Genomic DNA, 56,094 nt, shown 5'->3' with positions numbered 1-56,094 from the left:
GGGGGAGCAGATCCTGCCAGGGAGGCGGTTTGCGGGAGCAGACGGGTATCTTCTGTTATTTCTTCGGCCTTTCTTGGGGCATAATCTCGCCCAGTAATGATCAACAGCCGGGCCAGTCCCGAGAGAAGACGCGCGATGAAAATATTGGTGATCGGCCCCTCCTGGGTCGGCGACATGGTGATGTCCCAGAGCCTCTACAAGGCGCTCAAGAGCAACCACCCGGGCAGCGAGCTCCATGTGATGGCGCCGGCCTGGTGCGTTGCGCTGCTGGAGCGCATGCCCGAGGTGGACAAGGCCATCGCCATGCCGCTTGGCCACGGTGACTTCAAGCTGGGGGTACGCCGCCGCCTTGGCAAGCAGTTGGCCACGGAGCAGTACGATCAGGCCATCATCCAGCCCAACTCCATGAAGTCGGCCCTCATCCCCTGGTTTGCCAGGATCCCGGTGCGCACCGGCTGGAAGGGGGAGCACCGCTTCGGTCTGCTCAACGACATGCGCAGCAACAAGCAGGCCTTCCCGCTGATGGTGGAAGGCTATGTGGCTCTGGCCTACCCCAAAGGGCAGATGAAGAGTCGGGACGACATTCCCGCTATTCCCCATCCCTCCCTGCACGTGGATCTCATCAACCAGGGCAAGGCGCTGGAGCGGCTCGGCCTGAATCGTGCCCGCCCTGTGCTGGTGCTCTGTCCGGGGGCCGAGTTCGGCCCGGCCAAACGCTGGCCGGAAGGGCACTACGCCGTGGTGGCGCAAAAGCACCTCGACGAGGGATGGCAGGTGTGGATCTTCGGCTCGGGCAAGGACGTGGACGTGGCCAACACCATCCGTGATCGGATCAACCCCCTGTCGCGCCCCAACTGCCACGTGCTGGCGGGCAAGACCAGCCTGCACGAGGCGATCGACCTGATGGCGCTGGCCGGTCGGGTCATCGCCAACGACTCGGGCCTGATGCACGTGGCGGCCGCCCTCAACCGGCCGCTGATCGGCGTCTACGGCTCCACCTCGCCCCTCTATACCCCACCGCTGGCGGACAGGGTCGAGATCGTCCACACCGACATCGAATGCCGCCCCTGCTTCAAGCGCACCTGCAAGTTCGGCCACCTCAAGTGCCTGATCGAACTGATGCCGGAACAGGTCATCGAGGCAGGAAATCGGCTGGAGCGTGGGGAAACGGCAGATCTGACCATAGTGCGGCAGCCGGTGGAATCCTCTGCTGCTGAACCAGGTAATAGCTAGCATGATCTACCGGTTGCTCTACAACCTGCTGATCCACCTGGGGTTGCCCCTGGCGCTGCTGGCGCTCTACAAACCCAAAAAAGGCAAGCCCGGCTTCGGGGCGCGCTGGGCCGAGCATCTGGGACGATTGCCGCCGACCGGACAGGAGGCTCCACTCTGGATCCATGCGGTGAGCGTGGGGGAGACCCTGGCCATCACCCCCTTCATCCGCGCCCTCAAGGCCGAGCGCCCCGAGCTGCCCATCCTGCTCACCACCACCACCCGCACCGGCGCTGAACAGGCGGCCAAGCTCGGGGATCTGGTGGTGCACCGCTATGCGCCTCTCGACTATCCCTGGGCCGTCTCGGCGTTTCTGAGCACCGTCAAGCCCCGCTCCCTCTGGGTGATGGAGACAGAGCTGTGGCCGAACTGGCTGGCGGCCTGCGAGGCACGCCACCTGCCGGTGACCATCCTCAATGCCCGCCTCTCGGAGCGATCCTGTCAGCGCTATGGTCGCTTCCAGGGGGCCTTCGATGCCCTGAGCCGCCCGCTGACCCACCTGCTGTGCCAGCATCAGGACGATGCGGATCGCTTCCATCGGCTGGGCATAGCGCGCAACCGGCTGGCGGTGACCGGCTCCATCAAGTTCGACATCCAGTTTGGCGACGAGGTACAGGCCAGGGGCCGTGCCCTGCGCCAGCAACTGGGGGAGGCACGACCTGTCTGGATCGCCGCCAGTACCCACCAGGGGGAAGACGAGCAGGTGCTGGCCGCCTTCGATCGGGTGCTCAAGGCCCACCCCTCCGCCCTGCTGATCCTGGTGCCGCGCCATCCCGAGCGTTTCGATCGGGTGGCCGAGCTGTGCGCCCCCTACGGTTGCGTGCGGCGTACGGCGGGCAGTGCGGTAGGCGAGAGCGACAAGGTTTACCTGGGTGACACCATGGGCGAGCTGCCACTGATGCTGGCGGCGGCGGATCTCGCCTTTGTCGGTGGCAGCCTGGTGCCCGTGGGCGGTCACAACCTGCTGGAACCGGCGGCGCTGGGCAAACCCTGCCTGACCGGCCCCGTCTATTTCAACTTCAGCGACATCACCCGCCAGCTGGTGGCCCAGGGGGGCGCCGCCGTGGTGGCGGATGCCGAGGCGCTCGGTGACAAGGTGAACGCCTTGCTCGCCGATGCGGGCGCCCGCCGCGAGATGGGGGAGCAGGCCCGTGCCGTGGTGCTGCGCAACCAGGGGGCGCTGGCGCGCACCCTCTCCCACTGCCTCGCCAGCCTGGAAGGTGACGACTGAGGCGGGGCGGCGTGGTAGCCGCCCCGCCAGCATGTCTGTCAAACCCCGGGAGACAATCCGCGCCTCTTTCCTTTATGCTCTGCCCTTTGCCCCTGACCCTGTGATGCCCCGATGAACCGCGCTCCCCTGCTGTTGATGATACTGGTCACCCTGCTGGCCGCCGCTGGCTGGCTCTTCTCGAAAGAGGCGATTCGCGAACTGCCCACCGCCGCCTTTATCGGCAGCCGCTTCCTGTTGGCCGCCCTGCTGCTGTTGCCGCTCGCCTGGTTGCGCGAGCCGCCCCCCAATGGCTCACAACTGCTGCGTGCCGCCGGGTGCGGCACCTTGCTCGGGGCCAGCCTGCTGTTCTGGGTTACCGCCATCAGCCAGAGCGATGCCCTCGGCAGCGGCGCCTTCATCATGAGCGTGGCCACCCTGATGGCGCCGCTCGCCGCCTGGGCCGCCTTCAAGGCCAGACCCGGCCGTCACTACTGGCTGACTCTGCCCGTGGCCGTCGCGGGTCTGCTGCTGCTCTCCAGCAGCACTCACTGGGGCGTGTCGCTCTCCCTGTTCTGGTTTCTGGCGGCGGCCGCCACCCTGGGGGTTCAGCTCGCGGTGCACCGCCACTTCGCCCAGTCCATTCCCCCTACCTGGCTCACCTGCATCCAGCTGGCGGTGACCGGACTGCTCGGCACCCTGCTCTCCCTGCTGACCGAGCAGTGGCCCGCCAGCATCGGCACTGGTATCTGGGGCTGGTTTGCGGCCAGCGTCCTGATCGCCACCACATTGCGCTATTGGCTGCTCACCCACGCCCTGAGCCGGATGACCACGGCCCACGCCGCCCTGCTGATGCTGCTCGAACCGGTCTGGACTCTTATCCTGAGCACCCTCTTCTATGACGAACCGCTGGGCCCCGCCAAGCTGGCTGGTGCCGGCCTGGTGCTGGGGGCTCTGGTGCTCTACCAGCTCCCCCTGTTGCTGCGCAGCCGAAGGCTGAAGTCACCGGTCTAGCCTGCACGGGCGGGGGATGGATCAAAAAGAAGGAGAGGGTCTGCATGGCAGACCCTCTTTGCGTGATGGCACATGTCGGGCTCCCTTTGCTAGGGGTTACCATCAGTCAGGCGGCTGAGCGCTGCGGGAAACGAGCATAAAAAAGCCCCCGCGTGGCGGGGGCTGGTGCATCTATGAGGGAGATCACTCGATGTTCTGGATCTGCTCGCGCATCTGCTCGATGAGGACCTTCAACTCGACAGCGGACTGGGTCACCTCGGCGTTGATCGACTTGGAGCCCAGCGTGTTCGACTCGCGGTTGAACTCCTGCATCATGAAGTCGAGGCGACGGCCGCAGGCGCCACCCTTCTTCATGATCTTGTTGGTTTCGCTGATGTGCATCTCCAGGCGATCCAGCTCTTCGGCCACGTCGATCTTCTGGGCCAGCAGCACGATCTCCTGCTCGATGCGGGCAGGATCCAGCTCCACTTTGGCCTCGGCCAGGCGGTCGGTGAGCTTCTGGCGCTGCCACTCGATGATCTGCGGCAGGTGCTCCCGCACCTTCTTCACTTCTACCTGAATGCCGGCCAGACGCTGTTCGATCAGCGCCTTGAGGTTGGCCCCTTCGCTGGCGCGGGAGGCGAGGAAGTCTTCCATGGTCAAGTCGAAGCCGGCCATCAGCTCGGTGGCGACTACGTCCATGTCCTGCTCGGCGGCAGCCATCACGCCCGGCCAGCGCAGCACGTCCACCGGGTTGAGCTGACCCTGGCCCGCCTCTTTCATCACCCAGTTGGCGCTCTCGATGATGAGTTTGGCCAGCTCTTCATTGATGTGCAGCTGGCTGGCAGCGGCCTGGGCGGCCTCGAAGCGCAGGTTGCACTCCACCTTGCCGCGCTGCAGCTTGGCGCGGAAGCGCTCACGCAGAACCGGCTCCAGGCTGCGCAGTTGTTCCGGCAGGCGAATGTAGGTCTCCAGATAGCGCTGGTTGACCGAACGAATTTCCCAAACGGCTGTGCCCCAGTCGCCCTTGAGTTCCTTGCGGGCGTAGGCGGTCATGCTGTGAATCATTGATTGTTCCGGGCTTGATGAAGTGTGGGGCCAGTATACTCAGCCAGCCCTGCTCCGTCAGCCGACAGCGTGGTTTTAGCGGCTGATATTTGGGCTGGGATCACTTATACTCCTGCGCCAATTCAGCCAGCCCAGAGGTCCGTCCCATGTCACGTCCCAGCGATCGCACTGCCGCGCAGCTTCGTCCGGTCACCATTACCCGCCACTTCACCAAGCATGCTGAAGGGTCCGTGCTGGTGGAATTCGGCAACACCCGCGTGCTCTGCACCGCCAGCGTCGACACCAGCGTGCCACGCTTCCTGAAAGGGAAGAATCAGGGCTGGGTAACCGCCGAATACGGCATGCTGCCGCGCTCCACCCACTCCCGGATGAACCGTGAAGCGGCCTCCGGCAAGCAGAGTGGCCGCACTCTGGAGATCTCCCGGCTGATCGCCCGCTCCCTGCGCGCCGCAGTAGACCTGACCGCGCTGGGCGAGCACTCCATCACAGTTGACTGCGACGTACTGCAGGCCGACGGTGGCACCCGCACCGCCGCCATCACCGGGGCCTGCGTGGCGCTGGTGGATGCGCTGAATTGGATGGTGGAGAAGGGGCTGATCAAACAGAGCCCGCTCAAGCAGATGATCGCGGCCGTCTCCGTCGGTATGTTCGAAGGGGAGGCCATCTGCGATCTGGAGTACATCGAAGACTCCGCTGCCGAGACCGACATGAACGTGGTGATGACCGAAGATGGTCGCATCATCGAGGTGCAGGGCACCGCGGAGGCCGAACCCTTCACCCACGAGGAGCTGCTGGAGATGCTGGCCCTCGCCAAGGGCGGTATTGCCGACATTATTGCGCTGCAGAAGCAGTCACTTGCATGATTTTAAAAACGCGGCATTGACCGCGTTTTTTTATACCCCACACAAGTAAACGACAAGCCAAGCAAGGAGCCAGAATGAAAGCCTACCAGCGTCAATTTATCGAGTTCGCCCTGGAGAAACAGGTCCTCAAATTCGGTGAATTTACCCTGAAATCCGGTCGTAAAAGCCCCTACTTCTTCAACGCCGGTCTGTTCAACAGCGGCCGCGATCTGGCCCGTCTCGGCCGCTTCTATGCCGCCGCCCTGATGGATGCCGGCATCGAATTCGACGTGCTGTTTGGCCCGGCCTACAAGGGGATCCCCATCGCCTCCGCCACCGCGGTGCAGCTGGTGGAGCAGCACGACGTGGACGTGCCCTGGTGCTTCAACCGCAAGGAGGCCAAGGATCACGGCGAGGGTGGCAATCTGGTGGGCAGCCCGCTCAAGGGGCGCATCATGCTGGTGGACGATGTCATCACTGCCGGCACCGCCATCCGCGAATCCATGGATCTGATCCAGGCCAACGGCGCCTCCCTGGCTGGCGTGCTGATCGCGCTGGACCGTCAGGAGAAGGGCAAGGGCGAGCTCTCCGCCATTCAGGAAGTGGAGCGTGACTACGGTGCCCACATCATCGCCATCATCCAGATGAGCGATCTGATCCAGTATCTGGAAGAGAAGCAGGCCGAACAGCCGGAGCTGGCCGCGCAACTGGCCGCCATGAAGGCTTACCGCGCCCAGTACGGTATCTGAGTCGCCGCGCATACCGCGCAATAGTTGAAGGCGGCGCCTGTTTGTTCTCTGGCGGCAAACGGGCGCCGTTTTTTCATCTGCAAAAAGTGGATCATGTGGCTTGAGCTTGCCCTTACAGTAAAGGTTAGGGTTTGCCAGTCGGCGTTTTGTGGTGCCGACGGGTTCCGGGGAGGAACAACATGACCACTCATCTTCAATCACCCATTCATCTGCAGTTGCCGCTCAGCGGCATGAGCTGCGCCAACTGCGCCGGTCGCATCACGGCCGCCCTCAACAAGCTCGACGGGGTATCGGCCACCGTCAACTTCGCACTGGAGCAAGCCGCCATCGAGCTGGCCAGCCCCGACCGTTTGCCGGCGGTGCTGGAGAGCATCCAGGCGCAGGGTTACGACTACGGTAGCGAGACCATATTGTTTCAAATCACCGGCATGACCTGTGCCGGTTGCTCGGCCCGCCTGAACAAGATGCTGGCGGCGCTGCCCGGCATCATCTCCGCCGACGTCAACTTCTCCATCGAGCAGGCTCGTATCGTGCAGGTACCCGGGGTGCAGACGCCCGCGGCCCTGCGCGAGCAGATCGAGGCCCTCGGCTTTGGCGCCCAACTGGCGCAAGGCTCGGCCAGCGGCCGCCGCCAGCAGTTGCTGGAGCGGGAAGCGCAGGAGGCCGCCAGCGCCCGTCAGGCGCAAACCCAGGTCATCGTCTCGGCTTTGCTTACCCTGCCGCTGCTGGTGGGGATGCTGGCCATGGCCGGTCTGCTGCCCTGGCATCTGCCCGCCTGGCTGGAGCTGGTGCTCGCCACCCCGGTGCAGTTCTGGATTGGGGCCCGCTTCTATCGCGGCGCCTGGCTCGCTATCAAGAACCGCTCCGCCAACATGGATGTGCTGGTGGCGACCGGTACCAGTGCGGCCTACTTCTACAGCCTCTATCTGCTGCTTAATCTGGGGGGGGCCGCCAGTGGCCAGCTCTATTTCGAGGCAAGCGCCATCATCATTACCCTGATCTCCCTCGGAAAACTGCTGGAAGCGCGAGCCAGACGCAGTACCCAGTCCGCCATTCGCGAACTGATGGCGCTGCGGCCGGAAACCGCCACCGTCTGGCGCGGCGAGCGCTGGCAGATCGTCGCCATCGACGAGGTGCTGCGCGGCGACAGGCTGCAGGTGCTGGTGGGGGAGCGGGTGCCGGTGGACGGCAGAATCGCGAGCGGCGAGAGCGAGCTGGACGAGTCGATCCTCACCGGCGAGAGCCTGCCGGTGCCGCGCGGCGAGGGCGACAAGGTGCTGGGCGGCGCCATCAACCGCTCCGGCGTGCTGGAAATTGAAGCCACTACGGTGGGGGAGGACTCCAGCCTCAGCAAGATCATCGCACTGGTGGAGAACGCCCAGATGGGTAAGGCGCCGCTGCAACAGCTGGTGGACAAGGTCTCCGCCGTGTTCGTGCCGGTGGTGATGGCCATCGCCCTGTTCACCCTGCTGGTGTGGTACGCCATCAGCAACGACTTCGGTCAGGCGCTGCTGGCGGCGGTGGCCGTGCTGGTGATCGCCTGTCCCTGTGCGCTGGGGCTGGCAACGCCGGCGGCCATCGTCACCGGTACAGGGGTGGCGGCGCGCCATGGCATTCTGATCAAAGATGTCGATACCCTGCAGAAGGCCCACGCCATCAAGGCGCTCATCTTCGACAAGACAGGTACGCTCACTCAGGGCAAGCCCGTGCTGGCGAGCTGGAGCGGCAACGACGAGCAACTGCGCCTCGCCGCCGCCCTGCAGCAGGCGAGCGAACACCCGCTGGCGCTGGCCATGCGCGAGGCGGTCGACAAGGAGGCGATGCTACCCCAGCCGGAGGCGGTGGAGGTGCGGGTCGGTGCCGGTATTGTCGGTCAGGTCGCCGGTCATACGGTCGCCATCGGCAATGGCTCTTTGCTGGCCCAGCTCGGCATTGAGGTGCCCGCGCAGGATAAGCAGCCTGCCGACGGCGCGACCCGGGTCTGGGTGGCCATTGACGGCGTGGTAGCGGGCATTGCGGCGCTGGCCGATACCCTGCGCCCCGAGAGTCCGGATGCCATCGCCACCCTGCGTCAGCGCGGCATCGCCAGCTGGCTGGTGAGCGGTGATGCGCCGGCGCCGGTGGCCCATATCGCCGCCAAGCTGGGGCTGGACGGGGCCTTTGACTCCGTGCTGCCAGCCGGCAAGGTGGAAAAAGTCGAGGCGCTGCGGGCGCAAACCAGCGGGCTGGTCGCCATGGTGGGAGACGGGGTGAACGACGCCCCGGCGCTGGCGGCGGCGGATGTGGGTATCGCCATGGGCTCCGGCTCCGACGTGGCGATGGAGACCGCCTCCATCACTCTCATGCGATCCGACCCGCGGCTGGTGGCCGATGCCATCGACATCTCGGCGGCCACCTGGCGCACCATCCAGCAGAATCTGTTCTGGGCCTTCGTGTTCAACATCATCGGTATTCCGCTGGCGGCGCTGGGTTACCTCAGCCCCGAGCTGGCGGGGGCGGCCATGGCCTTGAGCAGTATCACCGTCTTGAGCAATTCCCTGTTATTGAAGCGCTGGCAGCCCCGGGCGGGCAGCCTGCGTGCATCTGAATCCCAAAGGAGTCATTCATGAACATCAGCAAGGTCGCCAAGGCCACCGGCCTGACCGCCAAGACCATCCGCTACTACGAGAGCATCGGCCTCATTTCGTCGCCAGTGCGCAGCGACAACGGGTATCGCAGTTATACGGATGCCTCCCTGCGGGAGCTGCGCTTCGTCAAGCGGGCGCGGGAGACCGGTTTCAATCTGGAGGAGTGTCAGGAGCTGCTGGCGCTCTATCGGGACGAGCACAGAACCAGTGCCCAGGTGAAGAAGCTGGCCCAGGAGAAAATCGTCGATCTGCGCTCCCGCATCGCCGGTTTGCAAGCCATGCTCAGCGCCCTCGAGGAGGTGGTGAGCTGCTGTCACGGAGATGCGAATCCCCAGTGCCCCATCCTCGACGAGCTGGAGAAAGGGTGAGGGAGGGCTGCGCCATTCGACCCTGCAGAAAAGGGTCTGTCGGGGCCTGTGCGAGAGAGGACGCGCTGAGTGGCAGCTTAATAGCGGTCGATTGATTGTTGAGCAGGAAAGGGGAGTGTTAAACTGTGCGGCTCTTGTACAGGGAGTACCCAGTTGACACAGAGTGTGAAATATCAGGTGCGGCGGGCCATCATGGTCCAGCTCTATACCCATGCCTCCTTCAGCCTGCCTTGCCTGGGGCTGCTGGCGATCAGCTGGAGCCTGCTGTTCCACGATTACCTGCCGGCCAGCGAGTCGCTGGGCTGGCTCGGTCTGGTCCTGCTGCTGTTGCTGGGGCGCTGGTGGCATCTGCGCTGGCGCCAGCCCAGGCTGGCGGAGCTTCCGCTGCCGGTGCTCGAGCGCGAGCTCTTTGTCGGGGTGACCATCACCTCCATCGTCTGGGCACTGGGCGTGCTGCTCTACATGGACAAGCTGCCCGACACCTATCGTGCCGCCATGATGATGCTCTCCAGCCTGATCCTGACCGGCAGCGCCATCATGCTGTTCGGCAGCCGTCGTACCCTCTATGGGGCCGTGCTGCCCCTCGGGTTTGCCATGTTGTTCGAGCTCAGTGGCGGCAACACCCAGGAGCGTATCGTCTCCTGCATGCTGGCGGGGTATCTGTTCGTCTTTCTGCCGACCCTGCTGCGGCGCCTGCGGCGGGATCAGGTGGCCTCTCTCTACCACAGTTTTTCCAATGCGGACCTGGTGGCCGAGCTGAAAGCGGTCTCCGAGCATCTCAAGCTCACGTCCCGCCTCGACGGTCTGACCGGCATCGCCAACCGGGCCCATCTCGACGACTCCCTGGCGCGCGCCTGGCGTCGCTGCCACCGTGCCAGAGCGCCTCTCTCTCTGGTGCTGGTGGATGTGGACTACTTCAAGCAGTTCAATGATCACTATGGTCACCAGGTGGGGGACCAGTGCCTGCAACAGGTGGCGAGCCTGCTGGCCGAAGTGCTGCGGCGGGAAGACGATCTCGCTGCCCGTTACGGAGGAGAGGAGTTCGCCCTGCTGCTGCCCTGCACCACCTTGCAGGGGGCCATGCAGATCGCCGAGCAGGTGCGTACCTCGTTGCGAGCCCTCGGCATTCCCCACCACAAATCCCGGGTCTCGGGGCGGGTCAGTTGCAGCTTCGGGGTGGCGACCCTGGTGCCGGATCAGCATCACTCCATTGCCGAGCTTATCCAGAAAGCGGATGCGGCGCTCTATCAGGCCAAGCATAATGGCCGGGATCGTATCGAAGTAGCCTTGATGGGTAAGGTTGCCTGAGTTTCACAAGACAGATTAAAGAGGTCGTCTATGCAATGTCATCGTATCGAAGAGCTGCTGGAACTGCTGCAGCCTGCCTGGATCAAGGAGCAGGATCTCAGCCTGGTGCAGTTTGTTGCCAAACTGGCCGAGGAGGCGGGATTTGACGGTCCGCTGTCCGCACTGACCGACGACATGCTGATCTACCACCTCAAGATGCGGGAATCCGACAAGCAGGCGATGATCCCGGGGCTGGCCAAGGATCACGTGCCCGACTTCAAGGAGGCCCTGCTCAAGGCCCGCGGCATCAAGTAATCCGGCCGTCACATCGCCATCAGAGAAAGGTTTCAAGAGAATCTGTGAAAAGGCGCATAGTCAACTGGCTATGGGCCTTTTTTGTTGCCTGAAATTGCGACGGGACTCGAACTATAGATACATTTAACCCACACAATTAGCAGGTTGTTTAAGATATAATCGCCTTCATAACAATATGAGTGGAGCGATGTGTTGCAATGGCCGACAAGGACAAGATCGACATCAAGGATGTGACCGGTGACGTCACCGGGACTTTCAATCCCAACACCTTCAAGGCGGGAGATGACAGGTTCAACCCCGGCAACCGCATCTATGTCCGCTCCCAGACCGGCTACTGGCAGCGGGTGCGCAAGGCCATGGGCTGGTTCTTCGTCGCGCTCTTTGTCCTCCTGCCCTGGCTGCGTTATGACGGCCGTCAGGCGGTGCTGTTCGATCTGGAGCACCAGCAGTTCCATATCTTCGGTGCCACCATCTGGCCGCAGGATCTCACCCTGCTGGCCTGGGTCTTCATGATCGCGGCCTTCGCCCTCTTCTTTGTGACCACCTTCCTGGGCCGGGTCTGGTGCGGCTACCTCTGTCCCCAGACGGTGTGGACCTTCCTGTTCATCTGGTTCGAGGAGAAGCTGGAAGGGGCCGCCAACAAGCGTCGCAAGCTGGATGCGGCGCCCTGGAGCGGCGAGAAGCTGGCCCGTAAGGGCGCCAAGCACCTGGCCTGGATCCTGCTGTCGCTGGGCACGGGGCTGACCTTCGTCGCCTACTTCCAGGATGTCTTCCACCTGGTGCCCGATTTCTTCACCCTGCAGGCGGGAGGCTGGGTCATCTTCTGGGTGCTGTTCTTTGCCGCCTGCACCTATGGCAACGCCGGCTGGATGCGCGCCATCATGTGTATCCACATGTGCCCCTATGCCCGCTTCCAGTCCGCCATGTTCGACAAGGACACCTACATCGTCGGCTATGACAGCCAGCGTGGCGAGACCCGCGGCGCCCGTGGTCGCAAGGCCGATCCCAAGGCTCTGGGGCTGGGGGACTGCATCGACTGCGACCTCTGCGTGCAGGTCTGCCCGACCGGTATCGACATCCGTGACGGTCTGCAGTACGAGTGCATCAACTGCGGCGCCTGTGTCGACGCCTGCGACCAGACCATGGAGCGGATGGGGTATCCGAAAGGGCTCATCAGTTACACCACCGAGCACAAGCTGGCCCACAGTGAAACCCAGGTGGCGCGGCCCAAGCTGATTGGCTATGGCCTGGTGATGGTCGTCATGCTGGGGGTCTTCGTCTATAACGCCATGTCCATCATGCCCATGGGGCTCGACATCCTGCGGGATCGCAACCAGCTGTTCCGGGAAAACAGTGAAGGGCTCATCGAAAACACCTATACCCTGAAGATCCTCAACAAGACCCTGAACTCCCAGACCTACCGGCTGGACGTGGAAGGGCTGCCGGAGTACCAGTGGTTCGGTCCTCGCGAGGTGACCCTGAAGGCGGGCGAGATCTATACCCTGCCGGTGAGTCTGGCGGTGGATCCCTTCAACCTGAAGCGCCCCACTCTGGACGTCCAGTTCGTGCTCAAGCGGGAAGGCGCGGCGCCGGATGACAGCAAGGGGACCTTGCGCCAACCGAGCAAGTTTATCAGCAGGTTGTGACGGCAAGGCGCACCGCCATGCACGGCAACGGCAGACAGTGGTGATAGAATGGGGCGCAACAGCGCCCCTTTTCTATGGTGGATGACATGCGTTTCAACTATTCCGACCTCAATCCCGATCTCATCATGGATGCCATCGATCTCAGCGGCTTGCGCATCGACTCCGGCCTTATCGAGCTCAACAGTTACGAGAACCGCGTCTATCAGTTTCAGGATGAGGATCGCCGTCGCTACGTGGTGAAGTTCTACCGCCCCGGTCGCTGGAGCCGGGCCCAGATCCTGGAAGAGCACGCGTTTGCCGCTCGCCTCTGTGAAACTGAGATCCCGGTCGCCGCTCCCATTGCCTTTGCCGGCGAGACCCTGCTGGAGCATCAGGGCTACCCGTTTGCCATCTGGCAGAGCGTCGGGGGGCGCCAGTTCGAGGTGGACAACCTGGACCAGCTGGAGTGGGTGGGGCGTTACCTCGGTCGCATCCACAGCGTCGGTGCCAGCCATGCCTTTCATCACCGGGTTCCGCTGGATGTGGAGAGCATGCTGCACGAGCCGCGTCAGTTGCTGGCGGCAGGCGAGTGGTTGCCGAGCGGGCTGGCCAAGTCCTTCTTCGGGGTGCTGGACGAGCTGATCCGGCACGTATGCGACGCCATGACCCTGGACGTGGCGCGCATCTCCCTGCATGGGGACTGCCACCCGGGCAACATCCTGTGGCGTGACGGCCCCCTGTTTGTCGACCTCGACGATTGCCGCACCGGCCCTGCCATCCAGGATCTCTGGATGATGCTGAACGGGGAGCGTCATGAGCAGCAGATCCAGCTCGATACCCTGCTGGCGGGGTATGAGGAGTTCATGGAGTTCGACCCGCGGGAGCTGGCGCTCATCGAGCCGCTGCGCGCCATGCGCATCGTCCACTACATGGCCTGGCTGGCAAGACGCTGGGAAGATCCCGCCTTCCCCCGCCACTTCTCCTGGTTCAACACCGAACACTACTGGCGCCAGCAGATTGCGACCCTGCATGATCAGCTCGAGGCATTGAAGGCCCCGCCGCTCAGCCTGATGCCGCAGTGGTAGGGGCGCGAACCCGGCAGATCGCCACGCCACGGGGCGTTCGTTGGTGGTGTCGCCCGCACCATTGCCACTGCGGCAAGGTGCCCGTGGGAGGCGGGATGGCGGTCCCGCCTGTCTGCCTTTGCCATTGACGGCACGAGGGTGAGGCAATAGGCTTGGACTGCTTCGGTTCGCCGGGCGTGCCTCACAGTGATCCCTTAACAGGAAACGTCATGAAAAAAGTACTATTTTTCCTCGCTGCCATGCTGATGATCCCCATGGTTCACGCCGCCCCGCAATTCAAGGAAGGTGTCAACTATGACGTGGTCAGCCAGACCGGCAGCGCCCAGCCGGAAGTGATGGAGTTCTTCTCCTATTTCTGCCCGCACTGCGCCAAGTTCGAGCCGATTGCCGAGGATCTGAAGAAGAGCCTGCCGGAAGGCGTGCCGATGAAGAAGAACCCGGTGGCCTTCCTGGGCCGTGAAATGGGCCCCGAGATGCAGCGTGCCTACGCCGTCGCCAATCTGCTGAACGTGGAAGGCAAGCTGACCCCGGCCATCTTCGACAAGATCCACACCCAGCGCCAGATCCCCCAGAGCCGCGCCGACGTGAAGCAAGTCTTCGTGGACAATGGCGTGCCGGCCGAGGAGTTCGACGGTGCCGTCGACAGCTTCGCCGTCTCCGGCATGGTCTCCCAGTTCGATCGCAACACCGAGAGCTACAATGTGCGCGGTGTGCCGGCCTTCCTGGTCAACGGCAAATACATGGTGAAGATTGAATCCATCACTTCCCAGGAGCAGTTCAACCAGCTGGTGAAATTCCTGCTGGCCAAGAAGGACTGATCATTCCTGAGTCGATACAAAAGCCCGCCGGTGCAAACCGGCGGGCTTTTTGTTTGGCGTCTCGCGGGCCTGACTCAGACACCGACGTGGAAGGCCTGCTTGAGGTTGCGAATGAAGTCCGCATCCCGGCAGAGGGTCTTGCCCGGGCTGTCGGAGATCTTGGCGACCGGGCCGCCGTTGCACTCCATCAGCTTGAACACGATGTTCATCGGGCTGACGCCGGGCAGATCGCAGGTGAGCTTGGTGCCGATGCCGAAGCTGGTGTTGATGCGGCCGCGGAAGTGGCGCAGCAGCTCGACGGCCTTGTCGAGGTTGAGCCCGTCGGAGAAGACCAGCGTCTTCTCGGCAGGGTCGATGCCGAGCCGCTGATAGTGGCTGATGGCCTTCTCGCCCCACACCACGGGATCACCGGAGTCGTGGCGCAGCCCCTGGTAGCGGCTCGCCAGCTCGAAGTCGAAGTCACGCAGGAAAGCATCCATGGTGATGCAGTCGGTGAGCGCGATACCGAGGTGGTTGGTGAATTCGTCCAGCCAGCTGGTGAGGGCGGCGCGCTGGCTGAGCTCCAGCGGGAAGCCGAGCTGCTGGTGGGCCTGGAACCACTCGTGGGCTTGGGTGCCCACCGCGGGCAACCGGTACTTCTGGGCCAGCAGGTAGTTGCTGGTGCCGCGAAACGCCGGCAGCCGCTCCTTGAGGCGACCCACCACGGCGTCTTGTACCGCGAGGGAGAAGCGGCGACGGGTGCCGAAGTCGATGAGGTTGAACTCGCTCATCTCCTCCCGGCTCAGCTCCCGCTCCAGCTTGTCGATCTTCTGATCGAGCCGCTCCAGTGCCTGGCTGACACCGAACTGGGGATAGCGGAAGCGGTTACGCATCTCGCTGATGATGGCGAGCACCGGGATCTCCCACAGGATCACGTCCTGCCAGGGGCCTTCGACCCGCACATTGATGCGGCCATCCTGTTCGAACACCTTGAGCAGGGAGGCGTCCAGCGGCTTGCGGCGCAGGTGGTCCAGGTAGTCGGGCGTGAAGAAGGGGCGTTCGGCCAGAAAGTCGAGTTCGGACCGGGTCAGGCGCAGGGAGCCAGCGAGGCGCAGTTGTTCCTCGATCTGGCCCATCATGGGCAGCAGATCTTCTTCGTTGCGGCTGTGGAACTCGGCGACGACGTCGGCATCCGGATAGCGATGGAACACCGCCTGCTGCATGTGCAGCTTGTAGGCATCGGTGTCGAGCAGGCTGTGGAGGATGGGAGGCATATCAGGCTCCTGTGATGAGTGCTGCGCGGGCAACGCACTCTGGCTGCATCTGTGACGGGTGGGCGCCGATGTCGGGTGGGCAGTGGAAAATGGAAGGCATGTCAGGCATCCAGCAGGCGTTGAATGTCGGCCAGGGTCTGGGCCAGCTCGGCGCCGGCCTCGATCATCCGGGTGCGGGCCTGGTCGATTGTCTCGGGGGCGATGCCGCGGCAGGCGTCGAGGTGGACGATGACCCGGAAACCGGCGCGACGCAGTTGCAGCACGCTGGTTTTGACGCAGTAGTCGGTGGCGAGGCCGCCGACCAGCACGGTAGTGACGCCGCGGGCTTGCAGAAACTCGATAAGCCCAGTGCTGCGCAGTTCCGCCAGGTCGTGATAGCAGACGCCATAGGGATGCAGGTCCGGCTCGACCCCCTTCCAGACGAAGAAGTCGTAGTCGATGGGGGCGGGCAGGCCGTCGAGCAGCTCGAACCCAGGTGTGCCGGGCACGCAGTGGGCCGGCCAGGTGAGATCGGCATTCGCCAGTGCAAGGGGTTGCAACATGGCGCCGGGTTCGGTCACCACCCAGGGGGCGTTCGCGGGGTGGGCATCCTTGCTGCCGGCTCGCAGGGTGGCGAGGGCAGCCTGGGCATTGAGCGCCGCCACTATGGTATCCCCGCCAGCGACGGGCAGCTCGTTCGGGCAGAGGGGGGTGAATCCCTTCTGCGCATCAATATCCAGGCTGGCGACGGTTCCCATGGATGGCTCCTTCACATAATATTCTTGTGATATTATCTACCAAACCTTATTAGAAGGCGAGCAGGTCGACCAGGATGCCGAGAATGAGTCTGGATATGGTGGTGCTGCGGTTGCGCGAGGAGCGGCTCGAGCTGCTTCTCGAGACCCGGGATCGCCCCCCCTTTGCCCATTGCTGGCAGTTGCCGGCCCTGCGCATCGACGAGACCCGGGATCGGGATCTGGACGCGGCTCGCCATCGCCTGCTGGCAGAGTGGGGGCTGGAGCACTGCTACAGCGAGCAGGTCTGTACCCTCGGCAATCTGGAGCGGGATCCCCGCGGCTGGTCCACCACCCTCGTCTATCTCTGTCTGGCGGATCCCGATGGAGGGGCGGTGCGCGGTCGCTGGCATCCTCTGGACGATCTGCCCGGCCTGCAACTCGCCTTCGATCACGGCAAGCTGGTCGCCATGGGGCTGGAGCGGCTGCGCATCAAGAGCCGTTACAGCACCCTGCCGCTGCATCTGCTGGGGGCAGAATTCACCCTCTCCGAGGTGCAACGGGCGTTCGAGATCGTCCTGCAGACCCCCATGAACACGGCCGCATTTCGCAAGCGGCTCCACCGTGCCGACATCCTGGTGGACACAGGGCGCAAGCGCACCGGCAAGCAACGTCCCGCCATCCTCTATCGGCTGGAGACCCCCTGCTGCGTCATGTTCGATCAGGTGATGCACGGTGCGGAAGCATAAGCCGATGTCTGCGAAAGCCGGATTGTCGCCCCATAGCGGGTCTGGTGCATTGGCACCTCACACAGGAAGTGAAAGCATGGGAGAGACGGGAATGCACAAGGTGCTGGTGAGCGCCTGTCTGCTGGGGCAGCCAGTACGTTACGACGGCCAGAGCAAGGGGATTGTCAGCGACTGGCTGCAGGCGCTGGGAGCCGAGGGGCGGGCGCTGGCCTTCTGCCCCGAGGTGGCGGGTGGCCTTCCGACGCCACGCCCCCCTGCCGAGCGCCAGGGGGAGCGGGTGGTCACCGAAAGCGGGCTGGATGTGACGGAGGAGTTCGATCGGGGCGCCGCCCTTGCGCTGGCCCTCTGTCAGCAGCAGGACATTCGCTTCGCCCTTCTGAAGGAGGGGAGTCCCTCCTGCGGCAGCGGTCGCATCTACAATGGCCGCTTCGAAGGGGTTTCACTGGCGGGAGAGGGCAAGACCACGGCTTTGCTGCGCCGCCATGGCATCGCGGTGTTCAGCGAGGATCAGCTGCCCGAGCTGGCCTCGGCGCTCGCCTTGGCTGCCTGCGGATCGGTCTGAGCCGCCGCATCGGCCGCCTGCCACTGCGCCAGCACCTCGTCTTTTTCCTTCCAGCGTGCATTCAGCCACTCCTGGAAACCGCGTTTGAACTGCTTGTCGTTGAAGTAATCCCCCACCAGTTGCTCGTCCACCGGCAGCTCCTCGATCCGCACCCGGATGCGCTTCATCTTCCCCATCAGGAAATCCTTGAAGGGGGTGTCGGGGTTGTCCGGGTAGCTGATGGTGACGTTGATCAGGCTGTCGAACTGATCGCCCATGGCTGCCAGGGTGAAGGCGAGTCCTGCCGCCTTGGGGGGCATGAGATGGCGATAGCGGGAGCGGGCGGCCTCGCGCTTCTGATCGGTGAAGCGGGTCCCCTCCACGAAGTTGATGACGGTGGTGGGTATGTGGCGAAACTTCTCGCAGGCGTTGCGGGTGGTCTCGATATCCTTGCCCCGCAGATGCGGATTTCTTAACAGAAACTCTCTCGAATAGCGGCGCATAAAGGGCATGTCCAGCCCCCAGCAGGCGAGCCCCAGCAGCGGGATGTAAATGAGCTCGTGCTTCATGAAGAACTTGGGCACCGGCAGTCGATTGCGAAACAGGTGGCCGAGCACCACGATATCGGTCCAGCTCATGTGGTTGCTGATGATGAGATACCAGCCATCCTTGCGCAGCCGGGTATTGTCCTCGATCTGCCAGTCGATGCGGGTAGTGAGGCGGATCACCAGGGCGTTGCAACCGAGCCACAGGCCCATGAAGCGATTGTTGAGCCGGCTGCAGGCGCGACCAAAGGCCGGCACGGGCAGCAGCAGTTTGGCCAGAGAAACCAGCAGGATCAGGCTGGCACACAGGGCGGTAAACAGTATGGTCAGGCCGGCGCTGATGAACAGCACCAGGGGGCCCGGGAGCAGGTTTGGCATGAGTGTCTTACTGCGTCTTGTCCGCCAGCAGCTTATCCAGGGTCTGGTCCTTCTCGTGCCAGATCCCGTTCAACCACTGTTGAAACTCTTGTTGGAACTCGGGGTCATTGAAGTAATCCCCCACCAGATTGCGTTCGATCGGCAGAAAGCGGACCCGAACCTTGATCTCCTTGACCCGACCGCACATGAAGTCCCAGTAGCTGGGGACGCCGCCGGGATAGGCGATGGTCACATCCACCAGCTTGTGCAGTTGATCCCCCATGGCCGCCAGGGTGAAGGCGATGCCCCCTGCTCTCGGGTGCAGCAGATGACGATAGGGGGCCCCTTGCCTGTCGTGCTTGCCGACGGTGAAGCGGGTCCCTTCCACGAAGTTCATCACACTCACCGGCATATGGCGGAAACGGGCACACGCCTTGCGCGTGGTTTCTATGTCTTTTCCCCTCAGATGTGGGTGCTTTTCCAGAAATTTTCGGGAATAACGCCGCATGAATGGGAAATCCAGCGCCCACCAGGCCAGACCGAGAAAAGGTACCCAAATCAGTTCTTTCTTGAGGAAAAACTTCAGGAAGGGGATTTTTTGATTAAAAATCCGCTGCAATACCAGTATGTCGACCCAGGATTGGTGGTTGGCAATCACCATATACCACTCATTCCGGCGCCCTTTGTCCACTCCGACCACATCGAAAGGGGTGTTGATGATGGTTTTCTGGATCAGATTGTTAAAACCTATCCAGTGGGTGGCGCAGCCGTCCAGGAGGGTGTTGCAGAGACGTCGCGCCCCCTTGAAGGGCAGCAGCAGCTTGATGAAGCCAAGCAGCAGGACGGGGACAAACCAGAACAGGGTGTTGATGAAATAGAGCAGGGTCGAGAGGCTGCCGCGCAGTCGCTCTATCAGCTTGTTGGGCATGGTGGAATCCGTCTTCGTATCGGTGGATGGCAACCAAGTGGTCAGATCTGTTGCCATAATATCAGCCGGCCCACGACTAGACCATGGTGGCGCCCTTTCCGGGTCGGGTGGTGGTTGCTGCCGTTCCCCCGCTCACTGGCCCCCGCGCAGCCGCGACAACAGCCTGTCCATGGCACGATAGCCCAGGGCTTCGATCAGATGTGCTCTCTCGATGGTGGCGTGCCCCGCCAGATCGGCGATGGTGCGCGATACCCGCAGGATGCGGTGCCAGGCCCGGATGCTGAGCCCCAGCTTCTGGATGGCACCCTCCAGAAACTCGGCATCCTGTGGCGATAATCTGCAAACATCTTCGATTTCACGACTATCCAGCAGGTTGTTGAGTTTTCCGCTGCGACTCAGCATGCGCTCTCGCGCCCCCAGCACCCGTTCGCGTATCTGCTGGCTCGACTCCCCCCGCTCCGCCTTGCCGGTCAGGCTTCCCCTGGGCAAGAGTGGGACCTCTACCGTCAGATCGAACCGGTCGAGAAAGGGGCCGGAGAGCTTGCCCAGATAGCGCAGGATCTGATCCGGGCTGGAGCGGGTCTGGCCGTCGCCATAATGGCCGCAGGGGCTGGGATTCATGGCACCCACCAGCTGGAAGCGGGCGGGAAAATCCACCTGGCGGGCGGCACGACTGATGGTAATGTGCCCGGTCTCCAGCGGCTCGCGCAGGGAGTCGAGCACCTTGCGCTCGAACTCCGGCAGTTCATCCAGAAACAGGACCCCGTTGTGGGCGAGGGAAATTTCGCCAGGCCTGGGATGGGTACCCCCGCCCACCAGCGCCACCGCCGAAGCGCTGTGATGGGGCGTGCGATACGGCCTGTGGTGCCAGTGGCCGGCGCGGGGGGTGAGGCCGCCGATGGAGTGGATGGCGGCGGTCTGCTGCGCCTCCTGTTCGCTCAGCGGTGGCAGAATGCCGGGCAGACGGCTGGCCAGCATGCTCTTGCCGGTGCCGGGGGGGCCGATGAACAGCAGGTTGTGGCTGCCAGCTGCGGCGATCTCCAGCGCCCGCTTCGCCTGGGACTGACCGATCACATCCTGCAGATCCGGCACGTCGGGCAGGGTCTCCGCGCTCTGGGGTTCCGGCAGCGGCAGTTCGTACTGGCCCGCTAGCCAGGCGGTGACCGCCAGCAGCTGGTGGGCGGTGCGCACCTCGGCATCCTGTATGAGGGAAGCCTCCGGACCGTTCTCCCGTGGGACCAGCAGGGTGCGCCCCGCGTCGCGGCAGGCGAGCACCGAGGGAAGCACCCCAAGCACGGGGCGGATCTCGCCCGTCAGGGCCAATTCCCCTAAAAATTCGTGATCGAGCAGGTATTTTGCGGGTATCTGCTTGGATGCGGCGAGAATGCCGATGGCGATGGCCAGGTCGAAGCGGCCCCCCTCTTTGGGCAGATCCGCAGGGGCCAAGTTGACCGTGATGTGCTTGGCCGGAAATTCGAAATTGCCGTTGAGCAGGGCGCTGCGCACCCGATCCCGCGACTCCTTCACCGAGGTTTCCGGCAACCCCACCATGTTGAAGGCGGGCAGGCCGTTGGAGAGGTGCACCTCCACCGTGACTTGCGGCGCCGCTATCCCCAGGCTGGCACGGCTATAAACAACAGCTAATGACATAAATACCGCCCTTGGTTTGATGTATATGCTGGTTAACCGTTTTTTATTAGTTTTTTGTTCCATTTGTAAGGTTTCAGAGCAGTTAAAATCAGAGTCTTGTCAGGTAAAAAGTGCTTGCCCAATAAAAATCACCGTGCTAGTTCTAATAGCCATTCGCGGCAAGCTCCGCTCCCATTTCACAGGATTTCCGGTTGTAACTATGAACATGGCCTCCCGTTTCGTCAGCATTATTGTGGTCCTAGTGGTGATTATTATCTCACCGCTCGGGGCTCGTTTGGCTGCACGGAACAAGGGATAGACCCACCACCGGACAGAACGAAACAAGCGACCCCCGAGCCTCACGGCCCGGGGGTTTTTTTTCGACCAAAGGACAGGATTTTCCACATGAACGGCGCGCAGTTTTTGGTACAGGCTCTCAAAAAACAGGGTGTGACCCAGGTGTTTGGTTACCCGGGCGGGGCCATCATGCCGGTCTATGACGCCCTGTATGACGGTGGCCTGGCCCATCAGCTCTGCCGCCACGAGCAGGGTGCCGCCATGGCTGCGGTGGGTTATGCCCGCGCTTCCGGTCAGGTGGGGGTCTGCATCGCCACCTCTGGCCCCGGCGCCACCAACCTGGTCACCGGCCTCGCGGAGGCACTGCTCGATTCGGTACCGCTGGTGGCCATCAGCGGCCAGGTGCCCTGCGCCGCCGTCGGTACCGATGCCTTTCAGGAAGTGGACGTGCTCGGCATGTCCCTTTCCTGCACCAAGCACTCCTTCATGGTGACTGACCCGGCGGATCTGGGACGGGTCATTGCCGAAGCCTTCGCCATCGCCACCGAAGGGCGTCCGGGCCCCGTGCTCATCGACCTGCCCAAGGATGTGCAACTGGCCGCCGTTCCCTCTCAAAGCCCGCTGTTTGCCGTGGAGGAACCCGACCCCCTGAATCCGGCCGAACTGACGGTCGCCCGTACCCTGCTGGCCGGAGCTGAGCGTCCGGTACTCTACGTCGGCGGCGGGGTGGGCATGGCCAATGCCGAGCAGCAGCTGCGCGACTTTGCCGCCACCACGGGGATGCCGGCGGTCACCACCCTCAAGGGGATAGGTGCCCTCGACCCCAACAGCCCCGTTTATCTGGGCATGCTCGGCATGCACGGTACCAAGGCCGCCAACCTGGCGGTACAGCAGTGCGATCTGCTGGTGGTGGTAGGCGCCCGTTTCGATGATCGGGTGACCGGCAAGCTGGAAGAGTTTGCCCCCGAGGCGAAGGTGATCCACCTGGATGTGGACGCCGCCGAGTTCGGCAAGCGTCGCGCCGCCGATGTGGGGATCACCACGGATCTCAAGCGTGTGCTGCCCGCCCTGGCGATGACGCTGACCCTCGACCCCTGGCGCGAGCACTGCGCCACCATGGCTCGGGAATACGCCTTCCGCTACGACCATCCGGGTCAGGCCATCTACGCCCCGGCCCTGCTCAAAGAGCTTTCAAGCCAGCTGCCTGACACCAGCGTGGTGGCCTGCGACGTGGGTCAGCACCAGATGTGGGTGGCCCAGCACATGCGTTTCACCAGCCCGCGCAACCACCTCTCCAGTGCCGGCCTCGGCACCATGGGCTTCGGCCTGCCCGCCGCCATCGGCGCCAAGATGTCGCGCCCCGATGACGAGGTGGTGCTGGTGAGCGGGGACGGCTCCTTCATGATGAACGTGCAGGAGCTCGGCACCATCCGCCGGGCCCGGCTCAAGGTGAAGATGGTGCTGCTGGACAACCAGCGCCTCGGCATGGTGCGCCAATGGCAGGAGCTGTTCTTCGACGGTCGCTACAGCGAGACCAATCTGTCCGACAACCCCGATTTCGTCGCCCTGGCTGCCGCCTTCGGCATTCCCGGCGAGACCATCACATGCAAGGAAGAGATAGGTCCGGCACTGGATCGCCTGCTGGCGAGCGAGAGTGCCTATCTGCTGCATGTGGCTATTTCAGAGGAAGAAAATGTCTGGCCCCTGGTTCCGCCAGGAGTCGCCAACCACAAGATGATGGAGCAACGCCCATGAACCAGCTCAATACCAGCACCCTGGAAATCCATGCCCAACCCAGACCCGAAGTGATGGAACGGGTGCTGCGGGTGGTCCGTCACCGCGGTTTCAATCTCTGCGCCCTCAACATGGAGCAGGATTGCCAACAGCTGCGGATCACGGTTACTGTCGAATCGGTACGTCCCATCCAGCAGTTGTGGAGCCAGCTGGTCAAGCTGGTGGATGTCTCCCGGGTCGATGCACTGGAACAGCAACCCCGGATCAGAGCTTAAGGAGCCAAGCCAATGTCACAGCCTTCCCAATCCGCCGCCCACCCCCAATACATCTGGTTCAACGGCAAGCTGGTCCCCTGGCAGGATGCCCAGGTGCATGTCATGAGCCATGCCCTGCACTACGGCTCCTCGGTGTTCGAGGGGGGGCGGGCCTATGACACTCCCAAGGGGACCTACATCTTCCGCCTGCAGGAGCACACCCGCCGCCTGTTCGACTCCGCCAAGATCTACTGGATGGACGTCCCCTACAGCGAGACCGAAGTGAATGAAGCCTGCCGCACCGTGGTGCGCGAGAACGGCCTGAAGAGCGGCTACCTGCGCCCGCTGGCCTTTGTCGGCAACGTGGGGCTGGGGCTGCATCCGCCGCTGGATGCCAAGGCCGACCTCATGGTCGCGGCCCTGCCCTGGGGCGCCTACCTCGGAGAAGAGGGGCTGAAAAACGGGGTAGATGTGTGCGTCACCTCCTGGAACCGGCTCGCTCCCAACACCATCCCGACCGGTGCCAAGGCGGGGGGCAACTATCTCTCTTCCCAGCTCATCAGCCGCGAGGCCAAGCGCAACGGCTTCGCCGAGGGGCTGGCGCTGGATGTGAACGGCTACCTGAGCGAAGGGGCGGGGGAGAACCTGTTTCTGGTGAAGAACGGCGTGCTGTTCACCCCGCCCGCCACTGCGGCCATCCTGCCCGGCATCACCCGCGACACCATCATGACGCTGGCGCGCGACTTGGGTTACGAGGTACGCGAGCAGGCGCTGCCCCGTGAGGCGCTGTACGTCGCAGACGAAATCTTCATGACCGGCACGGCGGCCGAGGTGACCCCGGTGCGCTCGGTGGATCGGATGAAGGTGGGCGCCGGTTGCCGTGGCCCGGTGACCGAGCAGTTGCAGAACGCCTTCTTCGGCCTGTTCAACGGCAAGACCGAAGACAAGTGGGGCTGGCTGACGCCGGTCAACGACTGATGATAGCGGGGAGGCGTCACGCCTCCCCGAGTCGCTTCCGGTGAAGGCTCCCCGAGGTGCCTTCACCAGGATCGATTCCCGATCCGCGAATCACACATTCATGTTGAAAGACAATGCGCCCCAGGGGCATTCAGGGAGTAGAGACAATGCCGAAGTTGAGATCCGCCACCACCACCCACGGACGTAACATGGCCGGGGCCCGCGCCCTCTGGCGTGCCACCGGCATGACCGATCAGGATTTCGGCAAGCCCATCATCGCCGTGGTCAACTCTTTCACCCAGTTCGTGCCGGGCCACGTCCACCTCAAGGATCTGGGCCAACTGGTCGCCCGCGAAATCGAGGCGGCTGGCGGGGTCGCGAAGGAGTTCAACACCATCGCCGTGGATGACGGCATCGCCATGGGCCACGGTGGCATGCTCTATTCCCTGCCGTCCCGCGAACTCATCGCCGACTCGGTGGAGTACATGGTCAACGCCCACTGTGCCGACGCCATGGTCTGCATCTCCAACTGCGACAAGATCACCCCGGGGATGCTGATGGCTGCCCTGCGCATCAACATCCCGGTGATCTTCGTCTCCGGCGGCCCCATGGAAGCGGGCAAGACCAAGCTCTCCGACCAGATCATCAAGCTGGATCTGGTGGACGCCATGATCCAGGGCGCCGACCCCAAGGTCTCCGATGCACAGAGCGATCAGATCGAGCGCAGCGCCTGCCCCACCTGCGGCTCCTGCTCCGGCATGTTCACCGCCAACTCCATGAACTGCCTGACCGAGGCACTGGGTCTCTCCCAGCCGGGCAACGGCTCCCTGCTGGCAACCCACAGCGACCGCGAGCAGCTGTTCAAGCTGGCGGGCCAGCGCATCGTCACTCTGGCCAAGCGTTGGTATGAGCAGGACGATGCCTCGGCACTGCCGCGCAACATCGCCACCAAGGCGGCGTTCGAGAACGCCATGGCGCTCGACATCGCCATGGGCGGTTCAACCAATACGGTATTGCACCTGCTGGCGGCAGCCCAGGAGGCGGGTGTCGACTTCACCATGGCCGACATCGACCGCATGTCCCGCAAGGTGCCCCAGCTGTGCAAGGTGGCGCCTTCCACCCAGAAGTACCACATGGAAGACGTGCACCGCGCCGGCGGCGTGGTTGCCATCCTGGGTCAGCTGGAAAAAGCGGGCCTGGTGCACGGGGATACCCGCAACGTGCTGGGCACTTCCCTGGTGGAGCTGCTGGCCGAATATGACGTCAGCCGCAGCAATGACAAGGGGGTTCACGACTTCTACCGTGCAGGTCCTGCCGGCATCCGTACCACCAAGGCGTTCAGTCAGGATTGCCGCTGGCCCGAGCTGGATCTGGACCGCGCCGAGGGGTGCATCCGCTCCTTCGATCACGCCTACAGCCAGGAAGGTGGCCTGGCGGTCCTCGCTGGCAACCTCGCCCTCAACGGGGCCATCGTCAAGACCGCCGGGGTGGATGAGGAGAACCTCACCTTCCGCGGCCCGGCCCGGGTATTCGAGAGCCAGGAGAGCGCGGTGAGCGGCATTCTGGACGGCACGGTGAAAGCCGGTGAAGTGGTGGTGATCCGCTACGAGGGCCCGAAAGGGGGCCCCGGCATGCAGGAGATGCTCTATCCCACCACCTATCTCAAGTCCATGGGATTGGGCAAGGCGTGTGCCCTCATCACCGACGGTCGCTTCTCCGGCGGTACCTCGGGTCTCTCCATCGGCCACGTCTCCCCGGAGGCGGCTTCTGGCGGCACTATCGGTCTGGTGGAGGATGGCGACATCATCAACATCGACATCCCGGCCCGCAGCATGGTGCTGGAGGTGGCCGACAGCGTGCTGGCCACCCGTCGCGCCTCCGTCTCTGCCCGTGGCTGGAAGCCGGTCGATCGTCAGCGCGAGGTCTCCTTTGCCCTGCGCGCCTACGCCATGTTCGCCACCAGCGCCGACAAGGGCGCGGTGCGCGATCGCACCCTGCTGGGGGAGTGAGAGAATGAACTGTCATGATATGGGCGCATTGCGCGCCCTTCGCCACGAGACGGGGGTATAACCATGGTCTCTGCGGCGGATTATCTACGCAAGGTGCTGCTCTCCCCCGTCTACGAGGCGGCGCGGGTCACCCCCTTGCAAACCCTGAAGAAACTCTCCGACAGGCTTGGCAATCACGTCAGCCTGAAGCGGGAGGATCTGCAACCGGTTCACTCCTTCAAGCTGCGCGGCGCCTACCACAAGATCGCCACCCTGACCCAGGAGCAGAAGGAGCGCGGCGTCATCGCCGCCTCCGCCGGCAACCACGCCCAGGGGGTCGCCCTGTCGGCCGCCAAGCTCGGCATCAAGGCGATTATCGTGATGCCCAAGACCACGCCGGACATCAAGATCGACGCAGTGCGCCGTCAGGGCGGCAACGTGCTGCTGTTTGGCAACAGCTTCGACGAGGCCTATGGCGAGAGCCGCCGCCTCGCCGAGTTGGAGGGCTACACCCTGATCCCGCCGTTCGACGACGTCGAGGTGATCGCCGGCCAGGGCACCATCGGCAAGGAGCTGCTGGAGCAGGATACCCACCTCACCCACGTCTTCGTGCCGGTGGGCGGCGGCGGCCTGGCCGCCGGGGTGGCGGTCTACATCAAGCAGCTGCTGCCGGATGTGAAGGTAATCGGGGTGGAGGCGGAGGGGTCCGCCTGCCTCAAGGCGGCGCTGGCGGCCGGCGAGCCGGTCAATCTGGAGCGGGTCTCCCTGTTTGCAGACGGGGTGGCGGTCAAGCGCATCGGCGAGGAGACCTTCCGCCTGTGCAACCAGTATCTGGACGAGGTGGTGACCGTCTCCAACGACCAGATCTGCGCCGCACTGAAAGACATCTTCGATGACTGCCGCGCCATCGCCGAGCCGTCGGGGGCCTTGTCCCTGGCAGGCCTCAAAGCGTACAGCGAGCGAGAGCAGGTGAAAGGGGGGCGGATGGCGGCCATTCTGTCCGGCGCCAACGTGAACTTCCACAGCCTGCGCTACGTCTCCGAGCGCTGCGAGATCGGTGAGAAGCGCGAGGGCATGCTGGCGGTGACCATCCCCGAGCGCAAGGGGGCCTTCCTCGACTTCTGCCGTCAGCTGGGGCCCCGCATGGTGACCGAGTTCAACTATCGCTATGCGGACGCGGAACAGGCGTCGCTGTTCGTTTCGGTGCGCCTCACCGGCGGTGACGAGGAGCTGGGCCAGATCATCGATCAGCTCGGCGGCAACGGCTATCCGGTGGTCAACATGACCGAGAGCGAGCTGGCCAAGAACCACGTGCGCTACATGATTGGCGGCCGCCCGGCCCGGCCCCTCGGTGAGCGTCTCTACAGCTTCAAGTTCCCGGAGCAGCCGGGGGCCCTGATGCGCTTCCTAGAGACCCTGGGCTGTCGCTGGAACATCAGCCTGTTCCACTACCGCAACCACGGCGCCGACTACGGCCGGGTGCTCTGTGCCTTCGAGCTGCCGGACGAGGACGTGGCGGCTTTCCACGATTACCTGCACGAGATTGGCTACGGCTGGAAAGAGGTGAGCGAGGATCCCGCCTACCGCCTCTTCCTGGCGAGCCAGGGCAGTCAGTGAGCGGGGAGCCATCCCCTTGCCAGATGAAAAACGAAGAGCCCGGCTCTTCGTTTTTTTATGGGCAACGCGTCGGCCCCCATGATTGGGGGCACGGTGGCCGATAATGTCGCCAATATCACACTCCTGAGTCCCTGGTCGTTTGAGGCTGGTTGCAGATGGGATAATCTGAATGCGGGGCTTGGGTTCAGAGCCCCGTCAGGGAAGAGAGACGCAGCAGCGTCATAACAATTCATTGCAGGGGCTCATCCATGAACAGATCTATGCTCGCCGTCCTGATCGGCGCTTTGATGGCAACAGGGACGGTGCAGGCTGCCGCCCAGGACAACACCTGGTATGTCGGCGGCAAGGCCGGCTGGTCAAATTATTACGGGGTGGATTACAACGCTCAGGTCGAAGAGCTGTTCGATGCAACCAAGGTGAACGAGAACAGCGATGATCTCGGTCTGGGGCTGTTTGCCGGTTATCAGGTGAACAGAAACGTGGCGATTGAGCTCGGCTATGACTGGCTCGGCAAGTATCAGGTGGACAAGCACTACTCGGGCAACGGGGTTGATTTCGCACTCGATGGCGAGGCCAAGGCCCAGATGGTGCAGGCCACCATGAAGATTATCCTGCCTGCAACCTCGGCACTGGATATCTACGGTCGTCTCGGGGGGGCCTATGCCTGGACCGAGAGCTCACTCAACGTCAGGGCCAGCGATGGCACCAGCAGCCTCTCCGAATCCCATGAGGGCAACAAATATCATGGTGCCGCCTTTGTCGGGGCGCTGGGGGTCGAATACGCCATCGACAAGGATTGGGCCGCCCGCCTCGAATACCAGTACACCACACCCCTTGGGAAGACTTCCCTCGACGAGTCAGGCATCGAGATGGACAATGGCCTGCTGTCGGTCGGCATGCTCTATCGCTTCGGCCAGATCGGCGACGAGCCGGTGGCACCAACGCCTGCGCCCGAACCTGCGCCCGCCCCGGCCCCCGTGCTGGTGGAGAAACAGTTCAGCCTGGATTCCGATGTGCTGTTCGAGTTCAACAAGGCGACCCTGAAGCCAGCCGCCAGCCAGGCCCTCGACAACCTGTTTGCCCAGATCCTGGCGGCCAATCCGAAAGACGGGGTGGCGACGGTGATCGGTCATACCGACCGCATCGGCTCGGAGGCCTACAACCAGTCCCTTTCCGAACAGCGTGCCCGCACGGTGGCGGATTATCTCATCGCCAAGGGATTGTTTGCCGACAAGGTGCGTGCCGAAGGGCGGGGAGAGTCTTCGCCCGTGACCGGGGGCAGCTGCCCGGATGGCGCCAAGGCGCAGATGATCGCCTGCCTGGCCCCGGATCGCCGGGTCGAGGTGCGCCTGACCGGGGTCTCCCAGGTCGCCGAATAAGCCATCTTTGCCTTGCTATTAAACAACGAGGGGGCCTTGGCCCCCTCGTTGTTTATGTGGGTGTGAGCCGTGACGTTTGCAGCCGCCTGGCGCAATGACTCACCATGATCAGCAGCAAGGCGCCGGGCAGCACTGTTTGCCAGAGGAAAGGCCAGGACTGGGTGGTGAGCAGGATCAACAGTGGATTGGCTCCGGCGGGTGGGTGGATCAGCCCCAGTCCCTGCATGAGTGCAATGGACAGGCCCACACCCAGCGCCAGCTTGAGTTCCATCGGTAGCGGGAGCAATTGCACCACCAACCCCACGGTGGCCGATAACAGGTGGCCTCCCAGCACGTTCTGCGGACGGGCCAGCGGACTGTCCGGCAGGGAGAAGAGCAGCACACAGCTTGCCCCGAACGGTGCCATCAACAGGGTCGACTGCCAGCTCATGTCCAGCCAGCCGAGCAACATTATGGCCAGGCAGGCACCGAGCCCTGCCAGCCAGGCACTTCGCCATCGTCTTGTTTCCATCTCCTGTCTCCTTGTCTGTGCCGGATCACTTGATCCAGCCTGCGACATTAGGTAGACAGATCGGTGTACTTCAAGAGGAAAGTCACCATGAGCGAAAAACGGCAACAGCTGATGACGACAGCCTATCGGTTGTTCAATCGTCACGGCTTTCACGCCACCGGCATCGATCGCATCTGGGCCGAGGCGGGCAGTACCAAACGTACCCTCTATCGCCACTTCCCCACCAAGGATGCCTTGATCGAAGCCGTGCTGATGGCGCGGGATGCGGAGTTCTTTGCCCTGCTCGATGCCAGGATGGATGGGGTGTCGGGGCGGGAGGCCAGGTTGCTGGCGCTGTTCGATGGCTTTGCGGACTGGTTTGGCCGCAGCGACTTCTACGGCTGCAACTTCATCAACGCGAGCGCCGAGTTCTCCGATCCTCGCCACCCGGTACGCAAGCTGGTGGTGGCCCACAAGCGGGCGTTGCTGAACTGGGTCAGGAAGGCCCTCGAATGCACCGAGGTGCAGGCCACCGGATTATGCCTGCTGTTGGAAGGGGCCGTGGTGATGGCCCACAGCTATCAGCAGCCCCTGGCTCTGGAACAGGCCAGGGTGTTGGCGGAGGCCGTGCTGGCAGAGCCGCGTTAGTTCAGTTCCGTGGGGTCGATATCCAGGCTCCAGCGCACCCGCTTGGTCTCGGGCCACCCCTCCAGCTCCTTCACCGCCCAGTCGAGCAACTGGGCCAGCGGTGCCCGGCTGGGCCCCTGCACCAGTAGCTGCATGCGAAACTTGCCCGCCTTGCGCTCCATGAAGCCGCTGATGGGCCCCAGCACCTGCACCTGGGGATAGCGGGCGCTGCGCAGGGTAGCGGCGAGGCGACTGAGGAACAGCTGCACCTCGTCGCGACCGTTGGCCTCGGCCCGGAACAGTCCCTGATGGCTGAACGGTGGCAGCCCCAGCAGGCGGCGCTCTTTCAGCGCCGTGTCGGCGAAGTGGCCATAGCCGTTCTGGGTCAGATCCTGCAGCAGGGCGTGTTCGGGATGGTGGCTTTGCAGCACCACCAGCCCAGGTTTGCTGGCGCGACCAGCCCGGCCCGCCACCTGGGTGTAGAGCTGGGCCAGCTTCTCGGCAGCGCGAAAATCGGCACTGAACAGGGCGCCATCCACGTCCAGCAGGCCCACTAGAGTCACGTCTGGGAAGTGGTGGCCCTTGGCCAGCATCTGGGTGCCGATCAGGATCTTGTACTTGCCCGCCTTGATGTCGCCGAGGTGCGTCTCTAGCTCCCCCTTGCGGCGGGTGTTGTCCCGGTCGATGCGCACCACCGGATATTGGGGGAAAACGGTGCCGAGCAGCTGCTCCAGCTGCTCTGTGCCGACCCCGGAGCCGATCAGCTCGCTGCTGCCGCACTCGGGGCAGTGATGGGGCAACGGGCGCACGCTGTCGCAGTGGTGGCAGTGCAGCCGTCGCCCGGCCTGATGCCAGGTGTACCAGGCGTCGCAGCGCTCGCAGGCGGCACTCCAGCCGCACTGGTGGCAGATAAGAGCCGGGGCATAGCCACGACGGTTGAGAAACAGCATTACCTGGTTGCCCGCCGCCAGATGCTCTGCCATCAGCTGTTCCAGCTGGGGTGAGAGCCCGGCCTGTAGCCGCACGTTCTTGATATCCAGGATCACCTGGCGAGCGGTCTGGGCGTTGCCGGCGCGGCGAGTGAGAGTGAGGTGGTGATACTTGCCGCTGCGGGCGTTGTGCAGCGTCTCCAGCGACGGGGTGGCAGATCCAAGCAGGATGGGAATGCCGGCGCGATGGGCCCGCATCACCGCCAGATCGCGCGCGTGGTAGCGAAAGCCGTCCTGCTGCTTGAAGGAGCCGTCGTGCTCCTCGTCGATGATGATGATGCCGAGGTCCTTGAACGGCGTGAACACCGCGGATCGGGTGCCGATCAGAATGGCGGCACCGCCGTCGCGGCAGGCCAGCCAGGCATCGAGCCGCTCCCTGTCGTTCATGGCGGAGTTCATCGCCACCACGGGCACGTTGAAGCGGCGGCGGAAGCGGTTGATGGTCTGGGGGGTGAGGCCGATTTCCGGCACCATCACCAGCGCCTGCTTGCCCGCCTTGAGCAGGGGCTCGAGGATGCTGAGGTAAACCTCGGTCTTGCCGGAGCCCGTGATGCCGTCCAGCAGGAAGGCACCGAACTTGTTGCTCTGGCTGGTGACGGCGGCCACCGCCAGCGCCTGCTCGCCGTTGAGGCGCAGCCCCTCACCCGGCTCGAAGCGGGTGGCCCAGTCGCCATCATGGCTCGGCTCCAGCGAGCGCTTCTCCAGCAGTCCCTTCTTCTCCAGCGCGGTGAGGGCTGCGCTCTGGATCTCCTCCTGTTTGAGGGCGGAGGGGGTCTGCGGCCCCTTGCGCAGCAAGGCGAGGGCCTGTTGCTGCTTGGTCGCCCGCTTGAGCTCGTTGAGGTCGATGGCCATGCCGGCATCGGTGGCAAACCAGAACTCCAGCTCCCGATAGGCGGCGGGCTCCCCCTTGCGCACCAGCACCGGCAGGGCATGGGGCAGCACTTCCCCCAGCGGGTGCTGGTAGTAACCGGCGCTCCAGGCCATCAGCGCCAGAATGTCGGGCCCCAGCACGGGGGCGCTGTCGAGCACCCTCTTCAAGGGCTTTAATTTGTTGCGGGGGACCTGGCTCTCGGTCGGGTGATCCACCACCAGACCAACCAGGGTCTGCGGGCCGAACGGGATCTCGACCCGGCAACCGGGGGCAGGCAAGGGCAGGGGAGAGAGATAGTCGAAATGACGGCGTAACGGCACCGGCACAGCCACACGAACCAGATCCAGCGTTTGGGAAGAATTCACCAGGGGTTGCCTATTTTTTCTGCGAAGCCACTTGCCTGATCTCAGGCGTTTCCTATATTATTCGCAGCCTTTGAAACTGTGTTCAACAATCGTGTGGTGTCCGACAAGAGATCGGATGGCGACACGGCCTGATAATTGAGGTTGTCCATGAAAGCTGGTATCCATCCTGACTACGTAGCCATCACCGCCAAGTGCTCTTGCGGTAACGTCATCAACACCTTCTCTACCATCGGTAAAGATCTGAACCTGGACGTGTGCTCCGAGTGCCACCCGTTCTACACCGGCAAGCAGAAAGAAGTTTCTAGCGGCGGCCGCGTAGACAAGTTTAACAAGCGTTTCGGTGGCTTGACCTCCAAGAAGTAATCTTGCTTCTGAAGAATTCTGAAAAAGGCGCCCATCGGGTGCCTTTTTTATTGGCCGCCATTCTGTAATTCCCCGCTTTGCCCTATGGTGTTGGCTCAACCAAGGGAGAAGAGCCGATGCGCACATGTCTGGTGATGGGAGCTGCCGGGTACATAGGATCCTACCTGGTGCCTCATCTGCAGGGTCTGGGGTACAGGGTCATCGCCGGGGCCCGTCGTCCCTGCCGTCTGCCGGAGGGGGTGGCGTTTCGCCTCGCCGACAGCCTCAAGCCTGCCACCCTGCCCCCTGCGCTGGCGGGGGTCGACACCGTCTTCTATCTGGTACACGCCATGGGGGCGGGGGCCGGTTTTCACCGGCTGGAGCAGCAGGGAGTGAAGAACTTCGCCGCTGCCGCCCGTGCCGCCGGGGTGCGCCGCATCGTCTATCTCGGCGCCATCCAGCCCGAGCCCTGCAACAGTCGCCACCTCAACTCCCGGCGCTACTGTGGGGAGCTGTTTCGCAGCGCAGGGGTGCCCACGGTAGAGCTGCGTGCCGGTATCATCATAGGCCCCGGCTCGGCGGCGTTCGAGGTGATGCGGGATCTGGTGTACAACCTGCCCATGATGGTGACGCCCAAGTGGGTGCGTTCCCGCACTCCCCCCATTGCCCTCTCCAACCTCTTGCACTATCTGGGCGGGCTGGTGGAAGCCGACGGGGTGGATGGCCAGATCTTCAATGCGGCCGGCCCCGAGCTGCTCAGCTACCAGCAGCAGCTCCAGAAGTTCGCCGCCCATATCGGCAAACGCTGCCCCATCATTCCGATCCCCTTTTTGAGCCCCCGGCTCTCCGCCTGGTGGCTGCAGTTCGCCACCTCGGTTCCCCAACCCATCGCCAAGGCGCTGGTGGGGGGGCTCAAGCACGACATCCCGGCGGATGACGGCCCCTTGCGTGCCCTGTTGCCCCAGCATCTGCTCAGCTTCGACGAGGCGCTGGCGGAGAGCCTGGCGCTGGAGCAGAGGCTCGGTGCCGAGCAGCACGGGGAGGAGACGCCCCTGGGTCTGCGCTGGCGTCATCCCGAGTATGGCTTCTACGACCGCACCGCCAGCGGGGAGGCGGATTGCCTCGCCGCCCCCGAGGTAGTGTGGCAGGTGCTGCAGCAACTGGGGGGTGAGCAGCGCTACTTCTACATGAACGAGCTGTGGGTGGTGCGCGAATGGATGGATCACCTGATCGGCGGCCCGGCCCGGACCCGGGGACGCACCAACCCGGATCGCTTCGTGAAGGGGGACATGCTGGACTCCTGGCAGATCCTCGGGGTGGATGAAGGACGCAGGCTGGATCTGCTGTTCAACATGAAGGCCCCCGGCGTCGGGCGGCTGGAGTTCAACATCCAGCCCCTGGAGTCCGGCCTGACCCGGCTGCGGGTGACGGCCCACTGGCATCCGCAGGGGGCCTGGGGGCTGGCCTACTGGCTTGCCATGCTGCCCTTCCACCTCTTCATCTTTCAGGGGATGACGGAGGCCATCGCCCGGCAGGCAGAGGAAAAAGCCGGCATTCCAGTCATGGATTGAAATCGAATCTATAAATAATTGGGTAATTTTGGGTGGCATGACATGCTACTGACTAGCGTGTCATTGCTATCCAGCGATATTTTATGCTGTGAAAGGGCGGGGGATTTCTTTATGATCCTCAGCCCTCGCCCGCTGGCGAGCCAACGCATCACTCATTCATTTCCGTATCGGGGTCCCCCATGTCCGATCAGCAGCACGATCTCCGCCAACAGGCACTCGACTACCACGCCCAACCCGTTCCGGGCAAAATCGCCATCGCCCTCACCAAGCCCGCCGAGACCGCTCGCGATCTGGCGCTGGCCTACAGCCCGGGTGTTGCCGAACCGGTACGCGAGATCGCCGCCAATCCGGCCGATGCCTACCGCTACACCGGCAAGGGCAACCTGGTGGCCGTCATCTCCAACGGCACCGCCATCCTGGGGCTGGGCAATCTGGGCCCGCTGGCCTCCAAGCCGGTGATGGAGGGCAAGGCCCTGCTGTTCAAGCGCTTTGCCGGCATCGACGCCATCGACATCGAGGTGAAGCACGAGACCAGCGCCCAGTTCATTGATACGGTGGCCGCCATCGCCGACACCTTCGGCGGCATCAACCTGGAAGACATCAAGGCCCCCGAGTGCTTCGAGATTGAAGAGGCGCTGATCGCTCGCTGCGACATCCCGGTGTTCCACGATGACCAGCACGGTACCGCCATCGTCACCGCAGCCGGGCTGCTCAACGCGCTGGAAGTGCAGGGCAAGGAGATTGGCACCAGCCGCATCGTCTGCATGGGCGCCGGTGCCGCCGCCACCGCCTGCATGGATCTGTTGATCAAGTGCGGGGCTGCACCGCACAACATCTTCATGCTGGACCGCCAGGGTGTGATCCACAGTGGCCGCACCGATCTCAACCAGTACAAGCAGCGTTTCGCCAACGACACCCCCCTGCGCACTCTGATGGATGTCATCGACGGGGCTGACGTCTTCGTCGGCGTCTCCGGCCCGGACGTACTGCCTGCCGAGGCGGTGGCCCTGATGGCCCCCAACCCGGTGATCTTCGCCTGTTCCAACCCGGACCCCGAGATCAAGCCTGCCCTGGCTCACGGAGTGCGCGGGGATCTCATCATGGGAACCGGCCGTTCGGACTACCCGAACCAGATCAACAACGTGCTCTGCTTCCCCTTCATCTTCCGCGGCGCCCTCGACGCCCGTGCCAGCCGCATCAACGATGCCATGAAGATTGCGGCAGTGGAGGCGATCCGTGCTCTGGCCAAGGAGTCGGTGCCCGCCGAGGTGCTGACCGCTGCTGGCGTGAGTGAACTCGCCTTCGGCAAGGACTACGTCATTCCCAAGCCCATGGACGCCCGCCTGCTGCCGCGGGTTGCCCGTGCGGTGGCACTGGCGGCGGTTGCCTCCGGGGTGGCCCGCATCGAACTGCCAGGGGATTACATGCTGGGTTGAGTCACGGCAAGCGCGCAAAAACAGAAGGGGCCCCCTGTCGGGGGCCCCTTTTTCATGGCGGAAGCGGGCAGCTTACTTGGTCTTGGGGGCAACCTTGACGGCCGGCGCCTTGGCGTGGGCAGCCTTGTGATGCTTTTTCACGACCTTGGTCTGGGTGGCGTGGGGAGCGGCGGCCTTGGTCGGGGTGGCGGCCATGGTGAAGCCGGAGGTCAGGGCGAAGACAGCGGCCAGAGTCAGGGGGATCAGCTTGTTCATATTCCAGTTCCTCGTTCGGTTTGATGACATGGAGCGTTTCTCCATGACTTCATCCTAGGGTTGTTCGACCTGCGGTTCAGTGAGCGACTGGTGACGGTTTGTATCCAAATGTACGGGCAGGGTCAGGCAGAAACGGGCACCGCTGCTGCTTGGCAGCAGTTGCACCTCGCCGCCGTGGTGGTGGGCGATGCTGCGCACGATGGCCAGCCCCAGCCCGGCGCCGCCGGTGCGTCTGTCCCGGCTCTGATCCAGGCGCACGAAGGGCTCGAAGATTTGCGGGGCCAGCGCGGGATCGATGCCGGGGCCATCGTCGGCCACCTCCAGCAGATAGTCGTCCCCCTGTCGCGCTATGCAGAGGCTTGCCTGGTTGGTGGCATGGCGCAGGGCGTTGCCGATGAGGTTTTCCAGCGCCCGGTCCAGCAATCGGGTGTCGCCGCGCCAGGGCAGAGCCATGGCCGGGCGCACGAAGTCGAGCCGCTTGTCCGGTCGCAGGGCCTGCCAGTCGGCAAGGCGGCTGCCGGCCCAGCTGCCGAGCTCCAGATCGCTGCATTGCAGCGGCAGTTCGGGGCGATCGAGCCTGGCATAGGTCAGCATCTCCTCGATGAGGGCATCGAGGGCGCCGAGGTCCCGCTCCAGTCCCTGCTGCTCCTCGGGTGAGGGAGGCTCGGCCAGCATGGCGAGGCGATAGCGCAGCCGCACCAGGGGGGAGCGCAGCTCGTGGGCGATGGCGTCGGTCAACTGCTTGCGACTGGCCAGCATGGCCTGCAACTGCTCCGCCATCTGGTCGAAGGTGCGGCCGACCCGGCCCAGGCTGCTGCCGGGCGGCAAACCGGTGCGACAGGAGAGATCCCCGTCGCCGACCCGGCGGGCGGTCTGTTCGAGCTGTTGCAGGCCGCGCCAGTGGGGGCGCAGCCAGAGCAGGATGGGCAGGCCGAGGGAAAGGCCGATGAGCAGCAGCAGCCCCACGTCCACCCAGTGCAGCTCGTGCAGGTAGGAGAGGTAGGGGACGGGACCGACGATCAGCACCTTGTCGGTGTTCGGGATGCGCTGCAGGAAGGTGTCATCCTCTTCGACGATGACGATGTTGCCCGCCTCGAGGAAGGCCTGATCCTCGCTGGCCAGCGGCTGGTTGGCGAGGACGCCGATCTGCAGCGGCAGATTGAGCTGGCGGCTCTGTTCGCCGGTGCGGGTGGCCCAGTGTTCCGGCGGCAGCCGGGCCAGCTCGCCAGTGAGCAGGCCGAGGGAGCCTTGCATCATCCGCTCCAGATAACGGTCCCCCGCCCGCTCGGCGCTGACCTGATAGACCAGCCCGATGAGCAGAATGGCGAGGGTGAAGCAGCCTATCAGCAGCAGATAGAACTGGATAAACAGGCGTCGCATCGGGGCTCTCCTCTTGCCTGGATTGCGTCTGGACATTGCCTTGTTGCCCCTCATCCCCAACCCTTCTCCCGCAAGGGGAGAAGGCTGAGTGCATCAAGGTCATTCGGCGGGGCTTATTCCCAGGCCTGGGGCACCAGCAGGTAACCTTTCTGGCGCACCGTCTTGATCCAGATCGAGTTGTTGCTGTCATTCCCTGGCTTCTGGTGTGCAGGCGTGTGAGACACCAGCTCATTCCCAAGCCTGGGGTACGAGTAGATAACCCTTTTGGCGCACCGTCTTGATGCGGGTCGGGTTGTTGCTGTCATCCCCGAGCCGGCGGCGCAGACGGGAGATGGCCACGTCCATGCTGCGATCCTGGCCGTCGTAGTCGCGCCCCCGCAGGCTGCGAAACAGCGCCTCCCGCCCCAGGATCTGGCCGGCGTGGCAGGCCAGCTCCCACAGGAGGTCGAAATCGGCGGTGGAGAGGGGAATGCTCTCCCCATCGAGGCGCACATCCCGACCCGGGCCGTCTATCTGGAGGCGGCCGAACTGCAGGCGCTGGGGCGGGGCGGCGGGGACCACGGCCTGCTGGCTCTGCCCCTGCTGGCGAAACTGGACTCGCAGCCGGGCCAGCAGCACCGGGGGGGGCGTGGTCTTGAGGATGTAGTCGTTGGCCCCCAGCTCCAGGCTCAGGATCTGGTTCATGTCGCTGTCGAGCGAAGTGAGCATGACGATGGGGCCGGCAAAGCGCGGGCGCAGATCCCGGCACAGGGAGAGGCCATCCTGCCCCGGCAGCATGATGTCGAGCAGCACCAGATCCGGCTGCTCGGCCAGGGCCCTGTCGAGTGCCCGGTCACCCCGGGTCTCCAGCAGCACCTCGATGTCGTGGCGACCGAGCCAACTGCTGATGAGCTGGCCTATCTCGGGATCGTCTTCAACAAACAGAACGCGTGGCATGGTGGCGTGGTTCCCCGGTCATGGCGTGAGTGGGTGTGTCGCCAGCATAACGGCTGCGTCCGCGCTCTGCACCGGGATAACTAATCAATGCGGGGGTTTTTGCCCCTTCTCCCGGGGGGATGGGGGGGCAGGATGAAGCGGTTGGCATCGGGCCGCCCCACTTGTCCCGTGGCGGGTCGGTCCGATGAGGCAGGATCCGCGCCCTTCAGTGGCCAAAGCGGCCCCGGCTGCCATGGGGCAGCCGGGGAACCGCCCGGATCAGCCGCCCTTGCGCTTCAGGTACACCCCGGCTTCCATGTGGTGGGTCCAGGGGAACTGGTCGAACAGGGCGAAGCGGGCGATCTCGTGGGTTTCACCTAGTACGGCCATGTTGGCCTGCAGGGTCTCGGGGTTGCAGGAGATGTAGAGGATGTTGTCGTAATCCTGCACCAGCTTGACGGTGGCGTCGTCCAGACCGGCCCGGGGCGGGTCGACGAAGATGGTGTTGCACTGGTAGGCGCCGAGATCGACCCCCTTGAGGCGGTTGAACTCCCGCTCGCCGCGCATCGCCATGGTGAACTCCTCCGCCGACATGCGCAGGATGATCAGGTTGTCGACACCGTTGGCGGCGATGTTGAACTGGGCGGAGTCCACGCTCGGCTTGGCGATCTCGGTGGCCAGCACCTTGCGAAAGTTCTGCGCCAGAGCGATGGAGAAGTTGCCGTTGCCGCAGTAGAGCTCCAGCAGGTCCCCCTCGCTCCCCTTGGTCACGTCCAGGGCCCAGCCCAGCATCTGTTCGTTGATGGCGGCGTTGGGCTGGGTGAAGCTGTTTTCCACCTGCTTGTAGACCAGCTCGCGCCCCTGCACGGTCAGGCGTTCGATGACGAAGTCATCCCCCAGGCAGATCTTCTGCTTGTGGGCGCGGCCAATCAGTTGCAGCTCGAACCCCTTGGCACGCAGGTCGGCCTGCAGCGCCTCGGCGGCCTGCTGCCACTCGGCTTCCAGCTTGCGGTGGTAGAGCAGGCTGACGCAGATCTGGCCGGACTGGGTGGAGAGATAGTCGATCTGGAACAGCTTCTTGCGCAGCACGGGGTGCGGGCGCAGCCCGGCCAGCAGCACAGGCATCAGCCGGTTGATGAGCAGGCTGGCGGTGGGGAAGCTGTCGACCCGGATAATCTCCTTGGTGGCCGGTGCATACATGCAGTGGAAGAGGTCGTCCCCCTCGTGCCAGATGCGGAACTCGGCGCGCATCCGGTAGTGCTGGGCGGGAGAGGCGTGCAGCTCCAGCGCGGGCGGATTGAAGGGGGCGAACAGCTGGGTGAGGCGATCGCGCTTCTCGTCGAGCTGGGCCTGGTAGTCGGCAGGAGTCCGTCTGCCCTGGGCGTCGGCGGAAGATGGCTGGGATTGAGTCATGGATACCTCGCATGCACCGGGCTGAGCCGGGGAAAGACCGGGGGAAGGCCGCAGCCAACCAAAGGGTGGGGATTTTAAAAGGCCGTTGCGGATTGTCCAAGTTTTTTGTGGTCAAGAAGTGGCCAGTCGGGCCGATAACCGATCCACCACTATAGGCGGGAGAGTAATGATGCAAATTGATGGCATGGGCGCAGCCCAACCCAAGGGAGTGGGCATTGCTCCCAAATCGCCTCAACAGACGGAGTCGAAAACGGCGGACAAGGGGGATGAGGTCTCCCTGAACAAGCCCCCGAAATGGGCCCAGGTGCTGATCCAGCAGGCGCTGCAATTTGCGCTGGAGATCAACGGCCAGGGCTACAAGGCACCCAAGGTGCAGGAACCCCAGGAGATCACCCCGGAGACCCTGTTCGATTTCCAGTCGGTGGCGGACAACGTGCTGCAGTTCGTCACCGGGCGGATAGGCGCGGCCCGTGCGGACGGCAAGTCCGACGACGACCTGACCAAGATGATGGAGCAGGCCCGCAAGGGGGTGGACAAGGGCTTCGGTGACGCCAGGAAGCAGCTCGGTGACTGGGCGGACAACGAGGACATCAAGACCGGCATGGATCAGAGCTACAAGCTGATCCAGAAGGGGCTAGACGAGTTCGAGAAGGAGTTCTTCGGCAAGGTGTCGACGACGGATCTGGGGGATGCCAGGATGGCCAGCCGCCAGCAGGCCCTCCTCGAGATCGAGACCCGGGATGGGGACAAGGTGATGTTGCGCTTCAGCGACAGCTGGCAGTTCAAGTCCCAGAGCGATGGGGGCGGCAGCCAGTTCAGCCTCAAGTCGAGCCAGAGCTTCGACTTCTCCCTGGAGGGGGATCTCGACAGTGCCGAGATGGATGCCATCGGCACCCTGGTCAAGGGGCTGGACGAGCTGGCCGGGCAGTTCTTCAAGGGGGGCGACGGCAAGACTCTGGCTGACGGGCTGAACGGGCTGCAACTGGATGACAGCCAGCTGGTCTCCTACTCCCTCAAGCTCAAGCAATCGGCCAAGTTGAGTCAGACCTACCAGGGGGCCAGTTCCCTGCAGGAGAGCCTCAAGCCCCTGGCGGACTACCTGCCGAGGCTCAGCCGGTTGCAGCAGCAGGCCGACGCCCTGCTGCCCCCTTCCCAGCAGGAGGCGCTGACGCCCACCGTGCTGGCGGCGCGGGGTCAGGATGGGGCGACCCAGGGGGCAGGCTTCATGGGCTTCAACCAGCGGATGCTGGAAGCCATGAGGCTGCTTGGCCAGCAGATGGCGACCGGCTAGTCTGGCGACGCCCCCGTGATGCCGGCGGGGGCGGGGTGTTTGCCAGCCCGTCCCCGGGCTGGCACACTGCCCTTTTCCCCAGCCCGGCGATGCCATGAACCCCAAGAAGCCAAGAGACAAGCGCGAGCTCTGCTACCCCTTCATCTTCGAAACCCAGTTCCAGTGCGACTACGAGATCGCCACCGACGAGCTCTGCTGCCAGGTGGGGGCCGTGCTCTCTCATCTGATGCCGGATGAGGATACCCGGCCCGTGATGGCGGATCTGGCGACCCTGCAGCGGCTCATCTACAACCTCAACGGCTCGGTGCGGGGACGGCTCGGCATCTTCGAGGAGGATCTGGACTGGCTGAAGGGGCGGTACGATCACTACAACGAGGCGAGTCGCGGCCGAGTGACCGGCTTCGTGCTGCCCCAGGGGCCCCAGCCCATTCCCACCCTGCACCTGTGCCGCTGTGGCAGCAAGAAGGTGGTGCGTCTGCTGGTACGCCTGGAAGAGAGCGGCGTGCGCTTCGATCCTATCCTCTATCGCTTCGCCAACCTGCTGGCCAACTTCTTCTTCGTGCTCACCGTCTACCTCAAGCAGGCGTGGGATGTGACCGAAGTCCCCTATGTCAGCATCAACTACTGATATAAATGACTGAAAAGGCTTTTATTTTTCTAGAAGATCAAAGACGATCAAGCAAAGTTATTAAAACTTGGATGGTGCCGACAGCGGAGTGGGAGAAGCCATGACATCGATTCATCTCAGTGGCAGTTCGTTCTTGATGCCGGGCAACCTCGCTTGGCGCCCCCTGGCTGAATACGGCGAAGTGCAGGTGGCCCCCCATGGCCAGTGGTTGCAGACCCTGATGCACCAGAGCGCCGATGCCGCGGCCGGGACCCACATCATCATCTGGCTGTGGGAAGATCTGGTGCCCGCTCGAACCCTGCAGGAGTGGGGGCGTCTGGCGCAGGATGAGCAGCTGCTGGCGGTTGCCGCCTTCGTCGACGCGCTCTGCCAGCCTCTGTTGCAGCATCTGCAGCGCCGCCCGCAGGATCATCTGCTGGTGGGGGCCTGCAGCCATGCGCCGCTCTGTGTCTATGGCACGGCCCCTGCCGTGCTCGCCGTGCTGGCCAGTGCGTTCGAGCAGCAGATGGCCCGCCTGCGCCTGCAGCAACCCGGCCTGGACGACCTGCACCTGCCACTCTGGCTGCAACAGCATGGCCGCCAGCACTGCTTCGATCGGCGCAACCTCTATCTGATGTCCTGCCCCTTCTCCATGGCCGGTCTGGCCAGCCTGGCGCAGTGGATTCTCCCCTTGCTGCAGCGGTTGCAGCAACCCGCCCACAAGGTGCTGGTGCTCGACTGCGACAATACCCTGTGGGGCGGCGTGGTCGGCGAAGACGGTGTCGGCGGCGTCCTGCTGGGGCAGGACGGGATGGGCCGGCTCTACCAGGCTTTCCAGCAGGCAGCCAGCCACTGGCACGGGCAGGGTATAGTGCTGGCGCTCTGCTCCAAGAATCTGCCTGACGATGTGTGGCGGCTGTTTGACGAGCATCCGGGCATGGTGCTGACACGGGCGCAGATCGCCGCCGCCGAAATCGGCTGGGAGCCCAAATCCCAGGGGCTGCGGCGGCTGGCCGCCCGCCTCCATGTCGGGCTGGACAGCCTGGTCTTCTGGGATGACAGCGAGCTGGAGCGGGCCGAGGTGCGGGCCAACTGCCCCGAGGTGATGGTGATGACCCCGCCGGCCGATCTCTGGAGCTGGCCGGATGCCCTGCTGACGCTGCCGGCCCTGTGCAGTCGCCACCAGAGCCGGGATGACGGCCTGCGGCAGCACTCCTATCAGGCCCAGGCCGAGGCCGAGGCGGTGCGCCGGCAACTGGGCGACGAGCACGCCTTCCTGCGGCAATTGGCGCTGCAGGCCGACTGGCAGCCGCTCTCCCCGGGCAACCAGTTGCGAGCCGAACAGCTCAGCCAGAAGACCAATCAGTTCAACCTCTCTGGCCGCCGTTATCAGGCGGCGGAGCTGGCCCGGCTGGCCGCCGAGGGAGGCGACGTCTGGCTGGCCGGCCTGCGAGACCGATTCGCCGATCATGGCATGACGGCGCTGCTGGTGGTGCACCCGCTCGACGAGGGCAGGGCGCTGCTGGATACCCTGGCCATCAGCTGCCGGGTACTGGGGCGCGGCTTTGAATACTGGCTGCTGGCGCAACTGGCAAACCATCTGCGGGCGCAAGGCGTGACCGAGCTGGTCATCAGCCTGGTTGCCACCACCCGCAACCAGCCGGCACGGGATTTTCTGGCGAGCCTGCCAACCCGGCCGATAACCACTCCAGCGGGGTTGCTGCCGCTGGCGGACGAGCTGTTCCTCAGTCTGGATCTCTGCTCTCTTTCTCTCCCGTTTTTGGAGTTCTATGCCAATGAATGACCTTATCGCGCTGGCACACCAGCAGTTCCCTCAGGCCAGCGTCAATGCACAGTCTGCCCTCGGCAGTTTTCCCGAGTGGGATTCTCTGGGTCACTTCAACCTGCTGTTGCTGGTCGAACAGCACTATGCCGTGCGGTTCGAGCCGCAGGAGCTGGCCGAGTTGAAGAGTCTGACCGACATCCAGCAAGCCCTGCTGCGCAAAGGGGTTGCCGTGTGAAACAGGCACTCGAGCAGGCGCTGACCGAGCTGGGGATCCCCAGAGGCGGCGCCCTGATGGTGCACTCGGATGCCATGGTGGTGGCACAGTTTGCCGGCATGGGCAACGCCGAGGGCATCGCGGCCTTCTGGACATGCCTGGAGCAGTGGCTGGATGGACACCTGCTGGTGCCGACCTTCAGTTACAGCCCGATGGCGGACGAATGCTTCGACCCTGCGCAGACCCCGAGCAAGGTGGGCTTGATGACGGAGCTGTTCCGCCAGCGGGAAGGGGTGGTGCGCACACTGGATCCCGTCTTCAGCATGGCGATCAGCGGCCCACAGGGGCCTGCGCTGGTGGCGCGGGAGTGTCACGACTGTTTCGGCCAGGAGAGCCCGTTCGGCTGGCTGGCGGAGCAGAACGGCTGGCTGCTGGGGCTGGGTTGCCACCCCGACCGCATCACCTTCACCCACTACGTGGAGCAGCGGCTGGCCGTCCCCTACCGCTATCACAAGATGTTTGCGGGTCAGGTGCGCGTCGATGGCCGCGTGCGGGAGTGGCAGGCGGATTACTATGTGCGCGACCTGTCGCTGGCCAGCGAAATCGACCTCTCCCGGTTGGTGACCCTATTGCAGGAGCGGGGCGCCTGGCGCCAGACGCTGTGCCAGCGGGTGCCGGTCTGGGCGGTGTCGTGCCGCGACTTCATCCTGGCCGCCAGCGAGTTGCTGGCGGCGGCCCCATACGCCCTGATCCGGGCGGGAGGAGAGTCCCATGCAGTTTGATCACATCGGACTGGTGGTGCCGGACCTGGCGAGCGGTGTGGCCTATTGCCGCGATGTGCTGGGGCTGAGCCGCTGCTCGGCGGCGGTGGAAGATCCGCTGCAACGGGTCTGGGTGCAGTTCGTGCACGACGACCATGGCCTCTGTTACGAGCTGGTCGCCCCGGCCGGCGAGGAGAGCCCGGTTGCCCAGGTGCTCAAGACCCGGCGCAACGTCATCAACCACCTTGCCTATCGGGTGAGCTGCCTGCAGGAGAGCGCCGAACGGCTGCGCGAACAGCGTCACCTGCCCCTTGGGCCCAGCCTGCCAGCGATCGCTTTTGGGGGCTCTCATGTCCAGTTTTTTCTCAGTCCCTTGGGACATATTGTTGAGCTAATTGAGGGGGTTGAATGATGCCGAATCATGACAGTTGTTATTTGCCTACAGACTGGGCTGACCAGGATCAGCTTGGCGAACAGCTGCATCGTTTGCTTTCCTTGCTGTTTCCGCTCAATCGCAGCTTGACAGGCGATGGTGTAAGAAAAACATTGGCCCTGTTTCGCGAACATTGTTTACCTGAATTGCAGATCCATGAAGTTGCCAGCGGAAGCACATTTTTTGATTGGACAGTGCCGGATGAGTGGAATGTCAGAGAGGCTTACATCTTGGGACCTGATGGGCACAAGGTGGTTGATTTCAATGATAGTAACTTGCATTTGGTGGGTTACTCAGAACCGGTACGCTGTACTCTCCCTTTAGCAGAATTACAACCTCACTTGCACTCCTTGCCTGAGTTACCGGATGCCATCCCCTATGTCACGTCTTATTATCAGCGCCGTTGGGGCTTTTGTTTACCCCACAATGTGCGGGAAGCGTTACCCGAAGGAAATTATGAGGTTGTGATCGATACCAGCTTGCAACCGGGCTCACTGACTTATGCCGAGTGGGTGCTACCGGGGGAGAGTGAGCAGGAAATCTTGTTATCCAGCTATGTTTGCCACCCCTCCATGGCCAACAACGAGTTGTCCGGCCCAGGTGTCGGAGTGTTTTTGATGGCCTGGCTGGCCTCCTTGCCTAAGCGACGCTACAGCTATCGATTGATGCTTGTTCCTGAGACAATCGGGGCTATCGTTTATCTCTCTCGCCATCTGGAGCACCTCAAGTCTCATACGTTGGCTGGTTTTAATCTGACATGTATGGGGGATGAAAGGTGTTACTCGTTCTTACCATCCAGACAGGGGAATTCTATAGCTGATCGCATAGGACGCCATGTGTTGGGCCATATCGCACCTGATTATATGGCGTATAGCTATCTTGATCGGGGTTCCAACGAACGTCAGCTATGTGCTCCTGGCATAGACTTGCCAGTCACCACCATGATGCGCAGCAAGTACGGTTGTTATTCCGAATACCACACCTCTTTGGACGATCTTACTCTGGTCACGCCGCGGGGGCTGGCGGATAGTTTCCTAGCGTTGCGGCGGGCGATCGAGTGTCTGGAGTTGGATGAATACTGTGAGGCTACCGTATTGGGTGAGCCCCAATTGGGGCGTCGTGGCCTCTATCCGAATCTATCAACACGTGAGTCCGGTGCACAGGTAAAGGACATGATGAACCTGCTGGCTTACAGCGATGGTCATCTGAGCCTTTTTGAGATTGCCGAGATCATCGAAGTACCGTTTTGGCGAGTCGAGCCCTTGGCTAGAAAGCTTATGGATGCAGGGGTTCTGCGCAGGCGTAGTCGTCTTTGAGAATAGGTATTTCGTTGCATGATGTGATGGATGAGAATCCATAGATATTGCGATCGTTCAACTTTGTTTCATCAATCCTGATCACATCGTTAGGAGAGGATCATGAGATGTCCATATTGTCACAGTGATAACACATTGGTTTTCCTTGAACGCAAGATGCCAGCCGTTTTATCTGCATATTCAGGTGATTTTCCGGTAAAGGTGTCGGAATTGCAGGTCAGTGCCTGCAAAGATTGTCTGGTGGGGTTTGCATCCAAGAAATTATCATCGGAAGAACTAACGGAAATATATGACAACTATCTATATATTTCTCCGCTGAATAATATCGGCGCCTCTAAATATGACGGTATGATTGATACCATAACAAGTCATTTTGGCAAAGATGAAAATATACTGGAGATTGGCTGTTCAGAAGGATATTTGCTGAAAAAACTGAACGAGAGCGGATTCTCCAATGTAACAGGAATTGAGCCTGGCCCCCAAGCCGATATTGCGAAGGGCTTGGGGCTTAACGTTATAAAGGGTTACTTTAATGCTAGTCATGTTCCGGACAAGGTAGATGGTTACTATCTTATGCATGTGTTTGAGCATTTTGAAGACCCCTTCTCTATCTTTAAATTGATGACAGAAACGTTGAATGATGCCGGAAGAATTGTCATTGAAGTTCCTGATTTTGGTGGTTTTCATGTACAGCACCTCTTCTATTATAATATCTACTTCATGCAAGTTTTGGCCCGTGATAACAAACTTAAAATAATATATCACCGTGTTGAGAATGACAGTTTAAGGGTTGTTTTTGTCAAGGCTGAAAATACACGTTACAACGAAATTGAAGTGGCCTTTGATAAAGCCTTTTATATCGATAATCTCTCAATGTTCAAGCAGCGGTGCGATGCATCTCGCGACAGAGTAAATGATTTTCTTAGAAAGGCAGATAGCGTCGTCTGGTGGGGGGCCGGTTCTGCATCAGTGATTCTTCTGAATGGGGTTGAGAAAGAGATTTTGGACAGTACGAATATCATTGTCGTTGATGGTGACAAGAATAAAGCCGATCGCATATTGCCTGGTGTGAATCTCAAAGTGAGTTATTTTGAGAAGATCCGTAATCAGCATGTCAGCAATCTGGTAATTGCTTCAAGTTTCTATAAGGAAATATTTGAAACAATGAAAATTCATGGTGTCACCTATGAACATGTCGAGGTATTTAGTGATGCCTGATTAAAGGCATAAGGAGAAGGAACGTCAGAATGACGTGTAGTAAATAATTTTACTGGTCGGAAATTGATAACGACCGGGAGTAATGGCGGGACAGAGCCCGCCATCTACTTGATCCTCTCTCAGGTCAGCTCGACAGCAGTACCCTGGCCGAGTTGGCCGGGATGGTGAGCTGCACCTCCCCCAGCACCACCTCGAACTTGTCGCCGTTGAAGGCGTCGGTGAAGCGGCTGGCGGGGCTGGCGGTCTGCCACAGGGGCAGGCTGATGGTGCGCGGCTCCGTGGGGTGGCGGTTGCAGGCGACCACCACCTGATCGCTTTGCAGGGTACGGGCGAACACATAGCTGTGAGGGCCGGCGTAGAGGGTCTGGATGTCTCCCCGGCGCAGGGCCGGGCGCTGGCGGCGCAGCTGGATCAGGCGGCGATAGTGGTCGTGCAGCACGTGATCCCAGTCGGTGGTATCCCAGGGGAAGCAGCGGCGGCAGTCCGGGTCGTTGCCGCCGGAGAGCCCCACCTCGTCGCCGTAGTAGATGGAGGGCACGCCGATGTAGGTGATGAGCAGGGTGGCGGCGAGTCGCATCCGCTGCTTGTCTTCCCCCAGCAGGTGCAGGAAGCGGGCGGTGTCGTGGCTGTCCAGCAGGTTGAACTGGGCCAGCTGGTTCTTGAACGGAATATGGGCCCGTGCCAGCTTGAGCCAGTGATCCAGCTCGGTGGCGCTGATCTTGATGGGGTGATAGGCGATGTCCTGCCCCGCCAGGAAGGCGCGGATGGGGTGGGCGAAGCCGTAGTAGTTCATGGCGCCATCCTCCTGATCCCCCTGCAGCCACTGGCTCGCCTCGAAGAAGTGCTCGCCGAGGACGTATGCGTCCGGATTCTCCTGCTTCACCGCGCCGCGAATGGCGCGCACATGGCCGCGATTGCCCTCGGCAGTGCCCCGCTCCCCCAGCATGTGGATGACGTCGAAGCGCCAGCCATCGATCTGGTAGGGGGCGCGCATCCAGTAGCGCAGAATGGCGTTGTCTGCCCGATAAACGGCGTCCTGCACCTGTTCACTTGAGAAATCCAGCTTGGGCAGGCTGCGGATCCCTTTCCAGCTAACATAATCCCCTTCCTGATCGAAGGTGTAGAAGCTGCGCCAGGGGGAATCCGGGTTGCGCTGGGCGCCCAGCGGCGGGCAGAACCAGGGGTGCTCGGTGGAGGTGTGGTTGACCACCGCATCCAGGATGATCCTCATGCCGCGCTGGTGCAGGTTGCGGGTCAGCTCGGCAAACTGGGCATTGGTACCGAGGTGCGCATCCACCTTGAAGTAGTCCTGGGTGTCGTACTTGTGGTTGCTCGGCGAATCGAAGATGGGGTTGAGGTAGAGCGCCGTCACCCCCAGGGATTGTAGGTAGTGCAGTTTGGCGTCGATGCCCGCCAGATCCCCGCCGTAGAATTCACAGGCGCCGTGCCCCTCTTCGTGGCGGCTGACCGGCTCGCCCCAGGCCTTGCTGATGACCGCCTTGCCCCTGTACTCGTACTCGTGATGCTTGACGCTCAGCGACGGGTCGCCGTTGCAGAAGCGGTCGGGGAAGATCTGGTAGAACACCTGATCCTGCACCCAGGCCGGGGGCTGGTGATGGCTGTTGAAGCGGAAATGCTGCTCCCGCGGCGGCATGGCGGCGCTGACGCCCGCCCCGTGCAGCCACCACTGCTCCTCGTCGGTGAGGCACTTGAAGCAGTAGAGGTGGATCTCCTGCCCCCTGGCCAGCGGCAGTTCGACCTGCCAGACCTGAAGCCTGTCCCGGGTGGCGACCGGCGTCATGGCGACCAGATACTCCTCGTTGTCCGGCTCGTGGCGCAGCCACACCTCGCGGATGGGGGCGTCCAGCTCGCTGAACAGGGTGAGCTGCAGGGTGTCGGCACTCTCTTTGAACCAGGGTGCCGCCTGGGGGTGAAACAGGAAGGGATGGGTCATGGTATCTACTGTGTCAGAGAGGCTCAGGAGTGGGGGATGGGCGCAGGCCATCTTATCCCGTCCATGGGCGTGTGTATGTGACGACCGGCCAGAATGAGACGGTGCTTCCGGCTTGGCTGGGCGGTCTGCCGTGACGCGATTGGGTCAGCAAATCGGCCAGGGCATTGCTTTGTTCGTGCAGCTGTTCGAGCTAATCCGCCAGAATGAGACGGGGATCCGGCTCCTGCTGATCGGCCGTTGTACATCTACTGGGTCAGCAAATCGGCCAGGGCGTTGCCCTGCTCGTGGAGCTGCTCCAGCTGATCCGCCAGGCTGGCGGGATCCAGCCCCAGCTGGTCAGCCAGGGTTCTGGGGAAACGGGCGATGATGGCCTGTGCCGGTACGCCGGCCTGCCAGGCGAAGGAGACGAAGACGGCGAGCCGGATGAGCACGGCCTCCTTGCTGACCGGATCGTGGGAGAGGGGGTCGAGCTGCTGGGCGATGGCATCCACGAAGGCGGGCGACAGGTTCCAGCGCCGCGCCAGCTCTGCGCCGAGCTGGGCATAGTCGTAACCCAGCATCTCCCGCTGGGCATCGACCCGGCTGCTGCCTTTCTCGATGGCCAGATTGATGAGCCCCGCCTCTTCCGGCAGGGTGCTCTGGATCAGCAGCTCGCCAATGTTGTGAATGAGGGCGCAGGTGAAGGCGGTCTCGGGATCCACCGAGGTGGTCTGCTGTGCCAGGGTGCGCGCAATGGTGGCGACCTGGAAGGTCTGGGTCCAGAAGTGGAGCTTGTCAAAGCCGGGAGGGGCCTTGAAGCTGCTGATGATGCCGGAGGCGACCACCACGGAGCGCAGGCGGTTGAAACCGAGGCGGATCACCGCCTGTTCGATGGAGGTGATTTCATTGCCACGGCGCAGGGCGGCGGAGTTGGCCATCCGCAGTACCTTGACGCTGATCACCTGGTCCATGGCGATCTTGGCCGCGATCTCGTCGATGCGGGCATTCTCGTCGTTGAAACTCTGCATCAGCTCGTGCAGCAGTTTCGGAATTGTGGGCAGTTGCTTGATCTTGCCAAACAGGCGATCCATCGACATGGCTGAGGCAGCCTCCATTGCTAACAATGCCTCATATTGTGCCACAGCCTGGCCAGTTGTTCCTGCTGGCGAGCGGTTTTGTGAGCTCTAGTACACCCAGTCTTGCAGCCTGTATTCCAAACGGTGCCGTTTTCCCTGGAGGATCAGGGTCTGGGTGGAACCGCTCAGTGTGGCCCCCTCCGTCAGGGTGGCGAGCACGGCCTGCTCTATCAGATCGAGTTCGGGGGGGCAGGCCATGGCGGTGCTGCCGAGGCTGGTGACCCAGAGCTTGTTCCCCTTGAGGTGACCCTGGCCGAAGTAGCGGTTGCAACCGGCGATGCCGTTGACGGTGAAGTGCTCACCGATCTCGATGTCGGGGGGATTGCTGCGGCGGCTGGCGATGGCCTGGCCATCCAGCCGATCGAGCACCCAGTGATGGTGTTGCAGGTCTTGCGAGGCAAAGCGGGGAGCACTGCTGCAGGCGCTGAGCAGAAGCAGGGCGAGCAGCAGTAGCAGGTATCTGGGCATTGAAGGGGCTCCGGTGGTGGGTATGACAAGCATACCCGTCCATGGGCCCGGGCGGCAGGGCGAGGGGGGAGGAGCCCGACCGCTTCTGTCGCCCCGGGGGAAGAGGGGGTGTCGGCAAATGGCAACACCCGCCCCGAGCGAACCTGTCTACCGGTTGCCCATGGCTCCCCTGGCCGTTTCAGTCCGCAAACAGGCGCTCGGCATAGCGGGCGAGGCCCGAGGCCACCGAACCGAAGTCATCACCCCCCTCCAGCGGTACCTTGGGCAGTTTCTGCTGGATGAAGGCCTTGATGAGGGGGGAGCGGGCACTGCCGCCGGTGACGAAGACCCGGTCAGGCTGCACGCCTGCCGCCTGGATCGCCTCGTCCATCAGCTCGCCAATCTTCTCCAGCAAGGGTGCGGAAGCACTGGCCAGCTGGGGGCGGGTGAGTGCCGCCTCCAGCCCTTTTTCCAGCTCGTTCAGGGTCTGGTGATTGTGCTCGTGGTCGGAGAGGGCGATTTTGCCCTGCTCGGCGCGCCACACCAGTTGATGGCTCAGCTTGTGGGCCCGCAGGCTGGCGAGGCGCGGGAGCTTGCTGCCCGGCTGGCTGTCGAGCTGGAGATCCTGCAACTGACGTGCTGTATCCAGGCTGTAGAAACGGCTCTGGGCACTGACGTCATTGATGGCGGCGGCGTCCCAGAACAGGGGATGGGGCAGTGGCTTGCCGGTCTTGAGGGTCTCGTGCATGCCGAGCAGCGGCATCATGCCCTCCACGGTCAGGCGGATGTCGAAGTCGTTGCCCCCGATGCGCTGGCCGCTGTGACCGAGCAGATCGCCGCTGCGATCCAGCTGGTCACGGTGGCTCGGGCCCATGCGCAGTACGGAGCAGTCGGTGGTCCCGCCCCCGATGTCCACCACCAGCACCACCGCATCCTCGGTGAGGCGCGCTTCGAACTCGAAGCCGGCGGCCACCGGCTCATAGAGGAACTCCACCCGCTCGAACCCGGCGAGGCGTGCCGCCTCGCTCAGGATGGCGATGGCCTGGCGGTTGCTCTCTTCCCCCGCCAGTCCCTGGAAGTTGACCGGTCGGCCGATCACCGCCTGGCGGATGGTGCTGCCCGTCTGCTGCTCCGCCTCCCGGCGCACGTGCAGCATCATGGCGCAGACGATGTCCTCGAACAGGGCGATCTGGGGAGCCTTGAGGCCATAGGCACCGAGAAAGGATTTGGGGGACTTGATGTAGTAGCCCTCGTCCGGCTCTTCGAGATAGCGCGCCAGCGCCGCACCGCCGAAGCTCAGCTCGTCGATGAGTCCCTCTTCGCGCATCTGGCGGCGCACCGCCTGGGCACGGGTCACCACGGGACCGCGCAGCTTGAGGTATTCGCTCTGCTGGACGGGGGCCAGGCCTTCGGCCAGGAGGCCGGCGATGGCGTCCCGGTGGGGGGCGTGCAGGGTGGAGGGAAGGTAATGGGAACCGGAGAGGGTCAGCAGCCTGGGGCTGCCCTGTTCCATCACGGCGACGGCACAGTTGGAGGTACCGTAATCAAATCCGATGAACATGCTGGCCAGACTCCTGTACAAAAAAGGGCTGGTAGCCTACCCGATGCCGCCGGGTCTCACAACCCGGCGGCGGGATCAATGGCGTGGCGACAACGCCTCAGGGATCACTCCACTTCGTTGTCAGAGCGGCCCTGGCTCTCGATGGCCTGGATGTTGCTGAGGGTGGTGTCGGCGATGGCGTGCAGCGCCTCCCGGGTCAGGAAGGCCTGGTGACCGGTGAACAGCACGTTGTGGCAGGCAGACAGGCGGCGGAAGACGTCGTCGGTGATCACCTCGTTGGACTTGTCCTCGAAGAAGAGGTCTTCCTCCTCCTCGTAGACGTCCAGCCCCAGGGCGCCGATGCGGGAGGTCTTGAGGGCCTCGATGGCGGCGTTGGAGTCGAGCAGGCCGCCCCGGCTGGTGTTGATGATCATCACCCCGTCCTTCATCTTGGCGAAGGCCTCCTTGTTCAGCAGGTGATAGTTCTCCTTGAACAGGGGGCAGTGCAGGCTGATGACATCGGACTGACGGAATAGGGTGTCGAGATCCACGTACTCGGCGCCCAGATCGATGGCCGCCTGGTTCGGATAGGGATCGCTCACCAGCAGGCGCATGCCGAACCCCTTGAGGATGCGCAAGGTGGCGATGCCGATCTTGCCGGTGCCTATGATGCCGGCGGTGCGGCCATGCATGTTGAAGCCGACCAGCCCCTCCAGGGAGAAGTTGGCGTCCCGGGTGCGCTGATACGCCTTATGGATGCGGCGGTTGAGGGTCATCATCAGGCCCACCGCATGTTCGGCAACGGCCTCGGGGGAGTAGGCAGGCACCCGCACCACCTTGAGTCCCAGCTCCTTGGCGGCGGCCAGATCCACGTTGTTGTAACCGGCGCAGCGCAGGGCGATGACCCTGGTGCCGTACTGCGCCAGCTCGGTCAGCACTTCGCGGTCGGCATCATCGTTGACGAACAGGCAGACCACGGGGAAGCCGTGGGCGAGACGGGCCGTCTTGGCCTCCAGCCGCACGTCGAAGAACTCCAGATCGAAACCGTACTGGGCGTTGGCCTGGTGGAAATGTTCCTTGTCGTAGCTCTTGGTACTGAAAACGGCGACTCTCATGGTGCGCTCTCCGTAGATAATGATGTGGTTAAATTACAACAAATAGTGACCGTCATCACGGGATAAGTGGTGCTGTTTCAACCCCAGGGCATGATGGGGACGGCACTCACTGCACTCTTGTACGAACCATCCACCAACTTGGTGCTGTAAGTCAGATAGACAAGGGCATTGCGCTTCTCGTCGTAAAAACGCACCACCTTCTGCTCCTTGAACACCAGCGAGGTGCTGACATCGAACACCTCTTCCCCCGCCTTCAGCCTGGCGGGAAGGGTGATGGGGCCGATCTGGTGGCAGGAGAGGGAGGCGTGGGAGGGATCTTCCGCCAGCCCGAGTCCGCCCTTGACGCCGCCGGTCTTGGGGCGCGCCAGATAGCAGGCGACACCGGCGATTTTCGGGTCGTCGAACGCCTCCACCAGGATCTTGTGGTTGGGGCCGAGCAGCTTGAAAGCGGTGCTCACCTCGCCGACGGGATCTGCCTTGTCGGCCAGCACCGGGCCGGTCATCAGTGCCCCCAGCAGCAGGGGCAGGGTGCGAGCAAGGGTCTGAGGATGTCTCATGGTCTCTCCTGTTGGCCTCCCTCAGAAAGGGATGCCCAAACGACGATAGAGGCTGGCCAGCACCCAGGCGGGGCCTACCAGCAGAAATTGCAGGTCGGTGAGAAAGGAGGGGCGTTTCCCCTCGATATGGTGACCGACGAACTGGGCTATCCAGAACAGCACGAACCCGATGAGGGCAGGCCACAGCAGCGGCCCCTGCCAGACGTGGCAGAAGGCCAGTCCCAGGGCGGTCAGGGCGGTCATCCCCGTAAAGATCGTCAACGACAGCCGCAGGTAGAAGACCAGCACCGGGATGGCCACCAGCCCCGCCCAGTTGAAGGACGCTGGCAGGGGACCGGCGGGCAGGCACCAGAGCAGGGCCAGGATGCAGAGGTAGATGCCTGGCACCGCCACCTTGTGGATGGCCACATTGACGGGGTGTTGATGGCTCTGGCCGTAGTCGCGAAACCAGTCATCCAGTCGTTTCATGGCACCTCCCTGGTGCGCGTATTGAGGCCGGGCGACCTCGCGTTCCTGTGCGTCTGCGGCGGGCTGCGCCCACCGGATGGGATGACCCGCGGCTGATCACGCTCCCGGCGGCGGATATTCCCAATGCCGGGATACCGTGTCCGTTCATGCTCGCAGCGGTGGATATTCTCAACGCCGGATATCGTGTCCGTTTACTCCTGCGACGGTGGATATTTCCAATACCGGAGGCCGTGTCCGTTCACGCTCGCAGCGGTGGATATTCTCAACGCCGGATATCGTGTCCATTTACTCCTGCGACGGTGGATACTCCCAATATTGGGCCGGAATGCTTTTGAGCAAGGGGGTCATGTCGGGATTGGGCAGGGCGATGGTGACTCTCTGCTCCAGATTGGCGCTGGCCAGGGCCTCGCGGATCTTGGGGTTCTCCCGAAAGAACGCCATGAAGCTGCCGTCGGCATAGGCACGCTCGAGGCCGGTCTGGATCGCCTTGGCCAGCTTCGGCGACTCCGGGCTGACGAAGAAGAACTCGGCGAAGGGGTAGCGGATCAGCAGGTGCTGATCGATCACCAGGTTGGGATATTGTGCCGCCAGCTCGCTGCGTTCGGCGAAGATTTCCACCAGACCACGGGGGAAGAAGTCCAGCTTGTCGCCGTCATTCATCAGGCGAAACAGGTTGCTGTAGCGCCCGGCATAGGTGGGAATGCCTGCCAGTTCCAGGATCTTGTTGTCGGCCCAGCCCACCCCCTGTGCGGCTTTCAGTTTCTTGAGGTCTGCCAGGGTGTTGATCTGGTTGAACCGCTCCTGGGCATCGGCGTGGATGAAGGAGAGGCGCAGCCCTTCCAGGCCACGAAACAGCGGGATTGGCACTGCGGTGAGGGAGGATTCCAGTGTGCTGGAGGTACCCATCCAGAACACATTGATGACCTTGCCCTTGGCAAGCGCCTGCTGGAGGCTGTACTGGTTGAGATTGAGGTCGACCCGCTCCAGCTTGTAGGGCTGCCCGGCGTGGTTGAGCGCCAGTTCCAGCAGCTTGAGCTGGTATTCGTTGTCGAGATCGTTGATCGGTCGGCTGGGGACCTTGACGGTGAGCGTCTGTGCTTGTGCCAGCAATGGCAGGCACAAGCACAGCCTGATGAGCCATTTCACGCTTTGATCTCCTGTAGGATCCGGGACTTGCCCGGAGTCTAACAGAAGTTGTCACGCTCTTGCTGTGAAAGGGGCCGGGGATCACCCGGCCGCGTCATCTTCGGGCATGGCCTGCCCTGTGCCCGGCTCGTACCGAGGCCGGGCTTGTTCGCCGCATCAGGCGACGCGACGGAACACGTGAGTGTCGTTGAATTCCTTGGTGCTCTGGCATTCAACACAGAAGCGGGACTCGGGACGGGCCTGCAGCCGCTTGAGAGAGATCTCGTCGCCACAGG

53 protein-coding genes (1 of these 53 cut by a window edge) are annotated in these 56,094 nt (G+C 63.0%); 32 read left to right on the top strand and 21 right to left on the bottom strand.

What is annotated here, in order from left to right:
- The first annotated feature begins 135 nt into the window (after positions 1–135).
- The 3 genes from waaF (at position 136) to BGO64_RS02670 (ending at position 3,493) form a co-directional block, all read left to right on the top strand.
- Positions 136–1,233 (top strand): lipopolysaccharide heptosyltransferase II, encoded by a 1,098-nt coding sequence (gene waaF, locus BGO64_RS02680; protein ID WP_286700115.1) that lies wholly within the window; start codon positions 136–138, stop codon positions 1,231–1,233.
- A 1-nt stretch (position 1,234) separates the two neighbouring features.
- Positions 1,235–2,503, top strand: coding sequence for a lipid IV(A) 3-deoxy-D-manno-octulosonic acid transferase (gene waaA / locus BGO64_RS02675; protein WP_286700114.1), 1,269 nt, complete (start codon positions 1,235–1,237; stop codon positions 2,501–2,503).
- A gap of 111 nt (positions 2,504–2,614) precedes the next feature.
- A complete protein-coding gene (locus tag BGO64_RS02670; protein WP_048209623.1) occupies positions 2,615–3,493 on the top strand; it encodes a DMT family transporter in 879 nt (292 codons plus the stop codon).
- 183 nt (positions 3,494–3,676) lie between these two features.
- Here the strand turns inward: BGO64_RS02670 and BGO64_RS02665 are convergent, their stop codons facing one another.
- Positions 3,677–4,540, bottom strand: coding sequence for a YicC/YloC family endoribonuclease (locus BGO64_RS02665; protein ID WP_010676104.1), 864 nt, complete (start codon positions 4,538–4,540; stop codon positions 3,677–3,679).
- Between the two features lie 146 nt (positions 4,541–4,686).
- Between BGO64_RS02665 and rph the strand changes: the two genes are divergently transcribed.
- The 9 genes from rph (at position 4,687) to BGO64_RS02620 (ending at position 14,256) form a co-directional block, all read left to right on the top strand.
- The gene (rph, locus tag BGO64_RS02660; protein ID WP_239052681.1) at positions 4,687–5,403 is read left to right on the top strand and encodes a ribonuclease PH; all 717 of its coding nucleotides are present in this window, start codon (positions 4,687–4,689) and stop codon (positions 5,401–5,403) included.
- Between the two features lie 74 nt (positions 5,404–5,477).
- Positions 5,478–6,131 carry an orotate phosphoribosyltransferase gene (pyrE, locus tag BGO64_RS02655; RefSeq protein WP_010676102.1) on the top strand — a complete coding sequence of 218 codons (654 nt, stop codon included), beginning with the start codon at positions 5,478–5,480 and terminating at the stop codon, positions 6,129–6,131.
- A 179-nt stretch (positions 6,132–6,310) separates the two neighbouring features.
- Complete coding sequence (locus BGO64_RS02650) at positions 6,311–8,740, top strand: heavy metal translocating P-type ATPase (protein WP_286700113.1); 2,430 nt, start codon at positions 6,311–6,313, stop codon at positions 8,738–8,740.
- Complete coding sequence (gene cueR, locus BGO64_RS02645) at positions 8,737–9,126, top strand: Cu(I)-responsive transcriptional regulator (protein ID WP_010676100.1); 390 nt, start codon at positions 8,737–8,739, stop codon at positions 9,124–9,126. The genes BGO64_RS02650 and cueR overlap by 4 nt, the downstream gene beginning before the upstream one ends.
- A 153-nt stretch (positions 9,127–9,279) precedes the next feature.
- The gene (locus BGO64_RS02640) at positions 9,280–10,434 is read left to right on the top strand and encodes a GGDEF domain-containing protein (RefSeq protein ID WP_039039690.1); all 1,155 of its coding nucleotides are present in this window, start codon (positions 9,280–9,282) and stop codon (positions 10,432–10,434) included.
- A 30-nt stretch (positions 10,435–10,464) separates the two neighbouring features.
- Entirely contained in the window at positions 10,465–10,728 is a 264-nt protein-coding gene (locus BGO64_RS02635; RefSeq protein WP_010676098.1) for a YihD family protein, read from the top strand.
- A 197-nt stretch (positions 10,729–10,925) separates the two neighbouring features.
- A complete protein-coding gene (gene ccoG, locus BGO64_RS02630) occupies positions 10,926–12,374 on the top strand; it encodes a cytochrome c oxidase accessory protein CcoG (RefSeq protein WP_010676097.1) in 1,449 nt (482 codons plus the stop codon).
- A 74-nt stretch (positions 12,375–12,448) separates the two neighbouring features.
- Positions 12,449–13,438 (top strand): serine/threonine protein kinase, encoded by a 990-nt coding sequence (locus BGO64_RS02625; protein WP_042016426.1) that lies wholly within the window; start codon positions 12,449–12,451, stop codon positions 13,436–13,438.
- A gap of 209 nt (positions 13,439–13,647) precedes the next feature.
- Positions 13,648–14,256 (top strand): thiol:disulfide interchange protein DsbA/DsbL, encoded by a 609-nt coding sequence (locus tag BGO64_RS02620; protein ID WP_010676095.1) that lies wholly within the window; start codon positions 13,648–13,650, stop codon positions 14,254–14,256.
- A gap of 74 nt (positions 14,257–14,330) precedes the next feature.
- Here BGO64_RS02620 and pncB read toward each other — a convergent pair whose 3' ends face one another.
- The gene (gene pncB / locus BGO64_RS02615) at positions 14,331–15,509 is read right to left on the bottom strand and encodes a nicotinate phosphoribosyltransferase (protein WP_010676094.1); all 1,179 of its coding nucleotides are present in this window, start codon (positions 15,507–15,509) and stop codon (positions 14,331–14,333) included.
- Positions 15,510–15,610: 101 nt separating this feature from the next.
- The gene (locus BGO64_RS02610) at positions 15,611–16,246 is read right to left on the bottom strand and encodes a nicotinamidase (RefSeq protein WP_286700112.1); all 636 of its coding nucleotides are present in this window, start codon (positions 16,244–16,246) and stop codon (positions 15,611–15,613) included.
- A 74-nt stretch (positions 16,247–16,320) separates the two neighbouring features.
- Here BGO64_RS02610 and BGO64_RS02605 point away from each other — a divergent pair, with 74 nt between their 5' ends.
- Positions 16,321–16,971 carry an NUDIX hydrolase gene (locus BGO64_RS02605; protein ID WP_029314880.1) on the top strand — a complete coding sequence of 217 codons (651 nt, stop codon included), beginning with the start codon at positions 16,321–16,323 and terminating at the stop codon, positions 16,969–16,971.
- Between the two features lie 76 nt (positions 16,972–17,047).
- The gene (locus tag BGO64_RS02600; protein WP_103255145.1) at positions 17,048–17,533 is read left to right on the top strand and encodes a 2-thiouracil desulfurase family protein; all 486 of its coding nucleotides are present in this window, start codon (positions 17,048–17,050) and stop codon (positions 17,531–17,533) included.
- Here the strand turns inward: BGO64_RS02600 and yihG (BGO64_RS02595) are convergent.
- The 3 genes from yihG (BGO64_RS02595) to BGO64_RS02585 all read right to left on the bottom strand — a co-directional run bounded on the left by yihG (BGO64_RS02595) (position 17,479) and on the right by BGO64_RS02585 (position 20,992).
- Positions 17,479–18,435, bottom strand: a complete 957-nt coding sequence (gene yihG, locus BGO64_RS02595) for a 1-acylglycerol-3-phosphate O-acyltransferase, YihG family (RefSeq protein ID WP_039039684.1) — start codon at positions 18,433–18,435, stop codon at positions 17,479–17,481. The two genes, BGO64_RS02600 and yihG (BGO64_RS02595), sit on opposite strands and share 55 nt — an antisense overlap.
- Before the next feature lie 7 nt (positions 18,436–18,442).
- Positions 18,443–19,342 (bottom strand): 1-acylglycerol-3-phosphate O-acyltransferase, YihG family, encoded by a 900-nt coding sequence (gene yihG / locus BGO64_RS02590; RefSeq protein WP_286700111.1) that lies wholly within the window; start codon positions 19,340–19,342, stop codon positions 18,443–18,445.
- 132 nt (positions 19,343–19,474) lie between these two features.
- Positions 19,475–20,992: a YifB family Mg chelatase-like AAA ATPase gene (locus BGO64_RS02585; RefSeq protein ID WP_052815775.1), complete on the bottom strand. Its 1,518-nt coding sequence runs from the start codon at positions 20,990–20,992 to the stop codon at positions 19,475–19,477.
- 384 nt (positions 20,993–21,376) lie between these two features.
- Between BGO64_RS02585 and ilvG the strand changes: the two genes are divergently transcribed.
- From ilvG to ompA, 6 genes are all read left to right on the top strand, one after another.
- Entirely contained in the window at positions 21,377–23,023 is a 1,647-nt protein-coding gene (ilvG, locus tag BGO64_RS02580; protein WP_286700110.1) for an acetolactate synthase 2 catalytic subunit, read from the top strand.
- Positions 23,020–23,277 (top strand): acetolactate synthase 2 small subunit, encoded by a 258-nt coding sequence (gene ilvM / locus BGO64_RS02575; RefSeq protein WP_010676086.1) that lies wholly within the window; start codon positions 23,020–23,022, stop codon positions 23,275–23,277. The genes ilvG and ilvM overlap by 4 nt, the downstream gene beginning before the upstream one ends.
- A 12-nt stretch (positions 23,278–23,289) precedes the next feature.
- Positions 23,290–24,234 carry a branched-chain amino acid transaminase gene (locus BGO64_RS02570; protein WP_286700109.1) on the top strand — a complete coding sequence of 315 codons (945 nt, stop codon included), beginning with the start codon at positions 23,290–23,292 and terminating at the stop codon, positions 24,232–24,234.
- Positions 24,235–24,380: 146 nt separating this feature from the next.
- Entirely contained in the window at positions 24,381–26,222 is a 1,842-nt protein-coding gene (gene ilvD / locus BGO64_RS02565) for a dihydroxy-acid dehydratase (protein WP_201894992.1), read from the top strand.
- A 63-nt stretch (positions 26,223–26,285) separates the two neighbouring features.
- The gene (ilvA, locus tag BGO64_RS02560; RefSeq protein ID WP_039039678.1) at positions 26,286–27,818 is read left to right on the top strand and encodes a threonine ammonia-lyase, biosynthetic; all 1,533 of its coding nucleotides are present in this window, start codon (positions 26,286–26,288) and stop codon (positions 27,816–27,818) included.
- A 248-nt stretch (positions 27,819–28,066) separates the two neighbouring features.
- Entirely contained in the window at positions 28,067–29,197 is a 1,131-nt protein-coding gene (ompA, locus tag BGO64_RS02555) for a porin OmpA (RefSeq protein ID WP_041211986.1), read from the top strand.
- Between the two features lie 52 nt (positions 29,198–29,249).
- Here the strand turns inward: ompA and BGO64_RS02550 are convergent, their stop codons facing one another.
- Positions 29,250–29,708, bottom strand: coding sequence for an HPP family protein (locus tag BGO64_RS02550; RefSeq protein WP_010676081.1), 459 nt, complete (start codon positions 29,706–29,708; stop codon positions 29,250–29,252).
- Between the two features lie 87 nt (positions 29,709–29,795).
- On the opposite strand from BGO64_RS02550, the gene BGO64_RS02545 reads away from it, so the two are divergent.
- Positions 29,796–30,335, top strand: a complete 540-nt coding sequence (locus BGO64_RS02545; RefSeq protein WP_286700108.1) for a TetR/AcrR family transcriptional regulator — start codon at positions 29,796–29,798, stop codon at positions 30,333–30,335.
- Here BGO64_RS02545 and priA read toward each other — a convergent pair.
- Positions 30,332–32,539 carry a primosomal protein N' gene (gene priA, locus BGO64_RS02540; protein ID WP_286700107.1) on the bottom strand — a complete coding sequence of 736 codons (2,208 nt, stop codon included), beginning with the start codon at positions 32,537–32,539 and terminating at the stop codon, positions 30,332–30,334. The two genes, BGO64_RS02545 and priA, sit on opposite strands and share 4 nt — an antisense overlap.
- A gap of 147 nt (positions 32,540–32,686) precedes the next feature.
- Here priA and rpmE point away from each other — a divergent pair, with 147 nt between their 5' ends.
- The 3 genes from rpmE (at position 32,687) to BGO64_RS02525 (ending at position 35,888) form a co-directional block, all read left to right on the top strand.
- Positions 32,687–32,902 (top strand): 50S ribosomal protein L31, encoded by a 216-nt coding sequence (rpmE, locus tag BGO64_RS02535; protein WP_010676078.1) that lies wholly within the window; start codon positions 32,687–32,689, stop codon positions 32,900–32,902.
- Between the two features lie 116 nt (positions 32,903–33,018).
- The gene (locus BGO64_RS02530) at positions 33,019–34,452 is read left to right on the top strand and encodes a DUF2867 domain-containing protein (protein ID WP_223955953.1); all 1,434 of its coding nucleotides are present in this window, start codon (positions 33,019–33,021) and stop codon (positions 34,450–34,452) included.
- 179 nt (positions 34,453–34,631) lie between these two features.
- On the top strand, positions 34,632–35,888 hold the full coding sequence (locus BGO64_RS02525) for a malic enzyme-like NAD(P)-binding protein (protein ID WP_286700106.1): 1,257 nt from the start codon (positions 34,632–34,634) through the stop codon (positions 35,886–35,888).
- 72 nt (positions 35,889–35,960) lie between these two features.
- On the opposite strand, the gene BGO64_RS02520 is transcribed toward BGO64_RS02525, so the two are convergent.
- The 4 genes from BGO64_RS02520 to trmA form a co-directional block, all read right to left on the bottom strand.
- Positions 35,961–36,143, bottom strand: coding sequence for a hypothetical protein (locus BGO64_RS02520; protein WP_010676075.1), 183 nt, complete (start codon positions 36,141–36,143; stop codon positions 35,961–35,963).
- 54 nt (positions 36,144–36,197) lie between these two features.
- Entirely contained in the window at positions 36,198–37,523 is a 1,326-nt protein-coding gene (rstB, locus tag BGO64_RS02515; protein WP_286700105.1) for a two-component system sensor histidine kinase RstB, read from the bottom strand.
- 228 nt (positions 37,524–37,751) lie between these two features.
- Positions 37,752–38,459 carry a two-component system response regulator RstA gene (rstA, locus tag BGO64_RS02505; protein WP_010676073.1) on the bottom strand — a complete coding sequence of 236 codons (708 nt, stop codon included), beginning with the start codon at positions 38,457–38,459 and terminating at the stop codon, positions 37,752–37,754.
- Positions 38,460–38,717: 258 nt separating this feature from the next.
- Positions 38,718–39,851, bottom strand: a complete 1,134-nt coding sequence (gene trmA, locus BGO64_RS02500; RefSeq protein WP_041214233.1) for a tRNA (uridine(54)-C5)-methyltransferase TrmA — start codon at positions 39,849–39,851, stop codon at positions 38,718–38,720.
- Positions 39,852–40,020: 169 nt separating this feature from the next.
- Between trmA and BGO64_RS02495 the strand changes: the two genes are divergently transcribed.
- The 8 genes from BGO64_RS02495 (at position 40,021) to BGO64_RS02460 (ending at position 47,477) form a co-directional block, all read left to right on the top strand.
- Positions 40,021–41,142: a DUF5610 domain-containing protein gene (locus tag BGO64_RS02495; protein ID WP_049636071.1), complete on the top strand. Its 1,122-nt coding sequence runs from the start codon at positions 40,021–40,023 to the stop codon at positions 41,140–41,142.
- Positions 41,143–41,236: 94 nt separating this feature from the next.
- Positions 41,237–41,770 carry an ATP--cob(I)alamin adenosyltransferase gene (locus BGO64_RS02490; protein WP_042016441.1) on the top strand — a complete coding sequence of 178 codons (534 nt, stop codon included), beginning with the start codon at positions 41,237–41,239 and terminating at the stop codon, positions 41,768–41,770.
- A gap of 100 nt (positions 41,771–41,870) precedes the next feature.
- Positions 41,871–43,553 (top strand): HAD-IIIC family phosphatase, encoded by a 1,683-nt coding sequence (locus BGO64_RS02485; protein WP_113069214.1) that lies wholly within the window; start codon positions 41,871–41,873, stop codon positions 43,551–43,553.
- Positions 43,546–43,770 carry an acyl carrier protein gene (locus tag BGO64_RS02480; protein ID WP_041211978.1) on the top strand — a complete coding sequence of 75 codons (225 nt, stop codon included), beginning with the start codon at positions 43,546–43,548 and terminating at the stop codon, positions 43,768–43,770. The genes BGO64_RS02485 and BGO64_RS02480 overlap by 8 nt, the downstream gene beginning before the upstream one ends.
- A complete protein-coding gene (locus BGO64_RS02475; protein ID WP_041211977.1) occupies positions 43,767–44,531 on the top strand; it encodes an AAC(3) family N-acetyltransferase in 765 nt (254 codons plus the stop codon). The genes BGO64_RS02480 and BGO64_RS02475 overlap by 4 nt, the downstream gene beginning before the upstream one ends.
- Positions 44,521–44,922, top strand: a complete 402-nt coding sequence (locus BGO64_RS02470; RefSeq protein WP_041211976.1) for a VOC family protein — start codon at positions 44,521–44,523, stop codon at positions 44,920–44,922. Before BGO64_RS02475 ends, BGO64_RS02470 begins: the two co-directional genes overlap by 11 nt.
- Positions 44,919–46,259 (top strand): DUF4910 domain-containing protein, encoded by a 1,341-nt coding sequence (locus BGO64_RS02465; protein ID WP_041211975.1) that lies wholly within the window; start codon positions 44,919–44,921, stop codon positions 46,257–46,259. The genes BGO64_RS02470 and BGO64_RS02465 overlap by 4 nt, the downstream gene beginning before the upstream one ends.
- Before the next feature lie 102 nt (positions 46,260–46,361).
- Entirely contained in the window at positions 46,362–47,477 is a 1,116-nt protein-coding gene (locus BGO64_RS02460) for a class I SAM-dependent methyltransferase (protein ID WP_113069212.1), read from the top strand.
- Between the two features lie 124 nt (positions 47,478–47,601).
- Here BGO64_RS02460 and malZ read toward each other — a convergent pair whose 3' ends face one another.
- The 9 genes from malZ to BGO64_RS02415 all read right to left on the bottom strand — a co-directional run.
- The gene (gene malZ, locus BGO64_RS02455; protein WP_286700104.1) at positions 47,602–49,431 is read right to left on the bottom strand and encodes a maltodextrin glucosidase; all 1,830 of its coding nucleotides are present in this window, start codon (positions 49,429–49,431) and stop codon (positions 47,602–47,604) included.
- Between the two features lie 245 nt (positions 49,432–49,676).
- Positions 49,677–50,525: an HDOD domain-containing protein gene (locus tag BGO64_RS02450; RefSeq protein WP_039039670.1), complete on the bottom strand. Its 849-nt coding sequence runs from the start codon at positions 50,523–50,525 to the stop codon at positions 49,677–49,679.
- Positions 50,526–50,594: 69 nt separating this feature from the next.
- Positions 50,595–51,014 carry an META domain-containing protein gene (locus BGO64_RS02445; RefSeq protein ID WP_010676067.1) on the bottom strand — a complete coding sequence of 140 codons (420 nt, stop codon included), beginning with the start codon at positions 51,012–51,014 and terminating at the stop codon, positions 50,595–50,597.
- A gap of 178 nt (positions 51,015–51,192) precedes the next feature.
- The gene (gene yegD / locus BGO64_RS02440) at positions 51,193–52,554 is read right to left on the bottom strand and encodes a molecular chaperone (protein WP_010676066.1); all 1,362 of its coding nucleotides are present in this window, start codon (positions 52,552–52,554) and stop codon (positions 51,193–51,195) included.
- Between the two features lie 104 nt (positions 52,555–52,658).
- Complete coding sequence (locus tag BGO64_RS02435; RefSeq protein WP_042878605.1) at positions 52,659–53,648, bottom strand: 2-hydroxyacid dehydrogenase; 990 nt, start codon at positions 53,646–53,648, stop codon at positions 52,659–52,661.
- A gap of 77 nt (positions 53,649–53,725) precedes the next feature.
- Positions 53,726–54,205, bottom strand: coding sequence for a CreA family protein (locus BGO64_RS02430; protein WP_103857784.1), 480 nt, complete (start codon positions 54,203–54,205; stop codon positions 53,726–53,728).
- Positions 54,206–54,226: 21 nt separating this feature from the next.
- On the bottom strand, positions 54,227–54,673 hold the full coding sequence (locus BGO64_RS02425; RefSeq protein WP_041214237.1) for an Mpo1 family 2-hydroxy fatty acid dioxygenase: 447 nt from the start codon (positions 54,671–54,673) through the stop codon (positions 54,227–54,229).
- 285 nt (positions 54,674–54,958) lie between these two features.
- Positions 54,959–55,819, bottom strand: a complete 861-nt coding sequence (locus BGO64_RS02420) for a hypothetical protein (protein ID WP_286700103.1) — start codon at positions 55,817–55,819, stop codon at positions 54,959–54,961.
- 156 nt (positions 55,820–55,975) lie between these two features.
- A protein-coding gene (locus BGO64_RS02415) for a TraR/DksA family transcriptional regulator (RefSeq protein ID WP_010676061.1) crosses the window boundary here: on the bottom strand, positions 55,976–56,094 show its final stretch. 268 nt of this gene lie beyond the right edge of the window; the window shows 119 of its 387 coding nt (coding positions 269–387); its start codon lies beyond the right edge, outside the window; it ends in the stop codon at positions 55,976–55,978.

The organism is Aeromonas sp. 62-46 (assembly GCF_001898585.1).
In the GTDB taxonomy this organism is placed as follows: Bacteria; Pseudomonadota; Gammaproteobacteria; order Enterobacterales; family Aeromonadaceae; genus Aeromonas; species Aeromonas caviae.
This window is presented reverse-complemented; position numbering and strand designations above follow the sequence as displayed.

Excerpts from the sequence above, each read along its gene's own strand:
- rstA (WP_010676073.1), bottom strand. The coding sequence starts at position 38,459 with ATGCCACGCGTTCTGTTTGTTGAAGACGATCCCGAGATAGGCCAGCTC.
- ompA (WP_041211986.1), top strand. The coding sequence starts at position 28,067 with ATGAACAGATCTATGCTCGCCGTCCTGATCGGCGCTTTGATGGCAACA.
- BGO64_RS02670 (WP_048209623.1), top strand. The coding sequence starts at position 2,615 with ATGAACCGCGCTCCCCTGCTGTTGATGATACTGGTCACCCTGCTGGCC.
- BGO64_RS02600 (WP_103255145.1), top strand. The coding sequence starts at position 17,048 with ATGGGAGAGACGGGAATGCACAAGGTGCTGGTGAGCGCCTGTCTGCTG.
- yihG (WP_286700111.1), bottom strand. The coding sequence starts at position 19,342 with ATGCCCAACAAGCTGATAGAGCGACTGCGCGGCAGCCTCTCGACCCTG.
- trmA (WP_041214233.1), bottom strand. The coding sequence starts at position 39,851 with ATGACTCAATCCCAGCCATCTTCCGCCGACGCCCAGGGCAGACGGACT.
- BGO64_RS02485 (WP_113069214.1), top strand. The coding sequence starts at position 41,871 with ATGACATCGATTCATCTCAGTGGCAGTTCGTTCTTGATGCCGGGCAAC.
- BGO64_RS02480 (WP_041211978.1), top strand. The coding sequence starts at position 43,546 with ATGAATGACCTTATCGCGCTGGCACACCAGCAGTTCCCTCAGGCCAGC.
- BGO64_RS02425 (WP_041214237.1), bottom strand. The coding sequence starts at position 54,673 with ATGAAACGACTGGATGACTGGTTTCGCGACTACGGCCAGAGCCATCAA.
- pyrE (WP_010676102.1), top strand. The coding sequence starts at position 5,478 with ATGAAAGCCTACCAGCGTCAATTTATCGAGTTCGCCCTGGAGAAACAG.
- BGO64_RS02665 (WP_010676104.1), bottom strand. The coding sequence starts at position 4,540 with ATGATTCACAGCATGACCGCCTACGCCCGCAAGGAACTCAAGGGCGAC.
- waaF (WP_286700115.1), top strand. The coding sequence starts at position 136 with ATGAAAATATTGGTGATCGGCCCCTCCTGGGTCGGCGACATGGTGATG.
- BGO64_RS02605 (WP_029314880.1), top strand. The coding sequence starts at position 16,321 with ATGCCGAGAATGAGTCTGGATATGGTGGTGCTGCGGTTGCGCGAGGAG.
- BGO64_RS02550 (WP_010676081.1), bottom strand. The coding sequence starts at position 29,708 with ATGGAAACAAGACGATGGCGAAGTGCCTGGCTGGCAGGGCTCGGTGCC.
- BGO64_RS02570 (WP_286700109.1), top strand. The coding sequence starts at position 23,290 with ATGTCACAGCCTTCCCAATCCGCCGCCCACCCCCAATACATCTGGTTC.
- yihG (WP_039039684.1), bottom strand. The coding sequence starts at position 18,435 with ATGCCAAACCTGCTCCCGGGCCCCCTGGTGCTGTTCATCAGCGCCGGC.
- waaA (WP_286700114.1), top strand. The coding sequence starts at position 1,235 with ATGATCTACCGGTTGCTCTACAACCTGCTGATCCACCTGGGGTTGCCC.
- BGO64_RS02490 (WP_042016441.1), top strand. The coding sequence starts at position 41,237 with ATGAACCCCAAGAAGCCAAGAGACAAGCGCGAGCTCTGCTACCCCTTC.
- rph (WP_239052681.1), top strand. The coding sequence starts at position 4,687 with ATGTCACGTCCCAGCGATCGCACTGCCGCGCAGCTTCGTCCGGTCACC.
- BGO64_RS02450 (WP_039039670.1), bottom strand. The coding sequence starts at position 50,525 with ATGGAGGCTGCCTCAGCCATGTCGATGGATCGCCTGTTTGGCAAGATC.
- BGO64_RS02650 (WP_286700113.1), top strand. The coding sequence starts at position 6,311 with ATGACCACTCATCTTCAATCACCCATTCATCTGCAGTTGCCGCTCAGC.
- BGO64_RS02460 (WP_113069212.1), top strand. The coding sequence starts at position 46,362 with ATGAGATGTCCATATTGTCACAGTGATAACACATTGGTTTTCCTTGAA.
- BGO64_RS02545 (WP_286700108.1), top strand. The coding sequence starts at position 29,796 with ATGAGCGAAAAACGGCAACAGCTGATGACGACAGCCTATCGGTTGTTC.
- ilvM (WP_010676086.1), top strand. The coding sequence starts at position 23,020 with ATGAACCAGCTCAATACCAGCACCCTGGAAATCCATGCCCAACCCAGA.
- BGO64_RS02520 (WP_010676075.1), bottom strand. The coding sequence starts at position 36,143 with ATGAACAAGCTGATCCCCCTGACTCTGGCCGCTGTCTTCGCCCTGACC.
- BGO64_RS02435 (WP_042878605.1), bottom strand. The coding sequence starts at position 53,648 with ATGAGAGTCGCCGTTTTCAGTACCAAGAGCTACGACAAGGAACATTTC.
- BGO64_RS02585 (WP_052815775.1), bottom strand. The coding sequence starts at position 20,992 with ATGTCATTAGCTGTTGTTTATAGCCGTGCCAGCCTGGGGATAGCGGCG.
- ilvA (WP_039039678.1), top strand. The coding sequence starts at position 26,286 with ATGGTCTCTGCGGCGGATTATCTACGCAAGGTGCTGCTCTCCCCCGTC.
- BGO64_RS02445 (WP_010676067.1), bottom strand. The coding sequence starts at position 51,014 with ATGCCCAGATACCTGCTACTGCTGCTCGCCCTGCTTCTGCTCAGCGCC.
- cueR (WP_010676100.1), top strand. The coding sequence starts at position 8,737 with ATGAACATCAGCAAGGTCGCCAAGGCCACCGGCCTGACCGCCAAGACC.
- malZ (WP_286700104.1), bottom strand. The coding sequence starts at position 49,431 with ATGACCCATCCCTTCCTGTTTCACCCCCAGGCGGCACCCTGGTTCAAA.
- yegD (WP_010676066.1), bottom strand. The coding sequence starts at position 52,554 with ATGTTCATCGGATTTGATTACGGTACCTCCAACTGTGCCGTCGCCGTG.
- BGO64_RS02495 (WP_049636071.1), top strand. The coding sequence starts at position 40,021 with ATGCAAATTGATGGCATGGGCGCAGCCCAACCCAAGGGAGTGGGCATT.
- ilvG (WP_286700110.1), top strand. The coding sequence starts at position 21,377 with ATGAACGGCGCGCAGTTTTTGGTACAGGCTCTCAAAAAACAGGGTGTG.
- BGO64_RS02625 (WP_042016426.1), top strand. The coding sequence starts at position 12,449 with ATGGTGGATGACATGCGTTTCAACTATTCCGACCTCAATCCCGATCTC.
- BGO64_RS02525 (WP_286700106.1), top strand. The coding sequence starts at position 34,632 with ATGTCCGATCAGCAGCACGATCTCCGCCAACAGGCACTCGACTACCAC.
- BGO64_RS02610 (WP_286700112.1), bottom strand. The coding sequence starts at position 16,246 with ATGGGAACCGTCGCCAGCCTGGATATTGATGCGCAGAAGGGATTCACC.
- rstB (WP_286700105.1), bottom strand. The coding sequence starts at position 37,523 with ATGCGACGCCTGTTTATCCAGTTCTATCTGCTGCTGATAGGCTGCTTC.
- BGO64_RS02635 (WP_010676098.1), top strand. The coding sequence starts at position 10,465 with ATGCAATGTCATCGTATCGAAGAGCTGCTGGAACTGCTGCAGCCTGCC.
- BGO64_RS02465 (WP_041211975.1), top strand. The coding sequence starts at position 44,919 with ATGATGCCGAATCATGACAGTTGTTATTTGCCTACAGACTGGGCTGAC.
- BGO64_RS02470 (WP_041211976.1), top strand. The coding sequence starts at position 44,521 with ATGCAGTTTGATCACATCGGACTGGTGGTGCCGGACCTGGCGAGCGGT.
- BGO64_RS02620 (WP_010676095.1), top strand. The coding sequence starts at position 13,648 with ATGAAAAAAGTACTATTTTTCCTCGCTGCCATGCTGATGATCCCCATG.
- rpmE (WP_010676078.1), top strand. The coding sequence starts at position 32,687 with ATGAAAGCTGGTATCCATCCTGACTACGTAGCCATCACCGCCAAGTGC.
- pncB (WP_010676094.1), bottom strand. The coding sequence starts at position 15,509 with ATGCCTCCCATCCTCCACAGCCTGCTCGACACCGATGCCTACAAGCTG.
- ilvD (WP_201894992.1), top strand. The coding sequence starts at position 24,381 with ATGCCGAAGTTGAGATCCGCCACCACCACCCACGGACGTAACATGGCC.
- BGO64_RS02430 (WP_103857784.1), bottom strand. The coding sequence starts at position 54,205 with ATGAGACATCCTCAGACCCTTGCTCGCACCCTGCCCCTGCTGCTGGGG.
- ccoG (WP_010676097.1), top strand. The coding sequence starts at position 10,926 with ATGGCCGACAAGGACAAGATCGACATCAAGGATGTGACCGGTGACGTC.
- BGO64_RS02530 (WP_223955953.1), top strand. The coding sequence starts at position 33,019 with ATGCGCACATGTCTGGTGATGGGAGCTGCCGGGTACATAGGATCCTAC.